Annotated in this window: 41 protein-coding genes (2 of these 41 cut by a window edge); 23 read left to right on the forward strand and 18 right to left on the reverse strand. The window is 49.4% G+C overall.

Going from position 1 to position 57,671, the window contains the following annotated elements; translation table 11 throughout:
* The 8 genes from AC1RJL_RS10940 to AC1RJL_RS10975 all read left to right on the forward strand — a co-directional run.
* Positions 1-329: the 3' portion of a termination factor Rho gene (locus AC1RJL_RS10940; RefSeq protein WP_492913859.1), read on the forward strand. Its footprint begins 52 nt before the window's first position; the window shows 329 of its 381 coding nt (coding positions 53-381); the start codon falls outside the window, past its left edge; it ends in the stop codon at positions 327-329.
* 61 nt (positions 330-390) lie between these two features.
* On the forward strand, positions 391-1,500 hold the full coding sequence (locus AC1RJL_RS10945; protein ID WP_492913862.1) for a mechanosensitive ion channel family protein: 1,110 nt from the start codon (positions 391-393) through the stop codon (positions 1,498-1,500).
* An 86-nt stretch (positions 1,501-1,586) separates the two neighbouring features.
* Positions 1,587-3,158, forward strand: a complete 1,572-nt coding sequence (gene glgA / locus AC1RJL_RS10950) for a glycogen synthase GlgA (protein ID WP_492913864.1) — start codon at positions 1,587-1,589, stop codon at positions 3,156-3,158.
* Entirely contained in the window at positions 3,158-4,912 is a 1,755-nt protein-coding gene (gene treZ, locus AC1RJL_RS10955) for a malto-oligosyltrehalose trehalohydrolase (protein ID WP_492913866.1), read from the forward strand. Before glgA ends, treZ begins: the two co-directional genes overlap by 1 nt.
* Before the next feature lie 112 nt (positions 4,913-5,024).
* Positions 5,025-7,976, forward strand: coding sequence for a malto-oligosyltrehalose synthase (locus tag AC1RJL_RS10960; protein WP_492913868.1), 2,952 nt, complete (start codon positions 5,025-5,027; stop codon positions 7,974-7,976).
* Positions 7,963-8,274 carry a DUF2934 domain-containing protein gene (locus AC1RJL_RS10965; protein WP_492913870.1) on the forward strand — a complete coding sequence of 104 codons (312 nt, stop codon included), beginning with the start codon at positions 7,963-7,965 and terminating at the stop codon, positions 8,272-8,274. Before AC1RJL_RS10960 ends, AC1RJL_RS10965 begins: the two co-directional genes overlap by 14 nt.
* A 38-nt stretch (positions 8,275-8,312) precedes the next feature.
* Positions 8,313-10,484, forward strand: a complete 2,172-nt coding sequence (gene glgX / locus AC1RJL_RS10970) for a glycogen debranching protein GlgX (RefSeq protein ID WP_492913872.1) — start codon at positions 8,313-8,315, stop codon at positions 10,482-10,484.
* 59 nt (positions 10,485-10,543) lie between these two features.
* On the forward strand, positions 10,544-10,720 hold the full coding sequence (locus AC1RJL_RS10975) for a hypothetical protein (RefSeq protein WP_435785089.1): 177 nt from the start codon (positions 10,544-10,546) through the stop codon (positions 10,718-10,720).
* An 87-nt stretch (positions 10,721-10,807) separates the two neighbouring features.
* Here the strand turns inward: AC1RJL_RS10975 and AC1RJL_RS10980 are convergent, their stop codons facing one another.
* On the reverse strand, positions 10,808-13,390 hold the full coding sequence (locus AC1RJL_RS10980; protein WP_492913874.1) for a glycoside hydrolase family 3 protein: 2,583 nt from the start codon (positions 13,388-13,390) through the stop codon (positions 10,808-10,810).
* Positions 13,391-13,928: 538 nt separating this feature from the next.
* Here AC1RJL_RS10980 and AC1RJL_RS10985 point away from each other — a divergent pair.
* Positions 13,929-15,917, forward strand: coding sequence for a carbohydrate-binding protein (locus tag AC1RJL_RS10985; RefSeq protein ID WP_492913876.1), 1,989 nt, complete (start codon positions 13,929-13,931; stop codon positions 15,915-15,917).
* A gap of 80 nt (positions 15,918-15,997) precedes the next feature.
* Here the strand turns inward: AC1RJL_RS10985 and AC1RJL_RS10990 are convergent, their stop codons facing one another.
* From AC1RJL_RS10990 to AC1RJL_RS11035, 10 genes are all read right to left on the reverse strand, one after another.
* Positions 15,998-16,744: an SDR family oxidoreductase gene (locus AC1RJL_RS10990; RefSeq protein ID WP_492913878.1), complete on the reverse strand. Its 747-nt coding sequence runs from the start codon at positions 16,742-16,744 to the stop codon at positions 15,998-16,000.
* 18 nt (positions 16,745-16,762) lie between these two features.
* The gene (locus AC1RJL_RS10995; RefSeq protein WP_492913880.1) at positions 16,763-17,971 is read right to left on the reverse strand and encodes a GDSL-type esterase/lipase family protein; all 1,209 of its coding nucleotides are present in this window, start codon (positions 17,969-17,971) and stop codon (positions 16,763-16,765) included.
* Positions 17,968-19,206, reverse strand: coding sequence for an SGNH/GDSL hydrolase family protein (locus AC1RJL_RS11000; protein ID WP_492913882.1), 1,239 nt, complete (start codon positions 19,204-19,206; stop codon positions 17,968-17,970). The genes AC1RJL_RS10995 and AC1RJL_RS11000 overlap by 4 nt, the downstream gene beginning before the upstream one ends.
* Before the next feature lie 4 nt (positions 19,207-19,210).
* Positions 19,211-20,611 carry an MBOAT family O-acyltransferase gene (locus AC1RJL_RS11005; RefSeq protein WP_492913884.1) on the reverse strand — a complete coding sequence of 467 codons (1,401 nt, stop codon included), beginning with the start codon at positions 20,609-20,611 and terminating at the stop codon, positions 19,211-19,213.
* A gap of 219 nt (positions 20,612-20,830) precedes the next feature.
* The gene (locus tag AC1RJL_RS11010; RefSeq protein ID WP_492913886.1) at positions 20,831-21,931 is read right to left on the reverse strand and encodes a Wzz/FepE/Etk N-terminal domain-containing protein; all 1,101 of its coding nucleotides are present in this window, start codon (positions 21,929-21,931) and stop codon (positions 20,831-20,833) included.
* 696 nt (positions 21,932-22,627) lie between these two features.
* On the reverse strand, positions 22,628-28,285 hold the full coding sequence (locus AC1RJL_RS11015; RefSeq protein ID WP_492913888.1) for an alpha-2-macroglobulin family protein: 5,658 nt from the start codon (positions 28,283-28,285) through the stop codon (positions 22,628-22,630).
* 62 nt (positions 28,286-28,347) lie between these two features.
* Complete coding sequence (locus AC1RJL_RS11020; RefSeq protein WP_492913890.1) at positions 28,348-29,748, reverse strand: Fic family protein; 1,401 nt, start codon at positions 29,746-29,748, stop codon at positions 28,348-28,350.
* A 240-nt stretch (positions 29,749-29,988) separates the two neighbouring features.
* Positions 29,989-32,241, reverse strand: coding sequence for an Orn/Lys/Arg family decarboxylase (locus tag AC1RJL_RS11025; RefSeq protein WP_492913892.1), 2,253 nt, complete (start codon positions 32,239-32,241; stop codon positions 29,989-29,991).
* 164 nt (positions 32,242-32,405) lie between these two features.
* The gene (locus AC1RJL_RS11030) at positions 32,406-33,119 is read right to left on the reverse strand and encodes a hypothetical protein (RefSeq protein WP_492913894.1); all 714 of its coding nucleotides are present in this window, start codon (positions 33,117-33,119) and stop codon (positions 32,406-32,408) included.
* Positions 33,120-33,262: 143 nt separating this feature from the next.
* Positions 33,263-33,817, reverse strand: coding sequence for a helicase (locus AC1RJL_RS11035; RefSeq protein WP_492913896.1), 555 nt, complete (start codon positions 33,815-33,817; stop codon positions 33,263-33,265).
* Positions 33,818-34,025: 208 nt separating this feature from the next.
* On the opposite strand from AC1RJL_RS11035, the gene ubiE reads away from it, so the two are divergent.
* The 5 genes from ubiE (at position 34,026) to AC1RJL_RS11060 (ending at position 41,966) form a co-directional block, all read left to right on the forward strand.
* Positions 34,026-34,775 (forward strand): bifunctional demethylmenaquinone methyltransferase/2-methoxy-6-polyprenyl-1,4-benzoquinol methylase UbiE, encoded by a 750-nt coding sequence (gene ubiE / locus AC1RJL_RS11040; RefSeq protein WP_492913898.1) that lies wholly within the window; start codon positions 34,026-34,028, stop codon positions 34,773-34,775.
* The gene (locus AC1RJL_RS11045; protein ID WP_492913900.1) at positions 34,775-35,389 is read left to right on the forward strand and encodes a ubiquinone biosynthesis accessory factor UbiJ; all 615 of its coding nucleotides are present in this window, start codon (positions 34,775-34,777) and stop codon (positions 35,387-35,389) included. The genes ubiE and AC1RJL_RS11045 overlap by 1 nt, the downstream gene beginning before the upstream one ends.
* 170 nt (positions 35,390-35,559) lie before the next feature.
* Positions 35,560-37,218 (forward strand): ubiquinone biosynthesis regulatory protein kinase UbiB, encoded by a 1,659-nt coding sequence (gene ubiB, locus AC1RJL_RS11050; protein ID WP_492913903.1) that lies wholly within the window; start codon positions 35,560-35,562, stop codon positions 37,216-37,218.
* A gap of 150 nt (positions 37,219-37,368) precedes the next feature.
* Positions 37,369-39,186 carry a putative bifunctional diguanylate cyclase/phosphodiesterase gene (locus tag AC1RJL_RS11055; protein ID WP_492913905.1) on the forward strand — a complete coding sequence of 606 codons (1,818 nt, stop codon included), beginning with the start codon at positions 37,369-37,371 and terminating at the stop codon, positions 39,184-39,186.
* A gap of 32 nt (positions 39,187-39,218) precedes the next feature.
* Positions 39,219-41,966, forward strand: a complete 2,748-nt coding sequence (locus tag AC1RJL_RS11060; protein WP_492913907.1) for an ATP-binding protein — start codon at positions 39,219-39,221, stop codon at positions 41,964-41,966.
* 36 nt (positions 41,967-42,002) lie between these two features.
* Here AC1RJL_RS11060 and dtd read toward each other — a convergent pair whose 3' ends face one another.
* The 3 genes from dtd to pip all read right to left on the reverse strand — a co-directional run bounded on the left by dtd (position 42,003) and on the right by pip (position 44,860).
* A complete protein-coding gene (dtd, locus tag AC1RJL_RS11065) occupies positions 42,003-42,443 on the reverse strand; it encodes a D-aminoacyl-tRNA deacylase (protein ID WP_492913909.1) in 441 nt (146 codons plus the stop codon).
* A gap of 21 nt (positions 42,444-42,464) precedes the next feature.
* Entirely contained in the window at positions 42,465-43,658 is a 1,194-nt protein-coding gene (locus tag AC1RJL_RS11070) for a helix-turn-helix domain-containing protein (RefSeq protein WP_492913911.1), read from the reverse strand.
* A 230-nt stretch (positions 43,659-43,888) separates the two neighbouring features.
* Positions 43,889-44,860 (reverse strand): prolyl aminopeptidase, encoded by a 972-nt coding sequence (gene pip, locus AC1RJL_RS11075; RefSeq protein ID WP_492913913.1) that lies wholly within the window; start codon positions 44,858-44,860, stop codon positions 43,889-43,891.
* A gap of 250 nt (positions 44,861-45,110) precedes the next feature.
* Here pip and AC1RJL_RS11080 point away from each other — a divergent pair, with 250 nt between their 5' ends.
* From AC1RJL_RS11080 to AC1RJL_RS11105, 6 genes are all read left to right on the forward strand, one after another.
* On the forward strand, positions 45,111-45,833 hold the full coding sequence (locus AC1RJL_RS11080; protein ID WP_492913914.1) for a helix-turn-helix transcriptional regulator: 723 nt from the start codon (positions 45,111-45,113) through the stop codon (positions 45,831-45,833).
* Between the two features lie 65 nt (positions 45,834-45,898).
* Entirely contained in the window at positions 45,899-47,041 is a 1,143-nt protein-coding gene (locus AC1RJL_RS11085; protein ID WP_492913916.1) for a PQQ-dependent sugar dehydrogenase, read from the forward strand.
* A 115-nt stretch (positions 47,042-47,156) separates the two neighbouring features.
* Positions 47,157-47,561: a gamma-glutamylcyclotransferase family protein gene (locus AC1RJL_RS11090; RefSeq protein WP_492913918.1), complete on the forward strand. Its 405-nt coding sequence runs from the start codon at positions 47,157-47,159 to the stop codon at positions 47,559-47,561.
* Positions 47,562-47,663: 102 nt separating this feature from the next.
* The gene (hemH, locus tag AC1RJL_RS11095; RefSeq protein ID WP_492913919.1) at positions 47,664-48,731 is read left to right on the forward strand and encodes a ferrochelatase; all 1,068 of its coding nucleotides are present in this window, start codon (positions 47,664-47,666) and stop codon (positions 48,729-48,731) included.
* 194 nt (positions 48,732-48,925) lie between these two features.
* The gene (locus tag AC1RJL_RS11100; RefSeq protein ID WP_492913921.1) at positions 48,926-49,567 is read left to right on the forward strand and encodes a biliverdin-producing heme oxygenase; all 642 of its coding nucleotides are present in this window, start codon (positions 48,926-48,928) and stop codon (positions 49,565-49,567) included.
* Entirely contained in the window at positions 49,554-52,289 is a 2,736-nt protein-coding gene (locus tag AC1RJL_RS11105) for an ATP-binding protein (protein ID WP_492913923.1), read from the forward strand. The genes AC1RJL_RS11100 and AC1RJL_RS11105 overlap by 14 nt, the downstream gene beginning before the upstream one ends.
* A gap of 62 nt (positions 52,290-52,351) precedes the next feature.
* Here AC1RJL_RS11105 and AC1RJL_RS11110 read toward each other — a convergent pair whose 3' ends face one another.
* The 3 genes from AC1RJL_RS11110 to AC1RJL_RS11120 form a co-directional block, all read right to left on the reverse strand.
* Complete coding sequence (locus AC1RJL_RS11110) at positions 52,352-53,158, reverse strand: sulfite exporter TauE/SafE family protein (protein ID WP_492913925.1); 807 nt, start codon at positions 53,156-53,158, stop codon at positions 52,352-52,354.
* Between the two features lie 205 nt (positions 53,159-53,363).
* The gene (gene typA, locus AC1RJL_RS11115; RefSeq protein ID WP_492913927.1) at positions 53,364-55,190 is read right to left on the reverse strand and encodes a translational GTPase TypA; all 1,827 of its coding nucleotides are present in this window, start codon (positions 55,188-55,190) and stop codon (positions 53,364-53,366) included.
* Positions 55,191-55,471: 281 nt separating this feature from the next.
* Positions 55,472-55,741 (reverse strand): MarR family transcriptional regulator, encoded by a 270-nt coding sequence (locus tag AC1RJL_RS11120; RefSeq protein WP_492913928.1) that lies wholly within the window; start codon positions 55,739-55,741, stop codon positions 55,472-55,474.
* A gap of 112 nt (positions 55,742-55,853) precedes the next feature.
* On the opposite strand from AC1RJL_RS11120, the gene AC1RJL_RS11125 reads away from it, so the two are divergent.
* The 3 genes from AC1RJL_RS11125 to AC1RJL_RS11135 all read left to right on the forward strand — a co-directional run bounded on the left by AC1RJL_RS11125 (position 55,854) and on the right by AC1RJL_RS11135 (position 57,012).
* Positions 55,854-56,084 carry an antitoxin gene (locus AC1RJL_RS11125; RefSeq protein ID WP_492913930.1) on the forward strand — a complete coding sequence of 77 codons (231 nt, stop codon included), beginning with the start codon at positions 55,854-55,856 and terminating at the stop codon, positions 56,082-56,084.
* Between the two features lie 10 nt (positions 56,085-56,094).
* Entirely contained in the window at positions 56,095-56,499 is a 405-nt protein-coding gene (vapC, locus tag AC1RJL_RS11130; RefSeq protein ID WP_492913932.1) for a type II toxin-antitoxin system tRNA(fMet)-specific endonuclease VapC, read from the forward strand.
* Positions 56,500-56,577: 78 nt separating this feature from the next.
* Positions 56,578-57,012, forward strand: a complete 435-nt coding sequence (locus AC1RJL_RS11135) for a hypothetical protein (RefSeq protein ID WP_492913934.1) — start codon at positions 56,578-56,580, stop codon at positions 57,010-57,012.
* A 45-nt stretch (positions 57,013-57,057) separates the two neighbouring features.
* On the opposite strand, the gene AC1RJL_RS11140 is transcribed toward AC1RJL_RS11135, so the two are convergent.
* A protein-coding gene (locus tag AC1RJL_RS11140; protein ID WP_492913936.1) for an acyltransferase crosses the window boundary here: on the reverse strand, positions 57,058-57,671 show its 3' portion. 448 nt of this gene lie beyond the right edge of the window; the window shows 614 of its 1,062 coding nt (coding positions 449-1,062); the start codon falls outside the window, past its right edge — the gene reads right to left on this strand; its stop codon occupies positions 57,058-57,060.

Genomic DNA, 57,671 nt, shown 5'->3' on the forward strand with positions numbered 1-57,671 from the left:
GCCATATTGAAGAAGGCTATGAGAAGCAGGGAATTTCTTCAGAAAAAGCAGCGGAAATTGCGTGGGCAACGGTGAACAAACAATCGGGCGGTGGTGAAAGATCCGGTTCTGGCAAGCGCACCTCACCAGCAGAGAAAAAAGCGGCACGCAAGGATTCTGCGCGCAACGCGGTAGCGACCAGGCAGGATAAAGCGAGTGCTAATTCGCTGGAGTCGCACACCAAAGAATATTTATTAGGACGGGCAAGGGCTTTGCATATCGCAGGCCGCTCATCCATGAATAAATCAGAACTTATTCTGGCGCTGCGGCGGGAATCGTCTACGAATTAAAACCGCTGCTGTTAATGTAATTTAAATGAAGTAATTACGTTGTTGCGGAGATATGGTAACCATGGCAATTAATTGGGAAGTATATATTGGTGAAATTAAACTGCTAGTCATTGCGGTCTGTGTATTTCTCTTTTTAATGCTGTGCGCGCGGTGGATCACCCGTATTTTGATTCGCATCGTTTCGCCCTTGTCATTTGCGCGCGATATTTTTGTCAATATCGCTGCCCCACTGCATTTATTAATTCCGCTCCTGGGCTTACAAGCTGTGTGGGGCACTGCTGACGATAAAACGCTATTTATTTCCCCGCTGCGCCACGCAACTACCTTATTTATTATTGGCGGTGTCACTTGGCTCGGCTTGCGCATTGTCGATGCACTGCATCAATTAATTATGAAGCGCAATCCTACCGATATGAGCGACAACTTGTCGGCGCGCCGTATTCAAACCCAAACCAAAGTGATTGAGCAGACGCTTAGTTTACTGGTGATTTTATTTGGTCTCTCCGCAATGTTGATGACCTTTCCTATGGCGCGCCAGTTTGGTACCAGTATTTTGGCTTCAGCTGGCCTTGCCGGTTTGGCGGTAGGTTTTGCAGCTAAACCGGTGTTGGGAAATTTAATTGCGGGATTGCAATTGGCGTTTACCCAACCGATTCGCTTGGATGATGTAGTGATTGTTGAAGGTGAATGGGGTCGCGTTGAGGAAATTACCGGTACTTATATTGTGATCCGCATTTGGGATGACCGCCGTTTAATTGTCCCTCTGCAGTGGTTTATTGAAAATCCGTTCCAGAATTGGACTCGTAAAACGTCATCGCTGCTTGGTTCGGTGATGCTGTGGGTGGATTACGCCTTGCCGTTGGAACCGCTGCGCGAGAAATTGGATTCGCTCTGCGCGCAAGTGCCGAATTTGTGGGATGGCCGCGTGAAAGGTATCCAGGTGGTCGATACTTCACCCAATGCAATTCAGCTGCGCATTTTGGTTAGCTCTGCCGATTCATCGCGCAATTTCGATTTGCGCTGTTACCTGCGCGAAAATTTAATCAATTTTATTATGGTGAATTACCCGGATCATTTCCCGCAAACCCGTGCGAGTTTGCGCGAAGTACATCCGGAAGTTGCGCCTGAAGCACAAAAAGTCATGGCGCCGGATCCACAGCCGCCGGTGTGATTGTGAATAGGACCTGTAAATTTTTAACATGAATTCCAATCGTCGCGCGAATTTGAATTGCAGCGACGATGCCAGGGGGAAATGAGATGTCAAATATAGCCTTAAAGGCAAGTCTGTCGAATGTTGAAGCAATGCGCAGGAGTTTTTCCGGGCGTCGGCAGCAGGCATCTGATCCAAATATAGATAAAGATTTGCAGCGCAAAAAAATCCTGTTTGTCACACCGGAATATACCGGCCTGATTAAAGCGGGCGGACTGGGTGATGTCTCTGCGGCGCTCCCCAAAGCACTTTCTGCACGTCACGATGTGCGGGTGTTGATTCCCGGCTACCGCCACATTATGAATAGCCATCCCATCACTATTGTTGCGCGTCTGGAAGGTTATGCCGGATTGCCCCCGTGCAAAATCGGACAGTTGATCATGGAAGATGGCAGTACGATTTATGTGGTGATTTGCCCTGAACTTTATGAGCGTGAAGGTTCGCCCTACGGCGATGCCAGCGGGCGCGATTGGCAAGATAACCATATTCGTTTCGCACGTTTTGCATTGGCTGCTGCTGACCTTGCAATGGGCAAAGCCCATTTGGGCTGGCGGCCGGAATTGGTGCATGCACACGATTGGCCGGCCGCGCTTACCCCCGCTTATATGGCGTGGCACGGGCAGACAACGCCGACGGTATTTACTATCCACAACCTTGCGCACCAGGGGCTTTTCGGCGCTGAGTGCGGGGCGGATCTCGGCTTGCCGCCCGAGGCGTTCGGCATTGAGGGAATGGAGTTTTACGGCAAGTTATCGTTTTTGAAAGCGGGTATCGTCTACTCCCATCAAATCACCACGGTGAGCCAGACCTATGCGCGTGAAATCACCCAACCGGCCTTCGGCTGCGGCTTGGATGGTTTGCTTAAGTGGAAATACGAGCAGGGACTTTTGCACGGTATCACCAATGGCATTGATGAAAGCTGGGAGCCAGGCTCTGACCCGCATTTGGTGGAGAGTTTCCGCGCGCAGGAATGGGAATCCAAACGCGTCAATACCCGCCATGTTGAGCGCTTGTTTAATTTGCCCAGCGGCAACGGTCCGCTGTTCGCCGTAGTGTCGCGTCTGGCGCAGCAAAAGGGTGTGGACCTGACGCTGGATGTGGCTTCATCGGTCGTTAATGCAGGTGGACGCATGGTGATTATGGGCTGCGGTGAGTCCCACCTTGAATCCAAGGCAGTGCAGTTGGCCAAACGCTATCCCGATAAAGTTGGTGTCCATATTGGATTCAACGAGGCGGAGTCACGCCGGATTTTCGCGGGCAGTGATTTCCTGTTAATGCCCTCGCGCTTTGAACCCTGCGGGCTGACACAAATGTATGCGCAGCGTTTCGGTTCCCTGCCAATTGCAACCCGCACCGGCGGCCTTGCCGACACTATTCAAGACGGGCTTAATGGGTTCCTCTTCCAGGATGCGGTTGCCAACAGTTATCGCGCGGCAATCGAGCGTGCGATGAAAGTATTTGCCCGCCCGACGCTGATGAATGCCATGCGCTCCTGCGCTATGACGTCACCGCGCTACTGGCGTGAATCAATCAAACCTTATGCCCAACTGTACCAGCGCACCCTGCAGGAAGCGCAGCGCAAACTGGCGTTCCTGCCGCTCTCCAGAGGTCATTGCTAATGGCTACTCCGATCCAGCGTCACGGGGCCAAAGTACAGCCCGATGGCAGCACCCATTTTTCGCTGTGGGCGCCTGATGCGCGGACTGTTTCGCTGCTCTTGTGGAGTGGTGAAGCGATTCCTATGGAAACATCCGGCAATGGCTGGTTCGAGGTGGAGCATTCGTGTGGCAACGGCATGGATTATCGCTTTGTGATCAACGGCGAGTTGCAAGTGCCCGATCCTGCCGCACGCGGGCAAGTGGATGATCCGGCGGGCTGGAGCCGCGTGCTCGACCATGCAACTTACCAGTGGCAAACCCCTCATTGGAATGGACGGCCCTGGCATGAGACGGTGATCTATGAAGTGCATGTAGGTTTGTTGGGCGGATTTGCAGGCGTGCGCCAACAGTTGTTGGCGCTGTCTGAATTGGGTGTGACGGCGATTGAGCTGATGCCGCTGGGCGAGTTCCCCGGTGAGCGCAATTGGGGGTACGACGGCGTGCTGCCGTTTGCGCCCGACTCGTCTTACGGTTCACCGGACGATTTGAAAGCATTGATCGATACCGCCCACGAACTCGGGTTGATGGTATTTATCGATGTGGTCTATAACCACTTTGGGCCGGACGGCAATTACCTCGGCCAGTATGCGAAGCCGTTTTTCCGCGACGATATCCAAACGCCTTGGGGCGCTTCTATCGATTTTCGTCGTCAGGAAGTGCGCGATTTCTTTTGCGAAAACGCACTCATGTGGGTGCTGGATTATCGCGTGGATGGCCTGCGTTTTGACGCGGTTCATGCCATTAGCGAGAAGGATTTTCTGGTCGAATTGGCGATGCGTGTGCGCGCTGCAATTCCGCCAGCGCGCCATGTCCACTTGATGTTGGAAAACGAGGAAAACGATCCTGTATTGCTGCAGCAAGGGTTTGATGCCCAGTGGAATGACGATGGCCACAACTTACTGCATCACCTGCTGACTGGCGAACAGGAAGGTTATTACAGCGAGTTTGCCGATGCGCCTACGGTAAAACTGGCGCGCTTTCTCGGTGAGGGTTTTATTTTCCAGGGCGAGGAGGATCGCCGCGGCCATAGTCGCGGTGCACCCAGTGGCCACCTGCCTCCAACCAGTTTTATCCTGTTCCTGCAAAACCACGATCAAGTCGGCAACCGCGCGTTGGGCGAGCGTTTGAACCAGTTGACCGATGAGGCTGCCCTCGGCGCAGCGCGTGTGTTGTTGCTCTTATCACCCATGGTACCGCTGTTGTTTATGGGCGAAGAGTGGGGATCGCAACAGCCGTTCCTCTTCTTTACTGATCATTCGCCCGAACTGGCCAAAGCCGTGTGCGAAGGCCGCCGCAATGAGTTTGCCGATTTCGGCAATCATCAGCGCGACCAGATTCCCGATCCTAATGCAGTCAGTACTTTTGATAATTCGAATCCCGGTTATGCCATCCCGAAAACAGCGGAACAGCAGCAGTGCCTGGATCTGTATCGCCAGTTGCTGGCGCTGCGGGCGGCGGAAATTACCCCACGTTTGGTCGGCGCTTACTCGGCGGGAGTGACGATGTTGGCTGAGGGTGCCGTCTCAGCATTTTGGCGCATGGGCGATGAACGCTTGCTGCGCATTGATCTCAATCTCGGCAAATCAGTTGTTGAGGTAAAAGCACCTTGGGAGCAAGTGCGTGTGCTTTTTAATCACGGAGTAGACGCGGCCAGTTATGTGCAGGGCGTGCTGCCCCCGCACAGTGCGCTGGTGACCCTGGATGAGGGTATTTAAAAAGAGGATGGCGGTATTTAAAGGATACGGCGGAATCTAACAGGGATTGCAGTAAAACAAGGATCTTTAAAACATTCAGCAGGCGACCAGAGCCTGTTAGCGAGAAACAGTAATGACAGAAGTCAGTGTGCCAATCGTCCGCGCCACCGCGCGCCTGCAATTCCATCGCGACTTCACGTTCGACGATGCGGTGTCACTAGTGCCCTATTTTGCCCGGCTGGGCATCAGCCACCTTTATTCGTCGCCGATCCTTAAAGCGCGCCCCGGCTCCACTTACGGCTACGATATGGTTGACCCGACTTGCGTAAACCCGGAATTGGGTGGCGAGGCGGGTTTGGAGCGATTGATGGCTGCCCTGCGCGCGGAGCAAATGGGCCTGATTGTGGACTTTGTACCTAACCACATGGCAGTCGGCGGCGATGCCAATCCCTGGTGGCTGGATGTGCTGGAATGGGGGATGCGCAGCCAATACGCGCATTTCTTTGATATCCAATGGAATTCACCCGACCCGCTGCTCAAAGGCCAGATCCTGCTGCCGTTTTTGCGTGCCGATTATGGTGAGGTACTCGCGTCCGGTGAAATTACCCTGCATTTTGATGCCGCTGCCGGTGCATTTTATGCCAAGCATTACGATCATATTTTTCCCCTCTATCCGCCCAGCTATCGCGATTTATTGAGCAAGTCAGGTAACGCGGCCCTGCAAGCGCTTGGGCGTCGCTTTGAAGCGTTGGAGCAGACCCCTGATTACTTACAACACGCACGCGCTCTGCGTCGGGAACTAAGTGAACAGGTGCGGACAGAAAATCTGGCCGATGCCATCCAGCGCGTGCTGGCGCAATTTACGGTGCAGCCAATGCACAGTGATGGCGACAGCGACGGAGACTGGAAGGATAAGGTTTATCAGGATGAAACCGTGCAGCGGCTGCATCGGCTTCTGGAAGGCCAGCATTATCGCCTCGCGAGCTGGCGCACGGCGGTGGACGACATCAACTGGCGGCGCTTTTTTGATGTTAATGAACTGGGTGCGCTCTGTATGGAGCGTGCTGAAGTCTTTACAGCCGTGCACGGCAAAATTCTGGAGTTGGTTGGCCGTGGCTTGATTGACGGGCTGCGCATTGACCATATCGATGGTTTGCTAAACCCGCGTGCTTACTGCCGCAAATTGCGCCGTTCGGTCAACGCGCAGATCAGCCGCCGCCCGGCGCCGTTGAACCGCGCGCACTTTGCTATTTATGTGGAAAAAATCCTCGGTGACGGCGAAGTGCTGCCTGCTAATTGGCAGGTTGAAGGTACTACCGGCTATGAATTTATGAACCAGATATCGCTGATCCAGCACGATCCGGTCGGCGCTATGCAACTTTATGATGTCTGGCACAATACCAGCGGTCGCACGCAGTCATTCAAGGAGGAGGAAAAAGAGGCGCGGCGCCTGGTGCTGTCCTCGTCATTGGCGGGCGATTTCGAGATGGTTGCGCAAGGGCTGCTGGCTATCGCGCGCGGCAATATCGCCACCCGCGACCTCACACTCGGCGCTATCCAGCGCGCTTTGTTTGAGTTAGTTGTGCATTTTCCGGTGTATCGCACTTATGCCAATTCCGGGCACCGCTCGATCCAGGATCAGGCGTTTTTCAGCATTGCATTAAACGATGCGCGGACGACCCTGGCGCAAAGTGATTGGCCGTTGTTGCAGTATCTGGACCAATGGCTCGGTGGCGAGCCGATTCGATCGCTGCCGCCCGGCCCGCTGCGCCGTTTGCGCCAGCGGACCCTGGCGCGCTTCCAGCAATTGACTTCACCTATCGCCGCCAAAGCGGTGGAAGATACCGCCTGCTACCGCTCGGCGGTATTGCTATCGCGCAACGATGTCGGTTTTGATCCGGCCCGCTTTAGCGGTTCGGTCGCGCAATTCCATCAGTATTGTGAAGAGCGGGCGACCTGCTTTCCGCAAAGCCTGCTCGCCACGGCCACCCACGATCACAAACGTGGCGAAGATACCCGTGCCCGTCTGGCCGTCATTAGCGAGCGCGCCGTCTGGTTTGCCGAAAAGGTCGCGCAGTGGCAGCAGCGCGCACGACCGTTACGCACCGAACTTGAAGATAGTCAGGCGCCATCGGCAGGCGATGAGTTGATCCTGTTTCAAACCCTGCTAGGAAGCTGGCCGCTCGACCTTGAATTGGTGAGCGAACCAGATCCGGAAAACAAGCGCGACATTGATCAGGGTGGGTTTGAGCAGGCGCGACGGGATGGACTCACCCGCTACCTCGACCGCTTGGTGCAATGGCAGGAAAAGGCGTTGCGCGAAGCCAAACTGCACACCAGTTGGAGTACACCGAATACTGATTACGAAGCCGCGTGTCGCCAGTATTTAACCCAACTGTTGCTTGCCGAAGATGCGCAGGATTTGCGCGAGGATATAGCTGAAGCCGCTCTGTCGCTGGCGCCGGCGGGCGCGCTTAACAGCCTCGGCCAAACCTTATTGCGCCTGACCACGCCGGGTGTGCCGGATTTATACCAGGGCAGTGAGTTTTGGGATTTCAGTCTGGTCGATCCGGACAACCGCCGCCCGGTGGATTTTGCGGCGCGTGTTACGGCTTTGGCCGACAACCTGACCGAGGCGGACGAGAAGGTTAACCAATGGCGTAGTGGCGCCATCAAACAACACCTCATCGCCAAAGTGCTGGACCTGCGAAAAACTTATCCCAAGTTGTTCATGAATGGCGATTACCAGCCGCTCACGGTGGAAGGCGCGCACGCCGACCGGTTAATTGCGTTTGTGCGTCACTACCAGGGCAAGTATCTGATCGTGGTAGTTCCGCGTCTGGCGATGAATTTGCTGGCCGGGAATCCGACTCCTTATGTTCCACCCGAGCAATGGGGCGATACCTGTTTGGTGTTGCCCGATACGCTTATCGATATTCGTTTATCCGCTGTGTTCTCCCGCCATCCCATCGTGTCTGAACAAGGCCGGCTGGCGGTGGCCGATGTCCTTATTGATTTTCCGGTAAACCTTTTGTATTCAATCCCCAACCCTATTGCAGAGGAATCCAATCATGAGCCTACATGAAAACCGTATCCGCGACCTTGCCTATCAAATCTGGGAATCTGAAGGCAGACCCCATGGCCAGGAAGCCAGACATTGGGAAATCGCCAGTAAATTAGCAGCTGAAGATATCGAGTCTGGATTCGGCAATCCTGGATTTGATAGCCCTGCACCGGTTGTCAGTACAACACCCAAGGCGCGCAAATCAACAATTACCAGCCAAGGTGCTGCAGTGTCAAACCAACAGCAGGCGGAGACCAAACCGGCCAAGCCTGCGCGCAAGCCGGCAAAATCCAAAAGTAATACGCCACAAATGAGCTGATCACGCCCGGGCAGACCTCAACCAGTAAGGAAAAGCATATGAATGCACGTGAAAAAGTGTCGGTGAATATTTCCACAGTGAATATTTCCACAGATAGCAGGCTGCACTCTCGTATCACCGAGGGTAATCCCTTTCCATTGGGAGCGACCTGGGATGGGGTGGGCGTTAATTTCGCTATCTTTTCAGCACACGCAACCAAAGTAGAATTGTGTTTATTTGATAGCACCGGCGAGGTGGAACTGGAGCGTATTACGCTGCCGGAATACACCGATGAAATCTGGCATGGTTATTTACCCAATGCCCATGCCGGCCAAATTTACGGCTATCGCGTCTATGGGCCTTATGCGCCGGATGCCGGACATCGTTTCAACCATAACAAGTTGCTGATCGACCCCTATGCCAAGCAACTGGTCGGGAAACTGGAGTGGTCGGAATGCCTGTTCGGCTACACCATCGGCTCTCCAGATGCGGATTTGAGTTTTGATGAACGCGATAGCGCCGCTTTTGTGCCCAAGGCCAAGGTGGTTGACCCGGCATTTACCTGGGGTAACCACCACTCGTTCCGTGTCCCCACCGACAAGACAATTATTTATGAAACGCATGTGCGTGGGATGAGTATGTTGCATCCTGCTGTACCCAAGGATTTGCAGGGCACCTTTGCGGGCATGGGACACCCCGAGGTGCTTAGGCATATCCGCGAATTGGGCGTTACCAGCGTCGAGCTACTGCCGGTGCATGCCTTTGTCGACGATAATCACTTGCTCGAACGCGGCCTGAAAAATTATTGGGGCTATAACACCCTGGCATTTTTTGCCCCACACACACCCTACACCGCCCACGGTCATCTCAATGAGTTCAAGGAGATGGCAGCGCGCTTGCATAACGCCGATCTCGAATTGATCCTCGATGTGGTTTACAACCACACGGCGGAGGGCAGCGAATTGGGGCCAACCCTCTCAATGCGCGGTATTGATAACGCCACCTACTATCGCTTGATCGACAATAACAAGCGCTATTACGTCAATGATTCCGGTACCGGCAATACGCTGGATCTAAGTCATCCTTGTGTATTGCGCCTGGTCACTGATTCGCTGCGTTACTGGACCAAGGAGATGGGTGTAGATGGTTTCCGTTTCGATCTGGGCACGATTCTCGCGCGTGAAAAAGAAGGCTTTAACGAACGGCATGGATTCAATCTCGCCTGTCGACAAGACCCAATGTTGAGCCAGCTCAAACTAATCGCCGAACCTTGGGATTGCGGCTTGGGCGGTTATCAAGTCGGCGCATTTCCGCCGGGCTGGCACGAATGGAATGACCGCTACCGCAATACGGTGCGTTCATTCTGGCGCGGTGAAAAAGGCAAGTTGCCGGAGCTTGCCAGCCGCTTGACTGGCTCGGGCGATATCTTCAACCAGCGTGGCCGTCGCCCGTCTGCTTCAGTTAATTTTGTCACCGCGCACGACGGTTTTACCCTGCATGATCTCGTTAGCTACAACGACAAACACAACGAGGCCAATGGCGATAACAACAGCGATGGCACTAACGATAATTTGTCGTCCAACTACGGCGCCGAAGGCCCTACTGACGATGAAAATATTATCAATATTCGCCAGCGCCAAATGCGCAATATGTTGAGTACCTTGTTGTTTTCGCAGGGTACTCCAATGGTGTTGGCGGGCGATGAATTCGCCCACACCCAGAGCGGCAACAATAACGTGTATTGCCAGGATAACGAACTCAGTTGGATCAATTGGGATCTGCAAGACCAGGGCAAAAAAATGCTTGCTTTTACCCAACGCATTATTAATTTGCGACAGACCTATCCCATGTTGCGACGCGGACGCTATTTGGTCGGCGAATACAATGAAGAGTTGGGAGTAAAAGATGTCACCTGGTTATCACCCGATGGCAATGAAATGCAGGACGACCAATGGGGCGATGAAAATCGCGCGTGTCTCGGCATGCTGCTCGATGGTCGCGCGCAACCTACCGGTATTCATCGCAGCGGCGCTGACGCTACTTTATTATTGATTTTTAATGCGCACCCGGAAGCGGTGGATTTTGTTTTGCCGGAAGTATTCCAGGGGAAAAGTTGGCAGTGTCTGGTCGATACCAATCGTCCGGAAGAGCACGACTCCGAGCACTACAAATTTGGCCACAAATTTGTGGTGACTGATCGCTCCCTGTTGTTATTTAAACTGCGCAAATAGTGTTGTTAAATTACGCAAACAAATGGATAAAAATATTATTTCACGCGAGGTAAACCATTATGAATATTAATAGACTTTGTCAAAATGCAGTGACGCCACCAGAGCCGAGACCGGTTGATCCATCGCCGGCAAATCCGGTCGAGCCGGAAATCCAACCGCCGCCGCCGATTCACCCGGAGCGCCCTATCCAGCCGACTGATCCGGTGGAACCAACCACACCGCAATCATTCAGTTAACAATTTTTTCACGCATAAAAAATCCCCGCCGGTTTACACCGGCGGGGATTTTTTTAATCTACTAATTAATTTACCGCAATAAATCAATTAAGGACATTTCACATCTTTGCCTGCGCCTTTTACTACACTCACTTTGGCAAAAGTAATATCCAGGGTGCCGCTAGTGATCAGTGAGAAAGGTTGCAGGATTTGTGTCCAATACTCTTCAGCCGGTTGGGTAACACCAAAGTTAGCACCGGATTGCGGATAGCATTTGAACGGTACTGTGACTGTCTGCCAGCCTTGTCCGCTGAAACCTTTTAATTTTTCGGTCAGGTCAATGTCAGATGCGCAGTAAGAGCCGCACCCTAAACGCAAATAAGTCGTCGCGCTTGGCACTGAATCGACTTTGATATCAAACACCAGCGCAGAATCGCTGTTGTAGTAATTGATAAAGTCCTGGCGGTTTGCCACTGACAAAGCGACTTGGCCACTGCCGGTGCCATTCCATTGCACGCGGCGCGCATCTTCCTGTACTTCGTTATCAACGGCTTCGATGCTGAGAGATGAAGCTTTAACTACTTTGCTATTCATTACGACCAGGTCATTTTGGAAACCGATAATTTCCAACTGCCATGGATCGATTGGGCGGCGGGTGAAAATTTCCAACACATCCAATGCTTCTGCCGCTTTTAAACCATCTTCAGACAGGTCATCTGCAAGTGTATCTTTATCGGCGTAACTCAAACCAAAACCGTAGGCAAACAGAGGGTCATAATTTTTGTCGCCGCGATTCAGTGGCGTTTGATCCGGGTGACGTGGCCAGGAAAAACTCAAACGGCCTTTGAAATCATTGTTCACTGCACCTTCAGCATTTTTGAAAATAACATCGGCAACACCGGCGCCTTCAGTACCCGGTTGCCAGATAGCAACAAACGCATCGGACGCATTGATTTCACGGTTAACCCAGAGTGGGCGACCGGAAATAAACAGGGACACCACCGGAATACCCTGGCTGCGCAATTTTTTCAACAATTCCAAATCCGCAGGGTTGCGCGGTTTGTATGCGAGCATGCCTATGTCGCCTTGCATTTCTGCGTAGGGATCTTCACCGAAGACAACGATGGCGACGTCCGGTTTTTCTTTGAACGAACCATCAGCACTCAGCGTTGTTTTACCACCGGCTGCAGTTACTACTTCGTTAATGCCAGCGTAAATTGAGGTGGCGCCCGGGAAATCGGAATTTTTATTGCCAGTGCCCTGCCAGGTTACTGACCAGCCGCCCGCTTGCTTGCCGATATTGTCGGCGCCATCACCGGCAACCAATACTTTTTGTTTGCGCGCGAGCGGCAACACATTGTTTTTGTTTTTCAATAATACTAATGATTCGCGTACCGCTTGACGTGCAACTGCGCGATGCTCGGGTGCACCCAATACTTCTTTTTTACCGGCGAGTGGACGGGTAGATGGCGCACCCTTTTCAAATAATCCTGCGCGGATTTTCACGCGCAAAATACGGCGCACAGCATCGTCCAAACGCTCGGCAGTAATTTCACCGGATTTCGCTTGCGCCAACAGATTGTTGTACAGCTCTTTCCATTTGGTTTCGGGGACCATGTAAATATCCAGACCGGCCATCAGCGATTGCGGGCAGTTAAGCGCGGTACAACCGGGGATAAAACTGTGGCCGCTCCAATCACCTACTACCAAACCGTCAAAGCCCATTTGGCCTTTGAGTACATCGGTGAGCAAATATTTGTGGCCGTGCATGCGTGTGCCATCCCAACTGGTGAATGACGCCATCACCACTTGCACACCGGAGCCAATCGCACTGAAATAACCGGCGCCGTGGATATCGCGCAGCTGCGTTTCGTCCGCTTGGGTCGGACCGCGGTCAACACCGTTCAGGGTGCCACCGTCGCCAATAAAATGTTTTGCGGTTGCGATTACGTGATCGTTGGAAAATAAATTGTTTGCACTGGCTTCGCCTTGCAAGCCTTCCACCATTTTTCCGGCAAATGCGCCGACGATTTGTGGATCTTCCGACCAGCTTTCGTAGGTGCGACCCCAACGGTCATCGCGTGCAACCGCAACAGTGGGGGAGAAATCCCAATCGAGACCAGTCACGGCGATTTCGCGCGCAGTCACGCGGCCGATTTCTTTGAGCAATTCAGGATTGTTGGTCGCGCCCAGTGCGATGTTGTGCGGGAACAGCGTAGCGCCGACCACATTGCCCAAACCGTGTACGGCATCGGTGCCCCACATAATCGGTATACCAATGCGTCCATTGGATTTATCCACCGAGGCGTTATAGAAGCCATCGGCCATCTTCACCCAGTCTTGCAGCGATGCATATTTGTTGCCGCCGGGGGTGCTGCCGCCGCCATTCAATACCGAGCCGACGTGATACTGCTTAACATCTTCCGGGGTCAGGTCTTTGATTTCCGGCTGTACTAACTGGCCGATTTTTTCTTCCAGGGTCATGCGTCCGAGTAAATCCTCAACGCGCGCTTCAACCGCCGGGCCTGTTTTAATCACGCTATCGATATGTGGCCAGTCGACTTTGGCCGAAGCGACTGGCGCCGTAGCGGTCGGAGCAGGGGATTCTGCCTTTTTGGAATCGCACCCCACAAGCAGGGAGAGCAAAACTGCACTCGAAACTAACGAGCGAAGGGGTAATTTATTGTTCATAGAGGGAGACCTATTTGTCGAACTAAGAAAATCAAGCCGATGCAACGCACCAAAACGGCGCGATAATAATCAATATTGGTTATATGTAATAGCCGAAAATACTCATACAAAAGTATTCGCTTATAAAGGTAGCAGTTAGCTGTAAAGATACGAACAAACTTTACCCTTTATGATGTTATTGATGACATAAGCCCTGCTCTTGCTGAGCAGCAAATAAGGCGTAATTTATTGTGCGGGAATTTTTTTCATCTGTGAAATTTGACTGCGGAGTAAGCCGGCCGAACATGAATCATAACCAGTTTCTTTTTGATAACTTTTGCTGGCGATTTGAATAATACCTGAGCATTTATTTGGTAAGAAATAAACAAAAGAATATTGGTCAGTTTCCATATGTAAAAATGTTGTTATCAGGTAGTCAGAGAGCTTGATCACAATTCTTAAAACTCTTCTACACTAAAAAAGCACCACTTCCGACCACTTATCAGGGTTCAAATTACGCGGCTCGCAAAGCTTATGCGGTTGTAGTTTTGGAGGAATCATGTTCAAAAAACAAGAGCTCACCCGCTTGGGGGATATATTAGTCAGCAAAGGATTAATCACACCCGAGCAACTTGATGCTGCAATCCGCGAGCAATCGAGAAGAAAATTACTGCTAGACCCGCTGGACCCCAACGCAAAAGTAGTACCCATTGGTGAAATATTGATTGAGTTGGGTTTTATCGACCGACTGCAATTGAAACGCGGATTGAATTGGCAACAGCGTTTAAGGCGCGCCTCTATTGCAATGGCCTTATGTGCTCCGTTTATGATCTTTAGCCCGAGTGCAGCAGCAAATGTTGTCCGGCCGGCTCCCATTACTGTCCAGGCAGAAAATTTTTCGCTCCAGAGTGGCACGATTAACGAAGCCACATCAGATGTAGGCGGTGGTCTAAATGTGGGTTATATCGATACAGCGGACTGGCTGAGCTATAACAATATCCAAATACCGGTAACCGGAACTTACAAAATCACTTACCGTGTAGCGAGCCTCAACGGTGGTGGCAGTATCTTGCTTAAGAATGCTACAACCGACGCTACCCTGGATACCGTCCCGATTGGCAAGACAGGAGGTTGGCAAACCTGGGGCGATGTTGAGCGCACTGTTAATCTTACTGCGGGGTCAATCAACCTTAAGCTGTTTATCGCTGCCGGTGGTTTCAACTTCAATTGGTTTAAAATTGAAAGTATGGATGGTTCGGTAGTCGCATCGAGTAGTTCATCCAGTGCAACATCCTCTTCTGCTGCCATTGCAGAAACCAAATTTCCTTATGTTATTCAGGCTGAAAATTACAGTTCCATGTTCGGTGTTCAAAAAGAAACGACCAGTGATATCGGCGGCGGGCAAAATGTGGGCTATATAGATACCGGCGATTGGATGTCTTATTCCACCTCGGTAATCAAAGCGCCGTTTACAGGTAAATACAAAATTTCTTATCGCGTCGCGAGCGCCAATGGCGGAGCTGTTCTGGCACTGAGCGACATCACCACCAATACGACTATCGACTCGGCAACCATACCGAAAACCGGTGGCTGGCAGCAGTGGGCAACTGTTGAGCGCGAAGTCACCCTGACAGCGGGAGAGCATAAATTTACCCTGGTTGCCACTACAGGCGGTGTAAATATTAATTGGATCCAGATAGAACCTATAGCGACGCCCATGCCGCTGACGATTGAAGCTGAAAGTTATTCAGGTATGAGCGGTGTAAAAACTGAAACTGCAACAGGGGATGGCGGTGGTATTAATGTAGGCTACATAGATGCCGGGGATTGGATGGTTTACAACAATACAGAGGTACTTGTCCCAAATACCGGTAAATATAAAGTGACTTATCGTGTGGCAGGTTCAACCGCTTCCTCTTTCCAATTGTATTCGCCGTCAAGTGGGGCTATCTATGATGATGTCCCGGTACCGACTACCGGAGGTTGGCAAAAGTGGGGCAATGTTGAACGCATTATCACCTTGCCTGCGGGACGTCATACCTTTGGTATTAAAGCGACCAAAACGGGTTTTAATATCAACTGGTTTAAGTTGGAAGCAGTAAACGATAACGGTGATCTCATCCCCAGCATATCGCCATCACCGGCAGTGGCGAGTTCTTCCAGTTCCTCAGCACCTGCTGTGGTTTCATCAAGCTCTTCTGCACCTGCTGTGTCCTCATCAAGTTCATCCAAAGCGGCGGTCAGTTCTTCAAGCTCCAGTGTATCCAATACCACTTCATCGGTTTCTTCTGTTGCCGGGCCGGTGGGTTTGCGTTGGACTGCGCCATCGAAACGGGAGAATGGTAATTATCTGGATATTACCGAATTGGGTGGTTATGAGCTTCGCTACAAAAAAAGTACCGATGCTAAATTCACTTATATTACGATCGATGATCCATGGACCAATACCTACAACTTCCCGTCGTTGAATGGCGATTATATTTTCCAGATAGCCGCCTTCGATAAAAACGGTGTGTACAGCCCCTTTGTCGATTTAGCACGGCAATAACGTTTAATTTTGTATTCTTCAAATAAAAAAGCAGTGAGCATTATGTTCACCGCTTTTTTATTTATATCTTGCGGTAAGGTTTAACGCCCGCCACTCACATCTACTAAAGATCCGGTGATATAAGACGCTTCGTCGGATGCCAACCACAATATTGTTTTTGCTATCTCATCCACTTCACCGGCGCGTTGCATTGGAATAGTCGGTGCTATGCGCGCAATCCTGCCGGCTTCCCCACCTTTTGCATGCAATTCAGTATTGATAATACCGGGGCGGACGCAATTGACACGAATGCCTTCTATTGCCAATTCTTTTGCGAGCCCCATGGTAAAAGTATCAATTGCGCCTTTGCTTGCCGCGTAGTCGATATATTCAAATGGCGAACCAAAACGCGCGGCGATGGAGGAAATGTTTACAATTGCACCGCCGTTGCCGGCATTGTTTTTACTCATGCGTTTTATCGCTTCGCGCGCACAGATAAAACTGCCGATTACATTTACTGCAAATATTTTTTCCAATTCGGTGACCTGGATATCGCGAAATAATTTTTGGCGCAATATCGCGGCATTGTTAACTAATACATCGATGCGGCCGAAATGGTTATCGAGTTGCGCAAACAGATTTAACACATCGGTTTCGATTCCCACATCTGCTTGCACGCAGAGCGCGCGTCGACCCAGTGCGATAATTTTTTGTGCGACTGCCTCTGCTTGTTCGCGATTGCTTAGATAGGTAATTACCAGATCGTAGCCACGCTCGGCGGCGAGTATCGCGGTCGCTGCACCTATACCGCTGCTGGCACCGGTGATAAGCATGACGGGATTTGGCATATCAACTCCTCGCGCTGACTAGTGTTTGTTCGCTTTGTCGATTTGATCCAGCAGCGCGATATAAAGTGCATCGGCACTGGCCGCGTAACCTTCCGCACTCATGTGCACAAGGTCGGGGCGCATTAACGGGACTTGCTGCTTCAACCAGAATTGCGCACCGCAATTCCCACCCATCATCGCCGCCCAATCCCAATAAAGTGTTTGCTCTTGCCGCGCGATGCGGCGCTGGCTGTTTTGTACTTTGACCAGACTCGGCGGCAAGGGAATGCGGCAGCGATCTTTCACATGAGGCGGTCGCGATTTGGCCGAGCTGGGCGCACCAAGCAGCAAAATTGCCGCTTCCGGTGCAGCAGCGCGCAAATTGCGGATTGCCTGGCGCAGTTCTGCTTCGTAAGTCTCTGGCACCAAATCCTGGCTGAAGGCCTCATTAGTGCCGTAGGCGAGGATGATCAGCTGCGGATTGCGCCACTGCAATTGTTCGCGCAGGCTCGCGCTGTTCCAGCGATTGATCACATTGGCGACCGAGCCATTGTTACCCAGCGCATCGAGTGTGATGCCCGGGACCATGCGATCCAATACCACCCCACCCAATTGTCCGCCCGCGGGCGCCAGCAATTTCAAACCATTGACGTTAGCGGCTGACAATTCCTGGGTGCTCAGTCGCCATGCCGAAGCACTGCTGGCCTGCACGGTTAATTTATGCAATTTACCGCTGGGCAGCGCGAGGCTCCAGGGTGTCGGACGCGGCTGCTGCCAAACGCCCAGGCGCCATTGTCCGGCAGCGGGCGCTTCCTTGGCTTTGATTTCAAGGATCGAGTTGCCGGTGGAGGTATTGATAAAACCGCCAAGGGGAAAGATGCCGGTATGTTTATTTTGCTTGGCATCGCTCAACTTCCAGCCGTTGCCGCCGCGCAACAGCACCTGATGGGAGCGCTGGTTGGTGATGTAGCCCGGTGTTAACCAGCCGATACCCGCATTGCCATACTGGTGTTGCAAACGCTGGCGCAATTGGCCGGTGAAGTAATCGCCGCCGGTATGGGAATCACCCAGTTGCATAATACGCAGCGGTTCTTGTCGCACACCGTTTTCCACTTGTTGGAATGCCTGCCAGAGTGCAGCGGCTTTTGGGTCGCCATAATTCAGGATCGGGATCGGCTCAGAGCCCGCGAGTAGCGGTGCGGATTTAAGCAGGCAGATTAGCCACAGGTACAGGTTCAGATATTTCATCGTTGGGTAATCTTGCTCTCGGTCGGGGCGATGTCGGGCTCGGGTTCAGGTTTCGGCGCCGGACTGAATTGGGTTAATGTAAGGTTCGCCAGCAGGCGATGTCCCTGGGTGGTGAAGTGCACACCGTCATCGGTACGCACCATAACACTGCCGCGCTCGGGCAACTCCAGGAATTTGGTAAAACGGCTGCCGACTGTCAGGGTTGGATCAGTAGCGACAAAACGGGCAAAGAGTGGATATTTTGCCGCTTCTTCCGCATAGATAGCATTGAGTGTCGGCACCTTGCCGAGCAAGTCTTCGCGCCCCATTGGCGGTGCACCTAACCAGATGAGGCGAGCGCGATGCTCTGCCGCCGTTCTGATAATCCGCGCGACGCGCTCGCGGTAAATCGCGGTCCACTTCTCAGAACCGAAGCGTAAATACTCCCCGTGGATAGTCATATCCCAAGGGTCATTAGCGCCAAGGAAAACGATCACCACTGCGTAATCTTCCAACTCAAACGCATCCTCAACTGTCGATGGCCAATCAAAGAAAGCCGGGTAGGTCAGGCCGGTGCTGTGTTTACTCAGATCCATGGATTCAACATGGAATTTGCGCTTGAGACCGGTGACCAAATGCGGCGCGAGTCCCTGCATCAACGAATCACCAATTAATAGAATACGTTCGCCCGCTGAGAGGATAATCGGCCCTTGGGCTGCGGCTATGGCTTCGGGAGTTGCCTCCGGTAAAGGTTCCGATTGTTCGGGTGATTCTGAAGCGGGCGAGGAGTCTGTCACCATCCCAGCAGAAACAGGTGTGCTGGTGATAACCTTAGCGATTGTCGGCGCTGTTGTGACATTCGCGACAACCACCGGTTCGGTGGTCGCCATTGCGGGCTCGGGGCAAGCCTGGGTATTGGTTGGCAGTATCGGGCATTGCAATGTTTTGATTACCGGCACTTCCACGCGCGGCAGTGCATTGTCGCCCGCCACCAATAATTGTCCGGCTAGCAACATGCGATGCTTGCTATCGGCAATAACCTTATCCAACCCTTGTTCCCACTCACGAAAAATAGGCTGTCCGGGGATAAATGAACTGGTGCTCGGCAGGCTGCCAAATTCCAGCAAAATATGATGCGTCTGTTGCCAGTATTGCAACAAAGCGCTACCCTTCACCACCACCAGCAACAGGCTGGCGAAAGTGATCGCGAGTAAGGCTTTGTGATGTTGTGATTCCATCTCGTCAGTATCATCCATAGCATCAAAAACCAAAATAAATAAAACCCGGCATGCCCGCCGGTGCCAATTCCATAATCACCAGCGCGGCGATCACCAGCGCAAGGCTTTGTCCCCACCAGGGCAACACGCGTAGTAGCGCAGCTGATTTTTCCATCATAGGTTCAGCGCGGCGCGCGAGGGTAAAAAACACCACCATCGCGGCCAATAATCCCAACCAATTCATACTGGGTAAGGTATTCCAGCGCGCGAAACCGGCAGCGTAAGTCGCCATCGCGTCCCAATCTTCCGCGCGAAATAATAACCAACCGAAGCAAACAAAAATAAAGGTAAGCCATTGGGTAATAGCATCCGGTAATTTCAACTCGGTCACTTTTTGCCAGGTGTTTTGTGCAATCAAACCCAAACCGTGCCACAACCCCCAAACTACAAAGGTAGCGCTCGCGCCATGCCAAAACCCCGAGAGCGTCATGGCGATCAATAAATTGGTTTGCGTGCGTCCCCAGCTGCCGCGATTACCGCCGAGGGTGATGTAGATGTAATCGCGAATCCAGCGCGACAAGGTGATATGCCAGCGCCGCCAAAAATCGCTCAAGCTGGTGGCGAGGTAAGGCTGGCGGAAATTCACCGGCAAACTAAAACCGAGTAATAGCGCAAGCGCCGTAACTACATCGGTGTAACCGGAAAAATCAAAAAACAATTGCCATGCATAAGCCATCAAACCGCACAGTAATTCCAGCGCATGGTAACCATCGGGGTTCGCAAATACCGGATTAACCCACTCTTCTGCAAGCCAGGCCGAGAGCCAGACCTTTTTTATCAGCGCCGAGATGATCAATAGGATTGCTACTTCCGGTGCGCCGATTTTTCGTTCTTCCTGTGGCTGGATTTGCGTCAGTAATTCGTTCGGTCGGCAAATCGGGCCAGCCAACAATGTCGGGAAAAAAGAAAGGTGTAATAATCCATCCAGCAATTTCGCCGGCTTGCATTCACCGCGTCCGACGCTGATCAGATAAGCCAACCCCTGGAATGTGTAAAACGAAATCCCAACCGGTAATACAAGTTCCAGCACCGGCAAACTCGCACCATTAAAAAACGGTGTCAGCAAGGCCAAGGCTTCTTCGCGGAAAAAATTATAGTATTTGAAAATACCGAGGTTAACCAGCGCGAGCACCACGCCCAACACCATCGGCCAGCGCCGCCGCACACCATTATGCCCATGTACCGCTTGCGCGAGAGCCAGGATCACCAGCGAAAAATTCAGCAGCAAGAGCGCAAAGCGCCAATCAAAGCTGCAATAAAAAAGATAACTCGCCACCAGCAGCAACACGTTCTGCACCCGCACCCCATGCGTAGAACCGGTCCACCAGTAGAGCCATAAAAAAACAACAAAAACGAGTCCGAATTCCGGCGAGAGATAATGCATTCACAACATCCATATATACATAGGTAAACAGGAACACAGTTAAACAGGAGCACAGTTGGGCAAGCGGCCATCATAAACAAACTGGCGTGTAAAATCTGTGGAAGGGATGTTGTCAGAGAGAATATTTTTACCGGGGCCAAGTCCTATAACGCTACAGGACTGGGATGGGATAGGGGAGCGATAAACCTTATTCCTTTGCTTAAGATGAGGAGAGCAAGATTACCTGGGTGGCCTTGCTTGATAAGTCTTTATCCCATTGATGACGAGCACAATAGCCATCCCGATAATCAATGATGCAAAAGCTGCGCCCAATAAAATCAATAATTTTTTCGGCTTGATTGGATCAAGCGATGATACAACCGGACTTGCCAGGTTAAACGCCTGAACACCCGACTTTATCGTTTTTAATCTATCTAAATCACTCTGCATTATTTCTTGCCAATATTCCATACTGCGCAACTCTGGCACAAATGCACCAAGAGGTTTTTCAGACCTTTCCTGCAACGATTTTATTTCTTGTGTTAACACTCGAGTACCGAGCAAATATTGACGATCATCCACAACCTTGAGTTCAATTCCCGAAAGTTGTTCATAAGGTGTATCTACAATATTTAATGAGCGGGCAAGATTCAGTGACTCCTGTAGCTGAAGCAGAGAATCTTCCAGCTTTTGTTGCTCGTGTTTTTTCAATGCACTGTAATCAAATGCCAACTGCTGGAGACTGGATGCATAACCTTTCTCAAGCTGACTGACAAACTTGTCTACTACATGCATATTCAAAAAGTTCATGTATGCCGTCAGTGTTTGAATATCCTGTTTCGGATTTGTTGTCTCAAGGCTTATCTGACTTGTGGTTATATTCGGTGTTTTAGGATTGGGAGGTGCTAAGGATAAAGAGACGAAAAACTTCTTAAAATTTGCGTCGTTGGTGGTAGAGCCACTACTAGGATCCGAAGAAAGCGGTTGCTTTGACCATTGTTCCCAAAATAGCTTTTGAGTATTTAACGAACCGGCTTGAATTAAAAAATCCTGATAAAAATCTTCACTCTTAAGCGGGCTTACCTCGTATCGCGCACCACCAGGGAGCGGTGTTGGCTGTAACGCTTGAATATCGTAATTAGAGTTGCTGCCAAAAATCGTTTCAAGTTTATAAATGGGCTGCTGAAAGTATAACCAAATTACCGTTGGTAAAATGCATATCAATATACAGCTAACAATTAGTAGTCTGCTACGCCATAAGGTAGCGAAGAGTTCAAGTAAATCGATTTCCTCGTCACGTTCATAATGAGGCGTTTGAAAAGTGTTTTGATGTATATTCATAAAGGCAACTCAATTACATCAGCCTACCTGGCCGAGTGATACTATGAAATAGTATCTAAGGTGTGGTTTTCTGGGACGTTCTGGATAGTCTCAGGGACCAAAAATTATAAGATAGGTCCTCAAAATCGAAGGTGAAACATCTTTGACCAATCCCTATTTAAACTAACATTCCTTTCAGATTACCTGCGTTGCAAAGAAGCGACTGTAAAAAGTTGTAGAGAATGTGATTACATGTGAATCTAGGTGAATCAGTAGATATCATCTGTTAGATAACACACATATGTTGTAGCTCTACTTAGCTTCAGGATTAATTCCGTCATATTCTTTAACGATGCTTTTGGATACGACGAAATTGTATGCTCGATAGGTTTTTATTCCTATGCTAAATTTCGACACAGATGAAAAAATTGGCGTTTAAATAATTTTCAACCATAGGCCAAAACTATTTTATCTTTCTTGAACAGATTGATCTGGTTATTGATTTAGTAACAATAGATGAATTTTTAAACCAGGATCAAATTTCGGAATTTCTAAATAACTGGGCATGCAGTCCAACATACTGCCTATTTGCTGAGATTTTTCTGACAATAAAAATTACGAAAAAATAGACTAAATACTGACTTAATAGCCCAGTTTTACTTCGAACTCTCCAATACCACATAACAAGATATAAATAGTGGAGAGTGAAAGAAATTTCTATTTAGCAATAACCTCCACCCAATACCCCTGATTCTTCGCATGTATTTTCTCGTTATACATAGCGCTGGCGTGCCAGCCGGGTAGATAGAATTTACCGGCGTAGCTCGCGTTTAAAATAATGCGCAGGGTTACGCTGGTTTGGTTGCGGTCTTGATAACGGTAATTCCAATAGTAATTGCGCCACAAGCTGAAATAGGCGAGTACGCGGTCATCGCGGATGTCCATGTAGTCGATGCCTTTGGGCATTTGCGCTCCCTCAAGGCGTTCGTTGCGGATTTGCCAGCCGCTGGGTACTACGGCGGTGAGCGCAATGTTTTCGATATTGCTGGTAAGCAATTTATCGAACTCACCCGACATAGTGACTTCGGCAACAAAATCCTGGCCTTGTGGTAATTGTTCAACGCTGAGTGGTTTGCTATCCAGCGTTAAAAAATTCACCTCCATTGCGATGCCATCGTGGCTTGGTGCTTCACGCAAGTTGGCGGGGATGCCGCGATTGCTTACCAACACACGAACAGGTTGGTCGTGATCGTTGCGCACACTGACTTGCGGATCATTAATCGCCATACGGAAGAAAGCATTATTACTTCCTTGCGTAATCCAACTCTTTTCGCCTTTTTGTTGATACGCGAATTTAATGCCGTTGCTGCTGGTATTGGCTACGGCAAATTCACTCATCGCGAGTAGTGCCCAAGCGATACTTTGGGTGGAGTACCAGGAGCCGCTGGATAAATCTTTGGCAACTTGTTCGGCAACTTGCCAGGTGAGATCTTTATTGGTATCCAGATTCACCAATGTTGCGAGCAATAAGCCGCGGTCACGCATATCCGAGCCGTAGGTATAACCCGCATCTTTATAGGCTGGCACATTGTTGGAGACTGCACCCAACACATCATGTGCGGCATCTTTTAATCCCACATGTTGATAGGCCATAGCGAGTAACCAACGCGCTGTCACGCGGTAATCTTGTTGGTTGCTATTCACCTTGGCTTTAACTGTTTCGCGCAAGCGGTTCATTGCAGGTAACTCGGCTTTATCCGCTAATGCGAGTGTGTAAAGGCGATACGACAAAACCACTTCATCGTAATAGTTGCCGTTGATTTGCGGATTGCGTGCAGCGCTGGATTGGTATTTCACCCAGTTATCGAGCAATGTTTTTGGTACGGAATAACCGGCACGTTTCGCTTCCAGCAAGAAATGCCCGGCGTAACTCGATGCCCATTCATTCACGTAACCATCACCCGGCCAATAAGAAAATCCACCGCTCACGTGTTGGAAACTGCCGAGGCGTTTTATGCCGGCGTTGATATTGTTTTCAATTTCCACTTTTTGCGCATCGGTTAGGTTAACCAGTTTCGCCAGGCGCAATTGCGGGAACACCGCTGAAGTGGTTTGCTCAATACAGCCGTGTGGATAGCCGATTAAATATTCCAACCGCTCTTCCAGATTAAGCGGCGGCAGGGTGCTCACTTCAAGGCTCGCTTGGTTAGTGCCAACCATGCCGTTGACTTGCAGCGGCGATTGCCAGGTTTCGCCCGGTTGCAATAATTTACTTTCCCATACAGTGCTGGGCGGATTGGCCGCGCGTGAGTCGATATAAATTTCTTGCGTCGCTGATTCATTACCTGCGCGCGCAGTAATTTTCACATGACCTTTGCCGATGCGATCATTCACTTTAAGTTTCAAGCTTGCAATAGCATCACCCGGTTCAGAAAAATTAAGCGATGCAGTACCGGTTTCAATCGTAAATATTTCATTGGCTTCAACTGAAATATCGACCTTTCTGATATTGGCTTCACTGACAAAAACATTCACTGGCAAGTTTACCGATTCACCCGGGCCAAGTACCCGTGGCAATGTGGCAAAGAGCGTGACAGGTTGCGTGACAGTTACCGTTTTTTCAATGCTGCCGTAAGCGCTAATGGCTTTGCCTTTCTTCTTGTCATTGGCGGTATCACCACTAACCAGCATGACGCGCACTGCGCCCATGTAAGGCGGCAGGGTAATTTTATGCTCGCGGGTTTCGCCGGCTTTTAATTCAAATGCGCCAAGGAATTTCACTACCGGAGGAAAGCGGCGTTCGCGGCGTTTACGTTCCGCTTCCTGCGCGGCATCGGAACCACCAATTGCCAACACGCGCTCAAGTGATGCGCCGTAACCACCGACAACCTGGTCAAATAAATCCCAGGTGTGTACGCCTAACGCTTCGCGTTTGTAAAAATAATTATGCGCATCCGGTGCATGGAAATTGGTGAGGCCGAGTAAACCTTCATCGACCATCGCCAGGGTATAAGTCATGGTGTGTTTATTTTGCTCGCTGACTTTAATAGTGAATTCGGTTTCCGGGCGCACTTTTTCCGGCACGTCTAATTGCGGCTGTAAACGTGTGGCCGGATCTTCCACCAACAGCGGCACTATGCCGTATAAACGCATGGGTGCTTCCGCAACACGCTCTTGATGCGGTAGCAAAAGTGCGACGTTGGCATAGACATTAGGTGCCATTGCCTGGGTAACAGGAATTTCGATTTCGGTTTGACCGGCTTGCAAATCCAGCCAGCGCGATTCCAAAACCTGACTGCCGTTTTCTATGCTGAGCAAGATACGGCCTTCGCGCGCTTTGGGTAAACGCACCTTGGCAACATCACCGACGTTGTATTTTTCTTTATCGGTGGAGAGCATTAATTGCGTAGCGGAATCGGCACTGGCCGATGAGTCGTAACTCCAACCCAGATACACGACTTCGCCAGAGCAGTGACCCCCTTGTTGTGATGAAGAGTCACCGGCGTCGGTATCGCATACGCGAATAATATGGCGACCCCAATCGTATTTATTTTTTTCCAGTTTCCAATTAATACGACCATTGGCATCGCTCACCAGCGTTTCAGTGTGCACGGCACGATGGGTAGAATTATTAAAATATTCGGCGAGGTTTTCATCTTCCTCATCCCACCACCAGCGCCAGCCGATTTCGTACACATTGATTTCGACATGGCGTTGCGGCTCGGCTTTGCCATTCACGTTAAGGGTTTGGATTAAGACCGGATGATCTTCATCGCGGCCAATGGCGTCCATGTAGCCACTACCTTTGGGAATATTGATGCCGACCCAATTATCAAACGGCAGCAATTCATAGGGGCGCAAAATCGTGCTGAAATTGCCGCTCTCTTCAAATACACGCGTGGTAAACGAAGCGGTAAGTTTCCCCGGTGGTGGCGATGACAAACTCACATTAACCGGGAAGCTCGCGTTACCTTTTTCATCCAGGTTGCCATCAAATACTTTTTGCGCACTACCGGAAAAGCGGCGTACCGGATCATCAAATACAAATTGCTCGAAGCCTGCAAAGGTGGATTTTCGCGTGCTGAGTTTTAATTCGGAATCGGCTTTGAGATTTTTTGCAGTGGCGCCTTGCAACCACTGCGCAAACAATTGTACTTGCGTGGGCATATTACCGATGCGCAAGGGTGTTTCTGCCGGCGTCAAATCCACTTTAATGCGATTGGGCACCACCATCTCGATTTTTAAAATCTGGTCAAAATAGCGGTTGCCCACATGCACTACCGCGCGGTAATTACCGGTCGGGGCTGTTTCATCAGTTTTTACATTAAACGTGTAAAAACCATTTACCGGTTGCACGTTAGTTTGGCTGATAACTTTTTTGCCGCTCGGATCAAATAAATCCAGGGTAACCGGATGGTTCGCGGGTAACTGTTGGGTTTTATCTTCCAGCACAAAAGTGAGGAAAATAGCATCGCCCGGCCGCCAGACATCGCGCTCGCCGTAAAGGAAACCTTTCAGTCCACCTTTGATATGCTCACCGCTCACATCGAATTGGTTGGTCGGTAAAGCCTCGTTAGCGCGCACACGCAAATAACCAATGTGTTTATTGTGTTTTGCTTCCAGGTAAAAAGGCACACCGTCGGTAGTGAGTTGCGCCATGCCGTAATTATCGGTGGCGCCGCTGCCGATAGGTTGGCGTTGGAAGTTGTAGGCAGTGATAGTCGTACCTTGCAAAGGTTTGGCGGAACTCAATTCCGTGCTGATTACATGCAACTGGTTACCGTCACCGCGCTTTGCCATCAAACCAATATTGGACACAATGAAATTGCGCGCAGATGCAATGTCATCACCGTAGTAGTAATAAGTATCATCGCAGGGATTATTGCGCTCGCTGTAATTGTAGTAGCCGCTGGATTGGTAATATTGCTGATACCAGGCCGGCTCCTGTTCACGCTCGTAATAACCTTCACCGTCGGAATCCTCCGGCATTTTTCCAACCGGCCCACTCGGGCGCGGTTGCTCGCAGGCATAGACTGAATTGCTGCGGTCTATGCGCAACTCCAAACGGATTAACCCGTCTGGATGTTGTGTCATTAATTCGGTGAGATCGAGATTAAAACGCTGTACACCAGTGCGCGGAACTTCCGGCAGGCGATAAGTTTTTCGCCACAAATAACGACCGGTATCCGTTGCAGCGGTAGCCGCAGTGAGTTGGTAATCCTGCAAATATTGACCGAGGTTATTGGCGTAGACTTTGAACGCTACGACTTGGACAGAATCGACACCTGCGGCTTCAAAAGGAACAGAAATTTGACTGGCGGGTGGCAGGATGGATGTCTTACCGATAAAACGCACCAAGGGTTTTACTAATTGCAGCACCAATTGTTGGCGATATTCGCTACCCAAGGTCTTTTGTTTTTTGCTGCTCACCGCAGTGTTTACAATTAATTCCACTTCGCCGCTCAGCGTTTGCTCGGGTGTATAGCGAATCACGCTGCCATCAATCACCGCATTGACAGTTTTGCCGCCCACGCTAATCAAGCCGCTGAGATTTTGATTGTTATTCAGCTCTTCCGAAAATTGAATTTCAATAGCGGTATTGGGTGAGCGAATCACTTGCACACCGGTAATCTGAAACACTTTTTGCGCGGGGATTTCTACATCGCGTGCGCCTTTATCCGTCGAACCAATCGCAGCACCATCCCATTCCAAATGAATATTACCGGTACTATCGCCACGTTTAATGCCGCTCAGCAAAAAGGAATGTTTTTTCTTATCCAACTCCTGGGTCCACACCAAACTAGCGGCTTGTTTATTGATCTGGACTTGCAAGATTTTTTTGATCGCGCCCAGCTCGGCGGTATCGGCTGTGGTGATACTGCCGCTTAACTGCATTTGTCCATCGTCACCCTCCATAGTGCTCAGGCTATTCACCTGCAAATCAAAATCCTGCTTGATAGTGCGCACATCAAATTCAAAATCATCGAGTGATTGTTCGATACCTTCCAATCCTTTGGGACTGAGGCGCACGTGGATTGCCGTATCGTTCGGCAAGCGCTCAGCGGGCTGGATGCGCAATTCAGTGGTGGAAATAAACGTGATGTTCACCGGTATTTTGGTATCCAGTGAGACCAATTTTTTATCGAACGCGGTATTCACTTGCGCTTCGGTCACCACCGGATGGGTGAAGCGAATGTACAGCGGCATTTCGGCGGCAATCCAGCGTTTGGGATAATCCGCAATATGCACCTCCCATCCAGACGGAACCTCTGCGGCGTCAGTTGCCGGTTTGGATTTCTCTGCCGATTTATCGCAGGCACTGAGCAATGTGCCCAGTAGCACAACAACACACCATGAATACCAATGGACACGCATAATATTTCCCTGTTTGGTTGTGATTGGTTTTTAAACCGGTCATTATTTCTATATTTAAATGCTCATCCATTCCATATAGTCTGCCAATCTTGATATTCGGCAGGGCGCAGTCGATAGCGAGCAATATTGCCTTCATGCAGTCCTATTAATTCTGTTTCTACTACTTCCTCAAAGCGCGCGGATTCATGCTCGGTAGCAAAATTTTTTGCTTCATTGCGAATTAATTGCGCTGCTTGGGATTTATCTTTTCCTTCTTTTACAATCTTGCTGATTAATTGGGAAATCTGCATTTTGTGTTTTAATCGAAATGGGTCAGGTTGCCCCAATGACTGACGCACGGCAGAATAGCGCGCGCAAGAACGCTCATAAGCCCATGCGAATACATCACGCAATAATTCAATTCGATTTAGTTCGTAAACCCCCATAATTGCATCAACATAGATCTGCTCTGGTAAATCCACAAATGATAATGGGCTGAGATTGTGTTGAATTAAAGAAATATTAGCGGCTAAGCGTGACACACGTTTGTTCACATCTTCAAAAGGCTGCAAATAAGGCAGATGTACCATGGCAAAAAATGCTTGCTCAAAGGGGTCAGTAATCGCCGCTGCTGAATTAAGAATTTGCGTAAAACATTCATCAATCTGTTGTGGCATCTCTAAGGGGTGATATACGGTTCCACTGATGCCCACCGGAATCGCGCGCAAACGTCCGCAAGCACCGGGATCAGCCAACAGGTTTTCAGATAACAGCGCATGTAAATTGAGTAAGGTATAACGGTTGAATCCCACTTCTTCTGCCTGATCCACTAGCAATTCAATCGCCGCCTTGTGATTCAACAGCATCTGGGTTTCCAGCGCATTTTTACCTTCAGCAATAGCTCCCGCTTCTAATAGCAATTGAGTTTCCAGCAGCGAGTAGGTGTTGCCTTCCAGACGACTGGAATTCCAGGACAAGTCGATAAGTAATCGGTTAACAATCTGCCGTGCGAACGTCCCGGCTGGACGCTGCTCTTGATGTGATCTTCCCATTGCATGTAATTGCGTCCGCAATTCTACTGGAAGATAAAAGGTTTTATTGGGACGATAGGAATCCAGAAAGGCCCGGTTATAACCGACAGGTCGCCGCTGCTGTATCGGAAGTGCAATCGCTTCCCGAATGGCCAATCCTTGACTTGATAAGGGTGGGTAAAAAGTGATTTCAACAGCCTTGCCTGCGGCGAGACCATCAGTTCTCTTATAGAGCTGGATTTTCGGTGTCGTTCTATAACGGGTAGCCGATCCTTGCCCAATGCATTCTAGCTGGTCTTGTTTTACTAATGACATTAATCGACGCTGTAAGGTACGGCGAGGAATCATTAGATGGAGTCGTGCACTGATTTGTTGAATAGAGGCGCCGTCTGGAAAAGCAGCGACTACTTCCAGTATAGGATTCAATTCAAGGCGGGATATTTGTTTTGGCATAATAGAGTTATTATGGCGCGATAGGCTGGTTCGCGCCACAAAAAATTTATATGGCGCGATATTGCGATTGCGCCATATAGAGTGATGTTACGGTTATGGCACTCCATGAATTCCAATGAACATGTATAACATTTCCCTGTTAGATGGTGACTTTTTGGCTTACCTGCAGGTACAAAAAAGCCACCCCACTTACGCAGGATAGCCTCTGTATTTATAGTAAAAACTTTGCGAATGGGAACTTTATTGCTTCACACAATCAACAAAATAATCTTTTTTGCCAGCGACTTCGCGTTTTACCAAACCGTGAACGTCGGTTTCAAAGCCGGGGAAGCGCTCGTTGAAATCGCGTGCAAACTTCAAATAGTCCACGATGGTTTTGTTAAAGCGTTCGCCCGGAATCAACAGCGGAATTCCCGGTGGATATGGCGTTAACAGAATCGAAGTGATGCGGCCTTCCAATTCGTCGATAGGCACGCGTTCGATTTCGCGGTGCGCCATTTTGGCGAACGCATCCGAGGGTTTCATCGCCGGTTGCATATCGGACAAATACATTTCTGTCGTCAAGCGAGCAACGTCGTAAGCCTTGTAGAAGTCGTGGATTTGCTGGCAAAGATCGCGCAGGCCTTTGCGTTCATAGCGCGGGTTGGCTTGCGCAAACTCGGGCATGATGCGCCACATCGGCTGGTTCTTGTCGTAGTCATCTTTAAATTGTTGCAGTGCCGCTACCAATGTATTCCAGCGGCCTTTGGTGATGCCGATGGTGAACATGATGAAGAACGAATAGAGGCCGCACTTCTCGATGATTACGCCGTTTTCAGCCAAATATTTGGTAACGATCGATGCTGGAATACCGGTTTCGCTGAACTGGCCATTCACTGACAAGCCCGGGTTGACGATGGTGGCTTTGATCGGATCGAGCATATTGAAATTCGGCGCGAGCTTGCCGAAGCCGTGCCAGTTGTCGTCGCTGCGCAATACCCAGTCTTCGCGGGTACCGATGCCTTCTTCGGCGAATTCTTCCGGGCCCCATACCTGGAACCACCAATCCTGGCCCCATTCTTCGTCCACTTTTTTCATGGCGCGGCGGAAATCGAGTGCTTCAAAAATGGATTCTTCTACCAATGCATGGCCACCGGGTGCTTCCATCATCGCCGCGGCAATATCACAGGACGCGATAATCGAGTATTGCGGTGAGGTAGAAGTGTGCATCAAATAAGCTTCATTGAATGCATCCTGATCGAGTTTTACTTTTTCAGATTCGCGCACCAGCACTTGTGACGCTTGCGATAAACCGGCGAGCAATTTGTGCGTGGATTGAGTAGAGAAAATCATCGACTCTTTGGCGCGCGGGCGATCTTTGCCGATCGCATGCATGTCTTTATAGAACTGGTGGAAAGTTGCATGGGGTAGCCAGGCTTCATCGAAATGCAACGTATCGATTTTACCGTCGAGCATATTTTTCAGCGTCTCTACGTTGTAGAGCACACCGTCGTAAGTCGATTGGGTGATGGTGAGGATACGCGGCTTTTTGTTCGCCGCTTCACGGGCAAATGGATTTGCTTCAATCTTGCGCGCGATGCTTTCAGGGGTAAATTCTTCCAGCGGAATCGGACCAATGATGCCGAGGTTATTGCGTGTCGGCATTAAGAATACGGGAATCGCGCCGGTCATAATAATCGAGTGCAGGATCGACTTATGGCAGTTGCGGTCAACGACCACGATATCACCCGGTGCCACGGTGGAATGCCACACCATTTTGTTGGAGGTAGAAGTACCGTTGGTGACAAAGTAGCAGTGGTCGGCGTTAAAAATGCGCGCGGCATTACGTTCAGACGCGGCGATGGGGCCGGTGTGGTCGAGCAATTGGCCGAGTTCTTCCACTGCATTACACACGTCGGCGCGCAACATATTTTCACCAAAGAATTGGTGGAACATCTGGCCGATGGGCGATTTCAAAAAGGCCACGCCGCCGGAATGGCCGGGGCAGTGCCAGGAATAGGAGCCGTCTTGCGCGTAATGCACCAGCGCGCGGAAAAACGGTGGCGCCAAGCCATCGAGGTAGGATTTGGCTTCGCGGATAATATGGCGCGCCACAAATTCCGGCGTGTCTTCAAACATGTGAATGAAGCCGTGCAGCTCGCGCAGGATATTGTTGGGAATATGGCGCGAGGTGCGGGTTTCACCGTACAAATAAATCGGGATGTCGGCGTTTTTGTAGCGGATTTCTTCTACAAAGGCGCGCAGGGATTTAAGTGCATGGTCGGTCTCTTCGAGCGAGCCGCTACCAAACTCTTCGTCGTCGATCGATAAAATAAACGCAGAGGCGCGCGATTGTTGCTGCGCAAATTGCGATAAGTCACCGTAACTGGTAACACCGACTACCTCCCAGCTTTCTTTTTCAATGGCGTCCGCAAGGGCGCGTATGCCTAAACCCGAGGTGTTCTCGGAGCGAAAGTCTTCATCAATGATGACAATGGGAAAACGAAATTTCATGGGGTCTCCAATATAGAGTTGGCTGGAGTTAACACTTGCCGACGTGACCGCCTCTGGGTGGTATGGATCGTCTGGCCGGCATACCTGAAGGGTAGACCAAGAATAGCCAGGCGCTGTTACAGCAAAACTGCTCCCGGCCAAATGGCAGGGAGCGCAATTGTAATCTAGTTAACGGATTTCACACCTATTTTTTCATTGGCGTCATCGGTCCTTCTGCACCTCCGGCGGGACCACGTCAGCGCACTCAAACCGGACAATAAAAGTATTGCTAATCCCGGTTCGGGCAGGGCTATTTTTTGTACCGTCCAAATGCCGCGGTTTTTCATATCGGCAAAGGTCAGTTCAAGTTGCACCAACTGTATCCACTCGCCGTGCCAGGTGATGGGATGGAAGCGATTCACTATCTGGTCGCCGTGTTCACTATTGGAGACAATGTTTACATGGTGATCGTACATGCGATGGAATAGCAGGTTCGTCTCCGGTGTAATCAGCTCGGTAATCTGGAGCATCAAATCCCAACTGTCTACTTTGCCATCCGGGCCAAGGGTAACTTGGCCGTAAGAGGATGGGTCGAGCAAGATCGGATAGTTGATGTACTCGGCCTCGGGCGAAATCAGCGAAAACTGCAAATCTGTGGCAGTGTAAGCATCTGAGGTGCTGCGGGCGAAATCCCGTTCCTGCGCGGTAAAGGAAATGCTGAAGGCGGGCGGCGGCAGTGGTATCTCGTTAATATCCTGCGGATAGCCTTCGATCAAATAAGACGTTAATGGCAATGACTGGCTGGTGTAAGTAAATTGCAGATAGGCCGATGCCGGCAGGGCAATGGCAAAGGCGGCCGAAGCCAAACAACGCACAGCCCAGCGATGGATCTTATGCATAATTAATTCCTTGGGGAATTCCCCGGTAATTGGCAGATAAATTACCGGCAGGCTTGCCCGGCAGCCTGCCTATTCAAACACTCCGGGCGATTATTATTTGTGCGTTGCTGCACAGTGGTCGGGCGGGTTGCTATTGGTGTCGATTATCTGGCGGGTGAAACTTCCTGCGTTACCGCACTGCTGGCCGTGGTTTGACTAATTACAGCGCGACTGCTCGCGATGCCACTGGATGAGTTGGTGATGGTGCTGGCAGGATTAACCAACTTATCGTCGGCCATCAGTTGCAGCGCCTGCGGCATGAGCTTATCAATTTGCTGCTGCTCTTCCGGCGTGGGCTCTTTGTACCCGCGCGGCGTCCAGCCCTCCCAATAATTCCAGCCATAGCCCCAGCGATAATGGTTCATCCAATAAGGGCTGCCGCCCCAGCGCACATTGGAATACATATACTTAGCCATGCCGGGGCCCTGCGCCTCTTTGACACAGGCCTGGATATTCTCATCAGATTTTTTGCGCTTGGCTTCGCTGCCGCCTTGCCAATAATCCAGATCGTGGGCGACACAGCAGTGGCGCCAGAGGTTGGGCTGCTCGAGGGTGCCATCCATCCATAGCGAGCAACCATCGGTAGTGAAAGGTTTGAGTTCGTTGGCGACGCTGGAGTTGGCCAACAAAACGAAAATAATTAAGCCGGGGATGCGCATAAGTTTTTCCTTCCGACGGGCGCAGTAATAAATGATAGGGACAAGTCAGGGCGGGGATTTTACGCAATGGTTGCCGAAAAACTATCTAAATTTTCCCGCCATTAATCACCTTTGCGCTTGTGCCCACACGCGACTGTGCAATGCCCACGCAATGCCAGTACAATGCCGTCACCCTGCCCGCTTGGGTTGCCTGCCTTTGGATTCCGCTATGAACGATAAAAAAACCACTCACTTTGGCTTTCAGGAAGTTCCGGTCGATGAAAAAGCCGAGCGCGTCGCCGAGGTGTTTCACTCAGTCGCCGCGAAATATGACGTGATGAACGACTTGATGTCCGGTGGCATCCATCGCCTGTGGAAACGTTTCACCATTGAAGCCTCCGGTGTACGTGCCGGGCATAAAGTATTGGATATCGCCGGCGGCACCGGCGATTTAAGCTATCAATTTGCCAAGCTGGTCGGTGTCAATGGACAGGTGGTTTTAGCAGATATCAATGCGTCGATGCTCGGTGTAGGGCGCGACCGCCTGACTGATCGCGGCATCGCCGGCAATATCAATTTCGCCCAATGCGACGCGCAATTCCTGCCCTTCCCCGACAATACCTTCGATTGTATTACCATCGCCTTCGGCCTGCGCAATGTCACCGACAAAGACATGGCCCTGCGTTCCATGCAGCGTGTATTGAAGCCGGGCGGGCGCTTGCTGGTGCTGGAATTTTCCAAACCGCAAAGCGAAATACTCAGCAAGGTTTACGATACCTATTCATTCAAAGTGCTGCCGTTTATGGGCAAGCTGGTGACCAACGATGCCGAGAGTTATCGCTATCTCGCCGAATCCATCCGCATGCATCCGGATCAGCAAACGCTGAAAGAGATGATGGATAACGCCGGTTTTGTGCGCACCGAATTCCACAACATGACGGGCGGAATTGTCGCGCTGCATAAAGGCATCAAACCCTGATGGCCAACACGCTCACTATTGCCGCCCTCGCCAGCGCGGAAAAAATGCTTAACGCCGCGCTGCGTTACGATCCCGCCACGCGCATCGGTCTTGCGCAGTTGGAAGGCAAAATTATCGCCCTGCAAATCACCACCCCCGGCATCACTATATTTGTGATGCCGATGGATGATGAGCTGCGCTTGATGGGCAATTGGGACGGCGATGTGGATACACGCATTAGCGGCTCGTTGCTTGCGCTGGCGCAATTGTCACAGACCGAAATCCATAATCTCAAAGACAGTGGCGTGACGGTGATGGGTGATTTGTCATTGCTCGCTGACATGCAGCGGCTGGTCAAAAATCTCGATATCGATTGGGAAGAAATGCTCAGCCAATTTACCGGCGATATTATCGGCCACCAAACTGCACAATTGATCCGCGCAAAATTAAGCTGGGCGAAAGACCGCGCTAAAAACGGCCAGCGCCTAACCAGTGAGTTCCTGACTGAAGAATTAAAAACGGTGCCGGGCAAAGCAGAGCTCAATGATTTTTACCAACAGGTAGATAACCTGCGTTTGGCAGTGGATCGCGCCGCTGCGCGTGTTGAAAAACTAATTGCGGAGCGAAAATCATAGGTTGGGGCGGGCCGTTAGGCTGAGGAACGAACCCCAACAAAACAATGCGAATAAATCGCTAAAAATCCTATCCAATTCGCCCTCATGAAAGGAGCTTATTGTGTTGTGCGAGTAAGTCATGTTGGGGTTCGTTCCTCACCCCAACCTACAACAATGAGAATTGTTTTTTAATGGTCTTCTTTCGCTTATTAATAATCCTGCGCGTATTTGCACGTTATCGTCTGGATCAATTACTTCCCGCCAACCTGCCTTTTGCCGCGCGGGTTTTGCTGGGGTTTTTTAAAGTATTTCCCCAGCCGCGCGTAGCCGGTGGAGAAAAAATGTCGCGCGGCGAATGCCTGCGTCGCGCTTGTGAAGATCTTGGGCCGATCTTTGTAAAATTCGGGCAGCTGCTATCAACCCGCCCGGATCTGGTACCCGATGATATAGTGCGGGAACTCAATCACTTGCAAGACAATGTTGCGCCCTTTCCCAACGAAGAATTCCAGCGCATCGTTGAAACCTCTCTGGGCGCAAAAGTCGATGATATTTTTGCGAGTTATGAGGTGTCGCCACTCGCCTCGGCATCGGTTGCGCAAGTACACACTGCAGTGCTTAAAGACGGTCGCGATGTCGTTATTAAAGTGGTTCGCCCCGGCATTGAAAATATCATTGCACAAGATATGCAGTTGCTATTGCTGATCGCGCGCTGGGTTGAAAGGAGCACGCTTGATGGCAAGCGCTTGCATCCGGTAGAGATTGTGCAGGACTACCGCACCACGATTTTCGACGAACTGGATTTGCAGCGCGAGGCGGCCAACGGCTCGCAATTGCGTCGCAATTTTTTAAATTCGCCGCTGCTGTATGTACCGGAAGTTTACTGGGATTACACGCGCAGCAATGTGCTGGTGATGGAGCGCATCTACGGTATTCCGGTGACAGATGTGGCTGCACTCAGCGCACAGCAAACTGATATGAAAAAACTCGCCGAACGCGGCGTAGAGATTTTTTTCACCCAGGTGTTTGAGCACAATTTTTTCCATGCAGACATGCACCCTGGCAATATTTTTGTCGCCACTAAAAATCCGCAACTGCCGCAATACATTGCAGTCGATATGGCGATTGTCGGATCGCTCACCCGCGAAGACCAATATTATTTAGCGCGCAATCTGCTCGCCATGTTCCGTCGCGATTATCGCCAGGTGGCCGAGTTGCATGTGCAAAGTGGTTGGGTGCCAGCTACTGTGCGCGTGGAAGAATTGGAAGCGGCGATCCGCACCGTGTGCGAGCCGATTTTCGAAAAACCGCTCAAGGAAATTTCATTCGCCAATGTGCTGTTGAGTTTATTCCGCACCGCGCGTCGCTTTGATATGGAAGTACAACCGCAGCTTGTACTTTTGCAGAAGACCCTGCTCAATATCGAAGGTCTTGGCCGCCAACTTTATCCCGACCTGGATTTATGGGTAACCGCGCATCCATTCCTGGAGCGCTGGCTTAAAAACCGCTTTCACCCCAAAACCCTGTGGGGCGAGCTGAAACGCTATGCGCCTGAATGGATGGAAAAATTTCCGCAGGTACCGGACCTGGTATTCAACAGCCTGCAACAAGTGCCGCAAATTTCCGCGCGTATGGAACAGCTGTCGAATGATATTGCCAAGCGCAACAAAATTGAGCGCCGCGATAGCCAAGGCAAACTGTTTGCACTAATCGCATTTGGGGCCGCCGGTTATTTTTTGTGGAACGATCTGCAGGATGCAAATGCTGTGCGCGACTGGTTAGTCACAGATCTGTCACCTGCAACTATTATTTTTGCTGCCTTTGGCTTGTTAGTGCTCTGGTTTCGCAAATAAGCGCGCATTGCCTTAATCGAATGGTGGATGCTTATATCGCAGCGACGCCGATACCTGCTTAACCCTAACAAATCTTCATAAACGGCGCGTAGCTATTCTTTTTCCATCTGCTATTATCCGATGATAACAATAGTTAGGGATTTTATTGTCATGTCGAGTGCGATGCGTATTTTGCTGGTCGATGATACCCCCGAAAATCTGGATGTCCTCAGCGGAATTCTGGAGGATCTGGAATGCCAATTGATTGTGGCCACCTCGGGCGAACGCGCCCTGGAGTTAGCCGCGCGGCGCCTGCCGGATTTAATCCTGTTAGATGTGATGATGCCGGATATGAACGGCTTCGAAGTTTGTACCCGTCTAAAGGCTGAGCTGGCCACTACTGAAATCCCGATCATTTTTGTGACTGCCCGCGCTGACGATATCAGCCAGGGTTTCCGCGTCGGCGGAGCGGATTACATCACCAAACCCATTAATGCCGATGAAGTGCGCTCGCGTGTGCGCCATCAACTTGAACGACAGGCAATGCTTGCCGAGTTGAAATCTTTCAACCGCGAGCTGGAAGGCAAAGTACGTGAGCGCACCGCCGAATTGACCATCGCCAACCGCCAGTTGCGTGAGGAAATTAATGAGCGGCGCTACATGCAAGACCGCCTCAATTACCTCGCTACCCACGATTTTGTGACCCGCCTGCATAACCGCAATGCCCTTGAGGCCCATGTCTCCGAATTGCTTGCACATGTCCAGGTGCAAAATATCAGCGCCTCTTTTTTATTGATTGATATTGACCGCTTCCGCTTGGTAAATGAAAGCTGCGGCTGCATTGCGGGCGATGAATTGCTGCGCCAGTTTGCCGATAGTGTTGCCGGGCTGTTAACCCGCAATGATTTTTTTGCGCGTCTCGGCGGTGACCGTTTTGCGGTGGTCACTTATTGCGATGAAGGCGATAAAGGTCTTGCGCTCGCACAGAATATCCTCAAACATCTCGAACAATTTAATTTCCAGTGGGAAGATCGCCAATTTAAATTGGCTGCCTCGATTGCCACTGTGCCGCTCAACCGTATTATGGTGAGTTACGATCAAGTGATGCTTGCGGCCGATGAAGTTATTTTTGTCGCCAAACGCGAAGCGCGCGGCGGAATTTTCAGTTATGACGACGCGGCTAAACGCAGCAACTTGCACAAAGATAATATCAATTGGGCCTCGCGCCTGGTTGATGCGGTGCACAGTCAATTATTTCGCGCCTACTTCCAGATGATCGAATATTTGCCCGCCACTATTGGCAATGAGCGTCCGCAATATCGCCTTGAAGTGTTGCTGCGCTTGTGGGATGCGCAGCATGAACGGATGATTTCGCCCGGTGAGTTTATTGGCCCGGCCGAGCGTTTGCATTTGATCCCGGAGTTGGACAAATGGATTGTCGCGTACACGCTGAATTTATTTGCCCAGCATCCACAATTATTAGAGCGGTTGGATTTGGTATCGATTAACCTTTCCGCCATCTCCATTCGCGAAGCGCAATTTGCACAATTCATTATCAACAGTTTTACCCATCTCAATCTACCGGCCCATAAATTCTGTTTTGAAATTACCGAAACACAAGCGATTGTGAATGTCGATTCGGCGCGACAATTTATGCGGACATTGCGCGAGTTGGGTTGCCATTTTGCGCTGGATGATTTTGGTAGCGGTTTTGCCTCCTACGCGTATTTGCACCAACTCGCGTTCGACAAAATAAAAATAGACGGTATTTTTGTGCGCGATATGGATACTGATCCGGCGCATTATGCAATGGTGAAGTCCATCGCCGAAATGGCAACCTCACTGGATAAAGAAGTGATTGCCGAATTTGTCGAGACTGCTGAGGTCGCAAAACAATTACACGAATTGGGCGTTAGCTGGGGTCAGGGCTATCACCACCATCGACCCGAAGAACTGAATTATCAGGCACTGGAAAAATGTTTGTCCTGATAATCGCCTGACGATAACAAGGTGCATTACCAGTGCTGAAACTCTCGCGTAAATCCATTTACCGCTATGCCAAATTGCCGCTGCTCAACATCTGTTTTGCAGTGATCTATTTTCTTTTGGTCGAACTCGGCATGGCTTGGAGTTCATTGAGTTCATTAGTGTCCCTGGTATGGCCGGCAGCAGGGCTCGCATTATTCGGCATTTTATTGTTTGGGTTACGTGTAGTGCCCGGATTATTTCTAGGTGCATTTTTCGCAACACAATTTTTACATTTCGATACCGCTATAGGGCGCAGTTATGCAAGCTGGGGTGGTGCAGCGATGATTGCTGCCGCTGATATTTTGCAAGTGGTGATAATCGCACGCCTCAATCGCGGTTTATTGACTAATTACCTGCTGGTTAACTTGCGTCGTACCCTGGTATTTATTGCGAGTGTTTTTGGTTGCTCGATAATGTCTGCCAGCGTTGGAATTTATACGCTGAATTTATTCGATATAGTACCCGGTGGCGAATTGGGAAAAACCTGGGCTTTTTGGTGGATGGGCAATAGCGTCGGCATGTTGATGTGTACCTCGTTGTTGGCATGGTTGGCGGTTCCACGTGTCCGTCAGAATGCCCATGCGCAAGCATTCTTATTATTGTGTATCGGTGTGGGCCTGGTCTTTTTTTTAGTGTCCGCGCTGGGTTATATCCAACACAGCGAAGCCCAGCGCGTAGCGGCCGCCGCGCGTGAATTGACGCTTGCTGCAAAACTCGACCCTCGTCCCTGGTATCAACCCAGCTTGCTGCAATTAGTAGTATTGGGCATTGGTCTGTCCGTCATTGGTTTATTATCCGCCTATATCCGTACCCGCCAGCAACACGTTGAATTATTGCGTGAAAACCAAACCCGGCTTGAAGCAGAAGTATTGTTGCACACCCAGGCGTTGCGCAAAGCCAATGATTGGTTATTAAACGAAGTGGTACAGCGACAACAAACCCAGGAGCAATTACAGGCATCGCAAACCGCCCTGCGTGCACGGGAGCAACATTTGCGCAGTTTGCTGGACAATATTCCCGATCCTATCTGGTTTAAAAACCTCGACGGTGTTTACATCAGTTGCAATAAATCCTTTGCAAAAATGTTGGGCTTACCCGAAGAAAAAATCATCGGCAAAACGGAAGAGCAGTTAGTTACACGCGAGTTGGCCGATTTTTTCCGCCACAACGATCAGCAGGCATTAAAAAGTCGCGAAGTACATCGCTACGAACAAGTAATACACGTGAGTGAACAGGAGCATTATTTGCTCGATACTTTGAAAGTAGCAGTGCGTGATGAGTCTGACGAGGCTGTAGGAATTTTAGGTATTGGCCGCGATATATCCGCACAAAAAGAAATCGAAAAGCAATTGTCGCTAGCGAAAGAAGCGGCCGAAGAAGCTACCCATGCGAAGAGTCGCTTCCTTGCCAATATGAGCCATGAAATTCGCACACCGCTTAATGCAGTCCTGGGCTACACACAACTATTAATGCGCGACGAACATTTTGTCGGCAGCCAGCGCGAACGCTTGCAATTAATTCTGGTGTCGAGTCAGCGTCTGTTAGGTTTAATCAACGACGTCCTGGATTTATCGAAAATTGAATCCGGCGTGCTCAATCTGCGCAAAGAATATTTTGATCTGCATCAGGAAGTCGCCGATATCCAAACCATTATGGTAGGCCGTGCGCAAAATAAAGGCTTGAATTTAATTACCCAGGTTGATTTGCCCGATCCCTATATTGTGAAAGGTGACCGGCAAAAAATCGGCCAGATTTTATTAAACTTATTGGGTAATGCGATTAAGTTTACACCCGAAGGCAGCGTGAGTTTGTACGTGGCGCATCTGGCCGGTGAAGTTGAATTTGTTATCGGCGATACCGGCCCCGGCATTTCCGAACAGGAATTGGCAGAATTATTTGCGGCCTTTAAACAAGGGCAAGCAGGTGAAGACGCCGGTGGTACCGGCCTTGGCCTTACACTATCGCGCCATCTCGCAGAAGGCATGGGCGGTAGCCTGAAACTTTCCAGTATTCTCGGGCAAGGCACGCTCGCGCATTTACGCTTGCCGTTGGCAAGTGAAAGTGTAGTATTAGATTCGCGCGATAATCAACAGCAAATCCAGCGGTTACAATTGGGTACAGAATGCAAAGTGTTGGTAGTGGAAGACGATCAGGCGAGTTGTGAAATCCTGGTGGATTTATTACAACAAATTGGCTGCGAAACTTACGCCGCGCACGATGGCCGCGAAGGCCTTGCTATGTGTCAGGCACAACAGTTCGATATTATTTTTACCGATATCCGTATGCCGCATTTAAATGGTCTGGAAATGCTGCGCCGTTTACGTACACTACCTGCATATAGCAACACACCCATGGTTGCTGTGTCCGCTTCCAGTTTGGAACATGAACGCACCTATTATCTCACCCAGGGCTTCCAGGAATTTATCGGCAAACCCTACGCATTTGAAGATGTATTCAAAGCCTTGCAGCATTATGCACAAGTAGATTTTGAGAATACATTCGAATCGACAGGTGAAGAAAATGCCATTGATGATTCAAATATCGATTTAAGTCCAATCAAACCGTTATTGCAAAAGCTGGCTATAGTCGCAGAAAGCGGCGATATGAGCGCAAGTAAAAAAATCATCAGCGAACTTACTATCGAGCAACTCGGCAAGCAACGGTATCAACACTTGTTAAATGCTCTGCGCCTATATGATTTGGAAAGAGTGGAGACGCTAGTTAAAAATTGGTTGGCATAAATATAATAGGCTATGCGCTGATTGATCGCTTTATTTTTACTCCATTTCCAGCAGAAACGTAACTGGCCCATCGTTAACCAAACTCACCTGCATATCTGCTGCAAAAATGCCGGTTGCAATCTGCGGATATTTGCTACGCATTTGCACTACAAAATAATCGTAGAGGGCTTCGGCTTGGGTGGGAGGTGCAGCGGATGAGAAGCTGGGGCGCAGGCCTTTTTTGGTGTCGGCGGCAAGGGTGAATTGGGATACGACCAAGATACCGCCGTCGATTTGTTGGACGTTGCAATTCATTTTTTTGTTTTCATCGGAAAAAATTCGGTAAGCGAGAATTTTGTCGATCAGTTTATCCGCTGTTTCTTCAGTATCATTTTTTTGGATTCCAAGTAGTAATAAAATTCCCTGTTGTATTTCGCCCGTGATTTTTCCATCGACAGTAACGGATGCTTGTTTGACGCGCTGAATTAAACCCAACATACATAGACCTGATAAATAACATTAGTTAAGCGGCTTGACTGATTTTCGGTATTCGCTGGGCGTCATGCCCGCTTTTTTCTTGAATAGTGTGTTGAAAGTGGCTTTGCTGTTAAAGCCGACATCCAGCATTATATCAAGCATATTTTTATCGGCGTATTGTTTATCGGCCAGCATACGTTTGGCTTCTTCCACACGATAGGAATTAATAAACTCAAAGAAGTTGCAATCAAAGTGTCTGTTAATGATATTGGACAGCAATCGCGGCTGCAGGCGCAATTGCCCCGCAAGTTTTTCCAGAGTTAATGCGGGTGTTAGATAAGGCTTCTCTGTTTCCATATGGCGCGCTAATTGTTCGATCATTTCCGGTTTGATTTTTTCCTTTTGCCCTTCGGGTTCCTGTTCGTCCTTTGCCGCTTCCGGTTCTTGTGGCGGGCGCAATTCCAAGCCTTCAAATACACTGGAATGCCCAAGTCCAAAAAAGATCAGGATGCTCACCAGCAAGAAAGTGATGTAGTTGCCGGCCAAGCCCATGATTTCAAAGTTGGTGGTGATACCAAAACTGATTGAAAGAATAATCATCGCTGCCACTAATACTGCCCAGGAGCGAATTGCCAGGAAGCCGATGACCAGAATTTTTAGCCAGGTTAAATCGATCTTGTCGATATCAGAAAAATTGGTGCGGATATGTTGTGTGTAGCGTTTGATTTCAATCAGGCAGATAACACCCAGCGCAACACGGAATAATTCGCGGAACAGCGTAACGTAATTCATGATTTGCGGCGCGACAGCCAAATCGTATTGTTCCTGGATAGTTTTTTTATCGCTCACATCGAGACTGTAATAAAAAATTAATTGATAGCCCGCGTAGGCAATAAACGGTAGCAAATAAATAATGTCTTTTAAGCGCAGATGATAATCTTTGTAGATCAGTGAGCGCGTGTACCACAGCAGCAGCGGTCCTTCCAACCAATAGCCGAAGCCAAATACGTAAAACAGGTCGGGCGACCACTCAATGGCGATATGGCGGAACTCGGCACCAAAGCTGATGAGAATATCGAGCGGAATAGCGGCTTGCTGTAGCAAAAAGACAGCCAGAAAAACATTGCGGATATATTTTTCGCGCTTGATGGTTAACAGCAGCAATGCAAAGAGGATGCATTGGTACGCGGTCATTAGCAGCACGACATCGTGGGTATTGAAGATTACATCATACATGGATCACTGCTCCGCTGCGGCTGTACGGCATGTTATTAATTTTGTGCTCAGCCTGATCGTCAGTTTTATGGTTTATTCTCACTGCCAATGAATCTGGCTGTGGCAGGTCTTGAGCCTGCGGGTTTGATCATACCATCGAATTATCTTCTACAAAAAGCGACTGGAAAATCTGCTACAAAATAAAACGGAGCCAAGTGGCTCCGTTTTATTTTACCGCTGTGCAAAAAAGTTTATGCCAATCGATCGCCGGTATGGAGCAGGTTTTTAGCCATATCGTCGGTTGCGCGAATCAGCGCATCCACAATGCCGGGTTCGCGTGAGGCGTGCCCCGCTTCGCGGATGATTTGCAGCTCGGAACCTGGCCAGGCTTTGTGCAGGGCGTAGGCATTATCGAGCGGACAAATGACATCGTAACGGCCATGCACAATCATGCCGGGAATGCCGGCGAGCTTATGGGCATCGCGCAAAATCTGGTTGTGTTCCAAAAACGCATCGTTCACAAAATAGTGGGCTTCAATGCGCGCGAGTGACAGTGCGCGATGCGGTTCGGTAAAGGAGTCAACAACATCCTGGCAAGGTTTGAGCGTAGCAGTGCGACCCTCCCAGCAAGACCAGATTTTGGCGGCGGTCATTTGCTGGATCTGGTTGTCGCCGATCAGTTGGCGATAGTAAGCGCCGATTATGTCATTGCGTTCTGTTTCGGGAATCTGGCCGACAAAATCGTCCCAGTAATCGGGGAATAAACGGCTGGCACCTTCCTGGTAGAACCAGAGCAAATCTTCGCGGCGGCAGAGAAAGATGCCGCGCAAAATTAAACCCAGCACGCGCTCGGGATAGCTTTGTGCGTAGACAAGGCTGAGGGTAGAGCCCCATGAGCCGCCGAACAAAACCCATTTATCGATACCGAGTGCGGTGCGGATAACCTCTATATCTTCCACCAATTTTTGTGTGGTATTGCCTTCCAGTTCGGCATGCGGACGCGAGCGGCCTGCACCGCGTTGGTCAAACAAGACAATGCGATAGATTTCCGGATCAAAAAAGCGGCGGTCATATTTGCCGCAACCTGCACCCGGGCCGCCATGTACAAATAATACGGGGATGCCATCCGGGTTGCCGGACTCATCGACATACAATTCATGGGGTGGCTCTACGGCGATTTGGTGACGCTGATAGGGTTTTATCTCGGGATAAAAAATCTGCATAAACTGGCCTTGTTCGGATCAACCACATAGGGACACGCGGAGATTAGCGTCCAATAAAGGTAGCACAGCAGGCCTCGTAAGCGCTCACTTTTCGCGATGAAAACTGGACGTTGCCACAAATCGACGGCGCTTTGGGGGCGCGAGACTCGTCTGTCGCCTAACATTTAAACGCTTGCTGACATAAACTGTCAGGAGCGCTCACTAGCATAGCGCATCCATCACCGATTCAGTACTTTATCCCGAGCCTCTTATGCATCGCGCCGAACGCCTTTTCCAGCTCACCACCTTGTTGCGCAACCGCCGTACCGTGCTTACCGCCAAGCAAATGAGCGAGCATTTGCGAGTTTCCGAGCGCACCATTTACCGCGATATCCAATCGCTCAGCCTCTCGGGCGTGCCTATTGAAGGAGAGGCCGGGGTGGGTTATCGCCTGTCGCATCGTTACCAGTTGCCGCCGCTGATGTTTGACCGCGAAGAAGTTGAGGCGCTGTTGCTCGGTGCGCGCATGGTGAGCAGTTGGGGCGATACCGATATGGCGATTCATGCCAATCAGGCGATCCAGAAAATCCTTGCAGTGCTACCGGACCATCTACGCCACAGCGATGAAAACCTGCCGCTGCTGGTGCCCAATATGGAAGAAGTACAAAAATATTACACCGCGCACAGCCAGCCGATGCGTGAGGCCATTCGCTTGCGCCAACGGGTTGCGATTGATTATGTGCGCGCAGATGAACAGCAAAGTTCGCGCACCATTGAACCGCTCGGCCTGATTTTTTGGGGTAAGGTATGGACGCTGGTGGCTTGGTGTCACCTGCGCGTTGATTACCGCACCTTCCGCCTCGATCGAATCCAATCCATTATGGTAACCGATGAAACATTTGAGACGAGCGATAACAAAAGCCTCAAACACTTTTTAAATCTCATGAAAGAAAAGTATGCACATGAGCCCGAGGCAACTCTTCCTCATGCTTAACAAAGCTTGAATTGCTCTCCCGCTATACGCTTGTTAACCTGATAAAAATCTATCAGGAGCTCCGCATGAAACTTCGTACTCTCAACCTCGCCTTATGTTTTGCCGCTATCGCACCCTTTGCGGCAGCGCAAGGTAGCACTGGCAAGACTATCAGCATCACCAGTGAAGCCGCTAATTTTCAAGTGAAAACGGTTGTACAGGGTTTGGAGAATGCCTGGGGCATGGCATTTTTACCAGATGGCAGCATGCTGGTAACCGAACGTCCAGGCCGGATGCGCATTGTCAGTGCCGATGGAAAATTAGGTACGCCTTTAAGTGGTTTGCCAAAAATAGTTGCGCAAGGCCAGGGTGGCTTGCTGGATGTGGTGCTCGCGCCGGATTTTGCCACCAGCAAAAAAATCTATTTCAGTTATTCAGAGCCGGGTGAAGGCAGTTTGAATAGCACTGCGGTCAGTTTTGCCACGCTCAACGGCAATAAATTGGAAAATGTGACACGCGTATTCAGCCAGAAACCCAAGATTGATAGCACCAATCATTTTGGTTCTCGCCTGGTGTGGGCGCCGGACGGCACATTGTTTATTACGCTCGGCGATCGTTACAGCGAAAAAGATAAAGCACAAACCCTCGATAATCATCAAGGTAAAGTTGTTCGCATTAATGCTGACGGTACCGCCCCCAAAGATAATCCATTTGTAAAAACACCGGGTGCATTACCAGAGATTTGGTCTTACGGTCACCGCAATATGCAAGGCGCGGCGATCAATCCCATCACCAAAGAATTATGGACTGGCGAGCATGGCCCACAAGGTGGTGATGAATTAAATATTGATCGCGCAGCAAAAAATTATGGCTGGCCAGTCATCACCTACGGTGAAAATTATGGCGGTGGAAAAATTGGCGAAGGCACACAAAAAACCGGCATGGAGCAACCCAACTACAAATGGGTGCCTTCTATTGCAACAGCCGGTTTTATTTTTTACACCGGTGACAAATTTCCCCGGTGGAAAAATAATATTTTGCTCGCCAGCTTAAGGGATAAAACCCTGGTGCGTCTGGTTGTCGATGGCGAGAAAATTACCAGGGAAGAGCGTTTGCTCGCCAAAGAATTAGATCAACGCCTGCGTCATGTAGTGCAGGGGCCGGATGGATTGGTGTATTTGCTTACCGACGAAGTGAAAAGTAATATTTACCAATTATCACCGCAATAACGTAGGGGCGCCGCTTGCTGCGCCCTCTTGCTTTTGCGTCCTTCTCACGTTTGTGCCTTTTCCATCATTTGCCTCTTCCCCCAACTCCCGCTGCTGTGGGAGTTTTTCTTTGTGAGTGAATAAGTTGATGCTCAATGAATGTATTTTTGTGTATGGGACTTTGCGTCGCGCTTGCTCCACCGGTGCGCATGATAAATATCTGTCCGGTGCCAATTTTATTGCACCGGCAAAAATCAAGGGCAAATTATTCAAGGTCAGTTATTACCCGGCATTGGTCATTGATGATGATGCGGATTGGGTAATGGGTGAGGTCTACCAGCTTGCGTCGACAGAACAGCTCGCTACATTGGATGCCTATGAAGAGTGCACTTTTCCCGCACTGCCCGAGCAGGAATACCGGCGGCAAAAAGTCACTGTGTTAACGGATGTGGGCGAACAGTTATCTGTTTGGGTCTACGCTTATCAACAAGCCAGTGCGCAGTTGGAATTTATCGCGAGCGGTGACTTTCTCAATCCCTGATGCTGCCGCCAGCAGCCGTTTCAACCTGCAGCTGGATTTCCACCGCATCTGCAGGTATGTTGTGCCCACGTTGATACCGGGGCAATAATTCGCGGAACTAGCATGAGCAAACTCAGCATGACCAAAACCAGCATGACCAAAACCAGCATGAACAAATACACTGCCCTTAATTACGATATAGACCCGGTATTTCATGCGGCCGGAAAACCTGATTCCAAGGTCGGTGTTTTACTCACCAATCTCGGTACCCCGGATGCCCCTACCGCATCGGCTTTACGCCGCTACCTGCGGGAATTTTTATCTGATCCACGCGTAATTGAAATTCCTCGTTTGGCATGGATGGTTATTTTGCACGGCATTATTTTACGGGTGCGCCCGAAAAAATCGGCGAAGTTGTATCAATCAGTCTGGACCAGTGAAGGCTCACCGTTGCTGGTGATAAGTAAACAGCAGCAACGGGCAATCCAGGAACAATTGGGCAGTGATTTCAGTGTAAAACTCGGCATGCGTTACGGTAACCCTTCTATTGCCAGCGGTTTACGCGAATTACAAAAAGAAGGGGCGCGCAAAATTATTGTGCTGCCACTTTATCCACAATACGCCGCACCGACTACCGGTTCCAGTTTTGATGCCATAGCAAAAGAATTGATCCGCTGGCGCTGGGTGCCGGAAATGCATTTCATTAATAATTATTGTGATGAACCTTTATATATCGACGCACTCGCTAACTCGGTTCGTGAACACATTGAAAAAATTGGCAAACCGCAAAAAATTATTTTCTCCTATCACGGCACTCCCAAACGCAATCTCGATTTGGGCGATCCCTATTATTGTTTTTGTATTAAAACCACGCGTCTGGTGGCAGAAAAATTAGGGCTCGATAAAAATGATTATATCGCCAGCTTCCAATCGCGCTTTGGTTACGCCGAATGGTTAAAACCCTACACTGATGAAACCCTGAAAAATTTGCCGGCAGAAGGGATAAAGCAGGTTGCGATTTTATCGCCGGCATTCAGCGCCGACTGTCTGGAAACCCTGGAAGAATTAGCGGTGGAAAATCGCCACACCTTTATGGAGGCGGGTGGCGAAAGTTATCACTACATTGCCGCATTAAATGATCGTGCGGATCATATTTCTGCATTGGCAGAATTGATAAAAACCAAAAGCTGAATGTCTGTTTTTATTCGGTTAAACCGATTTTTAATTAAAACCAGGTAGCGTAAATATCCCCTTTTTAATTCCTTCTTGCATAGCATGTTATTGTGATGACTGGCGTGTAGATCCAGCTTTTCGTAATATAGGAACTTTCCTTACTTACTGCACCAAACAATAATAATCTCCCTCCTTTTTTCCATTGAGGCTATATGACCCTGACCTCTGTAGTGGCTCCCCTTGCCTCTGTGCCTTTGCGCCAGCGTTTGCGGCAGGAGACCGACGATATCCATCAATTACTGCATCGCGATAGCAGTATGAATAAGATGATGAGTGAATATGGCTCCAAAGCAGATTACCTGCGGGTGCTGCAGAATTTTTTTCAATTTTACCGTCGTACCGAGGCTTTCTTTGAATTTATTCCACCTGAGTGTCGCTTTACCCACGAGGTAAAACCGCTGGAATGGCTGCGTAAAGACTTTGCAATCTTGGGCGAACCATTTCCACCATTAGCCTCTGCTTATGAACATGCGGCAGCTAAGTACGCCATCGCACAGACGCTGGAAAGTTACCTGGGATATTTATATGTAAAACAGGGGTCCACCTTAGGTGGCCAAGTCATTAGTAAGCAGCTAAAAAAACTGGGATTTGAGCCCGGTGAATCACAGTTCTTTTTCAATGGCTCGGGTAGTAACACCGGTGATAATTGGAAAGAATTTCTCGCCTTCCTCGCACAACTCGAACCTGATATTAATGCAGATTCCGTAGTATCCAGCGCGCGAACGCACTTTTTAATCCTCCATCACTTATTTTCGCAATCATTTACCTCGGGAGGGGAAAATGGATCAAGGTAATCTGCATATTCCACGTGAACAGCTCACTGAAGAGCAATTGGAAGCGGCGCTGCAACAATGCGCCAATGAACCTATACATATGCCTAATTGCATTCAGCCGCATGGTTTAATGTTGGTCACCAGCGACACCTCAGAAGAAATTATTCAGGTGAGTGAAAATGTTAGCGAGCATTTGGGGGTAAGTGCACAGGCGTGTGTAGGAAAGCATTTGGCCGATATTATCGGTATTGAAAATTTGCAAACGATTAACGAGGCAATTCGTGAAGCGGATCTTGCACCCTACAAATTCACTTCGGTAGAGCTTGCGGGGAAATCGTACGATGCGGTGGTGCATTTTTCCCGACACTATAAAGTGATTGAGTTTGAACCCAAAATTGATGGTACGCGTAAAGATGCGCTACAAAAAGTCTATGAAGACCTGCGCAATTATTCGATTGCCGCGCAAAAAGCTTACGATGTTGAATCGCTATATGATTTGATGGTTGCCCATGTGCGGAGTATTACCGGGTTTGATCGGGTAAAACTGTATAAATTTGATGAATCCTGGAATGGCGCAGTCGTTGCGGAAAATCGCACTGAGCATATGCCCAGCTACCTCGGTTTGAATTTTCCCGCCAGTGATATTCCCGAGCAAGCGCGCCGCTTGTACAGCATTAATTATTTGCGTCTTATTCCTGATATTCGCTATCGTCCATCGCCGCTTTATCCACCGCTGGTTGAAGGTTCGCATAAACCGCTTGATATGAGTTACTCGGTGTTGCGCAGCGTTTCCCCTATCCACATCCAGTATCTGGAAAATATCGACGTGGAAGCATCCATGTCTATTTCCATTATGCAGGACAATAAATTGTGGGGTTTGATTGCTTGCCATCACACAGCCAGCTTGCATATTCCCCATAGTATTCGCGTGCTGTGCGAAATTATTGCACATATTTTTTCCGCTAAACTGACCACTATGCGCCGTTCAGTCGACAACCAGCGCCATGAAGTGCGCAAATTGTTAATCGAAAAATTATCGCTAACCACCAGCCTTGACACCTTTGAAAATACTATTGCAAAAAATAGCGAGATTGCTTTGCAAGCACTTGATGCCGACGGCATAGCGATTTTTTCCGATGGGAAATTCTGGTACTTCGGCGAAACATTTGAACAGGAATATCTTGATCGCTTGGCGGCCTGGTATCGAAAGTTTGGCAACAAGACGGTGGTGCATACCAGCTTTGTGGGCGATTATTTTCAGCACGATGAAGTGTTAAAAAACCTTAGCGGTGGATTGCTTTTTGTACCTATCGGCGTTTATAGCGAAGATATTGCCATTTGGTTTCGCAAAGCGAGAGCCGAAAGTGTTAATTGGGCGGGCAATCCGGAAAAACCTATCGAGCAAACTAAAGCCGGTTATCGGTTGACACCACGCAGTTCATTTGAGTTATGGCAAACCACTGTGCAAGGGCGCAGTAAAAACTGGTCATTTCTGGATATTGAAACAGCTGAATCTATTGCGCAAATTATTTTGGAAAATAGCAAGATCCAATCTGATATCGCAAACAAAGCAAAAACTGATTTCCTTTCGCATATGTCCCATGAATTGCGTACTCCCTTGGGCGCAATTATTTCCATTATCCAGGTGCTAAATCGCGATACGACACTGACCGAAGATCAGCGCCGGTTGATTTACAATTTGGAAGTCAGTTCGGATTCGCTGTTTAGCCTGATTAATGATTTGCTCGACATCAGCAAAATTGAAGCAAACGAATATTTATTGGAGCTGGCACCCTTCAAAGTGGCAGAATTGGTTGAAGACGTGCGCAGTATTATGTCTGTCAAGGCAACCGAGAAAAGTCTGCAGTTAGGTATCAATTATCTGGCGACCAAGGATTATGTCTTTCAGGGCGATAAAACCAAGATCAAACAAATCCTGTTTAATCTGGTGAATAATGCAATCAAATTTACCGAGCGCGGCTTCGTTAATTTGTTCGCCAGCATTAACGATAGCGAGCATCCTGAAATAAAAATCCTTACCTTTGAGGTGATCGATTCAGGTATTGGTATTGATGAAAGCAAATTGAATTCTATCTTTGAAAAATTCATCCAGGCTGATAGCAGCACCTCGCGCCTTTATGGTGGTACCGGTTTGGGATTATCGATTTGTAAAAGCATTGTGGAATTGATGGGCGGCGAAATTGTTGTTACCAGCAAGCTGGGCTTGGGCAGTAATTTTAAGGTGTCGTTGCCTCTGCCGTGCAAACAAGCGCAATCGAATGAGGTAGAATTATTTGGCAGCGAGCATACACTTACTGATAAAATTGACAGCAAAGATCGCCTGAAAATTTTGGTTGCAGAGGATTACGAAGGCAATATTATTGCGGTGCTCGACTATTTGCAAAGTGAAGGTTGTGAAGTGGTCATTGCCAAGAACGGCGAAATCGCGGTGAAGTATTATCAATCCACCAACTTCGATATTATTTTGATGGATGTACAAATGCCGCGTATGGATGGCTTGACTGCAACGCGTATCATTAAAGAAATGGAAACAAAAAATAAAAAACGCCCCACACCAATTCTGGGTATGACTGCCAATGCATTAAAAGAAGATCGCGATCGCTGCCTGGCCGCAGGTATGGATGATTACATCAGCAAACCCATGCGGCTCGATGAGCTTTCCACCAAAATCAAACGCTTGGTGGAATCGAATCGCGGCACTGAAGTTGAATCATCACACTGATAACCGGTGAAATAAAAAAGGGGCGGATGATTATTTCATTCGCCCTTTTTTATTACCATTCTTTAGTGGCCAAAGACAGTAAGCAGCATGTGTATCGATAAGCCAATTAATAACAGCGCAAATAATTTTTTAAGTAAACTAACCGGTAACCGATGCGCGAGCATTGCACCCAGTGGCGCGGTGATAAAACTCATCGCCGCCATCAATAATACCGCAGGCCAAAAAACATAACCCAGTGTGTATGCAGGCAGGTCAGTAATATTCCATCCGTTAACGACATAACCTGCTGCACCAGCAAGGGCGATCGGTAAACCCACTGCCGCAGATGTCCCAATCGCGACGGGCAATGCGATATTACACCACACTAAAAACGGCACTGTGAGTGTACCACCGCCAATTGCAACCAATGCCGAGATCGCACCTATACCTGAGCCTGCTGCCGCCGTTGCTAAGCTGCCTGGTAATTGCTGTGTTGGTTTTGGCTTGCGATTAAGCACCATTTGCAGCGCGACCAATGCCATAAAGCATGAGAAAAAAATTGCCAGCGGTTTTGCGGATAAATAACTCGCCAAAAAAGTACCGGCGAAAGTGCCAAGCAAAATCCCCGGGGTAATTTTTATTACCACCGGCCACAACACCGCTTTGTGTTTGTGATGCGCACGCAAGCTCGCAATTGCAGTTGGCACAATCGCAGCCATCGATGTTGCCAGCGCCATATGTAAAATATGTTCAGCGGGAAATTGGTGCTGCACAAATAGCAGCGTTAGTATCGGCACCATAATGCCGCCGCCGCCAATACCAAACAGGCCGGCGAATAATCCGGTGCAGGCGCCGAGCGCGAGCAGGGAAATAATTAAATTAATATCCATTGTGAAAATTTCGTTGGTGCTTGGGCGCTCCGGCAGAAGCCTTCACGACACGCCGTGAATACATCCCTGTAGGCTCGATGTTGCGACGGTCGTGAAAACTTCTACCGGAGCACCCTGAGAATGAGTGTCTTGATTCCAAAAAAAATCCCCATCGTTTTCACGCTGGGGATTTTTATCGCATAACGATTATGAAGCTTGGTAATCGTTACGCTTTTTTGCCGCGCTTACGCTCGTTTTCGGTGAGCAATTTTTTGCGCACACGAATGCTGAGCGGAGTTACTTCTACCAACTCGTCATCTTCAATAAATTCCAGCGCCTGTTCCAGGGTGTGACGGATTGGCGGTGACAGGGTCAGCGCATCGTCAGTACCGGAAGCACGAACGTTGGTTAATTGCTTGGCTTTGGTTGGGTTTACTACCAGATCATTGTTGCGCGAGTGAATACCCACCACTTGACCTTCATATACTTCAACACCCGCACCGTAGAACAAACGGCCACGTTCTTGCAGCGGGTGTAAACCGTAGGCGAGGGTTTTGCCCTTCACCATAGAGATCAGTACACCGTTTTGACGTTTGGCTACTTCGCCTTCTTTTACCGGGCCGTAGTGATCAAAAATACTGGTCATGATGCCGGAACCGGACGTCATGGTCAGGAACTGGCCACGGAAACCGATCAAACCACGGGATGGGCAGAGGAATTCCAGCTTGATACGGCCTTTGCCATCCGGCTCCATATTGTTCAGCTCGCCTTTGCGCAGGCCGAGTTCTTCCATCACTTTACCTTGATGCTCTTCTTCAACGTCGATCACCACTTGCTCGAACGGCTCGTGGATCACGCCATCAACGATTTTTTGTACCACTTCAGGACGTGAAACGCCCAGCTCGTAGCCTTCGCGACGCATGTTTTCGATGAGTACTGACAGATGCAATTCACCGCGGCCCGAGACGATAAATTTGTCCGGGGTTTCGCCCTGCTGCACACGCAGTGCCACGTTGGCAATCAATTCCTGATCCAGGCGGTCTTTGATATTACGGCTGGTAACATACTTGCCTTCTTTACCGGCAAACGGTGAATCGTTTACCTGGAAGGTCATGCTTACGGTCGGCTCGTCGATCGACAGGGCTGGCAATGCTTCGATGCAATCCGGGCTGCACAGGGTATCGGAGATGCCCAGTTTATCTACACCGGTAATACAGACGATATCGCCCGCGTAGGCTTTGTCAGTCTCGATACGTTGCAGGCCGTGGTAGCCCATTACTTGCAGTACTTTGGCTTTGCGGGTGTTGCCTTCGTGGTCAACCACCACGATTTGCTGGTTGGGCGACAGGCTGCCGCGGGTGATACGGCCGATACCGATAACGCCCACATAGCTGCTGTAATCCAGCGCAGAGATTTGCATTTGGAAGGCGCCGTCCAGGTCAACCTGGGGCGGCTTCACTTTATCGACAATCATTTGGAACAAGGGGGTCATGTCTTCAGCGATGTCATCGGGTGACAGGCCGGCAACACCATTCAATGCAGAAGCATAAATGATGGGAAAATCGAGCTGCTCTTCAGTTGCACCCAAGCGGTCGAACAAATCAAATACCTGGTCAACAACCCACTCAGGGCGTGCGCCCGGACGGTCAATCTTGTTGATAACCACAATCGGGTTCAAACCTTGTTCGAACGCTTTTGAGGTAACGAAACGGGTTTGTGGCATTGGGCCGCCAACGGCGTCCACAATCAACAATACCGAGTCAACCATCGACAATACACGCTCTACCTCACCGCCGAAGTCGGCGTGGCCGGGGGTATCCACGATGTTGATGCGATAGTCGTTCCACTTGATTGCGGTATTCTTGGCCAGGATGGTAATGCCGCGCTCGCGCTCCTGGTCATTGCTATCCATGATCAGTTCCGCGCTTTCATCGCGACGGTCGAGGGTGCCGGATTGACGCAACAACTGGTCAACCATAGAGGTTTTACCGTGGTCAACGTGGGCGATAATGGCGATATTGCGCAGTTTTTCGATAGCTGATTGATCTGTCACTGTGGGATTTCTCTTGGGTATGCGCCTGATGTAAGGCAAATGGGGAAGCGTAAAAAGGCGCGCATTATACCTATGAAGGCATGACAGGGATATGGCTAACGAGGACGGATTGGCGAAAATATAGTCACTTGGATAATGCTGGAAAACATTGTTCGATTTAATAAGGGCAATACCGATAAAATCTTTCGTGAAAACTGCTGGTAACATTACATATAAATAAGTGTATGTAAAAAAACTCCAGTAATTTTACATATGGAGCTCGCGTAAGCTCATCAAACAGGTTAACGCATGAAAAGTGCGAAATAACGCTCAAAGAGGTAAATCCTGTTCCTACCATATCCAGTTGCCTCTTTCAGGATGCCCAATTCTTCAAGTTGCTTAACCAGCGCATTCGCCACTTGATGGCTTCCTTCGAGGATTTCTGCCGCTTCATTAACGCTGATCATTAGTCGTTGATAAAGGTACATCAACAATATTTTTGCCTTCTCTGCCCTCCGCCCCAGGCCTGGAATCTGATGTTCCACATCCTGTCGCAACGTCATGATTGTCATAAATGTGTTTTGCACGGATATGCTTACGGCAGCTCTATTGGTGAAAATTTAAGCTGTCAGTGTAAAGACTTCATGTATATACTGCATGTAAATACGCCACGGAGATAGAGTCATGACACTTGCCCGTGTTTTTCAGTCGGGGAACAGCCAGGCCGTAAGGCTCCCCAAAGAATTTCGTTTTGATGTTGACCAGGTTGAAATCTTCCGGCGCGGTGATGAAATCGTCTTACGTGCTGTCACCCCCAATGCCGGGGCTATATTTGATGCCCTTACCCGGCTTCCAATCGATTTTGTGGAGCAAGACCGGGACGACCTGCCACCTCAAGAAAGGGAAGATTTTTAAAGGACTATCTATGACCACACGTTACTTGCTTGATATGAATATCTGCATTTATATCGCTAAACATAACCCTCTTTCCGTACGTGAACGCTTTGCGCAACACTCGGCTAATGAATTGGCTATGTCTGTTATTACTCTGGGCGAGTTGCGTTTTGGGGCTGAAAAGAGTCGTGCCAAAAAACAGGCAGTGGCAGTAATTAATGACTTGGTCAACCTGCTGAATATTGAAGTACTTTCAGAAGAGGTTGCCACGCATTACGGTGAAATTCGGGCGCAACTACAAAAAACGGGGCAAGTTATCGGCAACAATGATTTATGGCTAGCCGCTCATGCTCGCTCACAAAATTGGGTGCTGGTAACGAATAACGAAAAGGAGTTTTTACGAGTTGAGGGATTGAAGGTGGAGAATTGGGTGTAGGCCCGTGTAATGGATATATCCCAATTTATAGTTAAACTCCATATGACTTGATATGTATGATTTTGACGCAAATTAGGAATGCCAATAACTGAAGCGCTTGGTTCTATAAATGATCGGCTGAAGGGTGCAATGACTCCGGATGTGGCCACCATTATCGAACAAACTACACCAATAATTCCTGTAGCGGAAAGCGCTGACGAGCCACAGATAGTCACGTCAGCTGAAGAATTAGAAGGATTTCATCTTGTAAGGGCAGTTTTACGAGAATTTGTTAGTGCTAAACGTATTGTTATGCGAGATGCGCAAAGTTATTGCGCGATTTTGCTTGACGATAACAATCGAAAGCCTATTTGTAGATTACGTTTTAATAACACACAAAATCTTCGATTAGGGATTTTCAATGAGAAGAAGGAAGAGCTGATTCAGCAAATTGAAAGCATTGATGATATTTTTAATTTTGCTGATCAACTAAAAGCCACCATTGCGTCCTACGAGGCCGGCACCAAAGAGTAAAGACGAACACTCTACACAGATAGGTAAGCAAGTCGCATGACTTGCTTACCCCACAATAAATCTGCTGTTCTTTTTAAATGCAGCACGAATCAAAACGGCAATTCCCGCCGATCCATAAAACTGCACCAAAAATACCACCGCAAAAACCAGTAAACTGGTGCCTACATCCGGTACAGGGAAAAAGGGTTTCATCACTTCAAGTGCGGCAATATTTTCCAGAGCAATTGTCAGCAGCGGATGGATAAAAAATATCGGGAAGCTCAGTTCGGCTAGCCAGCGTAGGTGTTGTTGCAGCCATGGCCAGCTTACATGGTGGCAGAGTGCAAGCATGGCGATGCAACCGAACAGGTTTTGGATAAATTGCAGATCCCAGCCGTCGTAATGAAACGCGGCGGTGTGGTAGTTGCCGATGTGTACCCACAGGTAGGTTTGTGCGAGAGCGGTAGCTGCAACTACCAGCAAGCTGATAATGAGCAGGGGCCAGTGCCAGCGACGCAAGGATTGTTCGTACTGTGAAAATACAATTCCGAGTAAATAGTAGGGTGTGAAATAAATCAGCGACTGTAAAAAGTTGGAATTGGATTCCGGGCGATGCATTAATACAGCGATAAACGCGAAAAGAACCAGTACAACTATTTTCATTGGAAGATGGGTGCGGA

This window comes from Cellvibrio sp. GW822-FHT04B05, assembly GCF_058800985.1.

What these genes read in the sequence shown, in the direction of transcription:
- AC1RJL_RS11085 (WP_492913916.1), top strand. Translation starts at nt 45,899, where the DNA reads ATGAAACTTCGTACTCTCAACCTCGCCTTATGTTTTGCCGCTATCGCA.
- AC1RJL_RS11125 (WP_492913930.1), top strand. Translation starts at nt 55,854, where the DNA reads ATGACACTTGCCCGTGTTTTTCAGTCGGGGAACAGCCAGGCCGTAAGG.
- pip (WP_492913913.1), bottom strand. Translation starts at nt 44,860, where the DNA reads ATGCAGATTTTTTATCCCGAGATAAAACCCTATCAGCGTCACCAAATC.
- AC1RJL_RS11010 (WP_492913886.1), bottom strand. Translation starts at nt 21,931, where the DNA reads ATGAATATACATCAAAACACTTTTCAAACGCCTCATTATGAACGTGAC.
- AC1RJL_RS11080 (WP_492913914.1), top strand. Translation starts at nt 45,111, where the DNA reads ATGCATCGCGCCGAACGCCTTTTCCAGCTCACCACCTTGTTGCGCAAC.
- glgX (WP_492913872.1), top strand. Translation starts at nt 8,313, where the DNA reads ATGAATGCACGTGAAAAAGTGTCGGTGAATATTTCCACAGTGAATATT.
- AC1RJL_RS11000 (WP_492913882.1), bottom strand. Translation starts at nt 19,206, where the DNA reads ATGGATGATACTGACGAGATGGAATCACAACATCACAAAGCCTTACTC.
- dtd (WP_492913909.1), bottom strand. Translation starts at nt 42,443, where the DNA reads ATGTTGGGTTTAATTCAGCGCGTCAAACAAGCATCCGTTACTGTCGAT.
- AC1RJL_RS10995 (WP_492913880.1), bottom strand. Translation starts at nt 17,971, where the DNA reads ATGAAATATCTGAACCTGTACCTGTGGCTAATCTGCCTGCTTAAATCC.
- AC1RJL_RS10975 (WP_435785089.1), top strand. Translation starts at nt 10,544, where the DNA reads ATGAATATTAATAGACTTTGTCAAAATGCAGTGACGCCACCAGAGCCG.
- hemH (WP_492913919.1), top strand. Translation starts at nt 47,664, where the DNA reads ATGAGCAAACTCAGCATGACCAAAACCAGCATGACCAAAACCAGCATG.
- ubiE (WP_492913898.1), top strand. Translation starts at nt 34,026, where the DNA reads ATGAACGATAAAAAAACCACTCACTTTGGCTTTCAGGAAGTTCCGGTC.
- AC1RJL_RS10990 (WP_492913878.1), bottom strand. Translation starts at nt 16,744, where the DNA reads ATGCCAAATCCCGTCATGCTTATCACCGGTGCCAGCAGCGGTATAGGT.
- AC1RJL_RS11015 (WP_492913888.1), bottom strand. Translation starts at nt 28,285, where the DNA reads ATGCGTGTCCATTGGTATTCATGGTGTGTTGTTGTGCTACTGGGCACA.
- AC1RJL_RS11025 (WP_492913892.1), bottom strand. Translation starts at nt 32,241, where the DNA reads ATGAAATTTCGTTTTCCCATTGTCATCATTGATGAAGACTTTCGCTCC.
- vapC (WP_492913932.1), top strand. Translation starts at nt 56,095, where the DNA reads ATGACCACACGTTACTTGCTTGATATGAATATCTGCATTTATATCGCT.
- AC1RJL_RS11120 (WP_492913928.1), bottom strand. Translation starts at nt 55,741, where the DNA reads ATGACAATCATGACGTTGCGACAGGATGTGGAACATCAGATTCCAGGC.
- AC1RJL_RS11055 (WP_492913905.1), top strand. Translation starts at nt 37,369, where the DNA reads ATGTCGAGTGCGATGCGTATTTTGCTGGTCGATGATACCCCCGAAAAT.
- AC1RJL_RS11070 (WP_492913911.1), bottom strand. Translation starts at nt 43,658, where the DNA reads ATGTATGATGTAATCTTCAATACCCACGATGTCGTGCTGCTAATGACC.
- AC1RJL_RS10945 (WP_492913862.1), top strand. Translation starts at nt 391, where the DNA reads ATGGCAATTAATTGGGAAGTATATATTGGTGAAATTAAACTGCTAGTC.
- treZ (WP_492913866.1), top strand. Translation starts at nt 3,158, where the DNA reads ATGGCTACTCCGATCCAGCGTCACGGGGCCAAAGTACAGCCCGATGGC.
- AC1RJL_RS11105 (WP_492913923.1), top strand. Translation starts at nt 49,554, where the DNA reads ATGGATCAAGGTAATCTGCATATTCCACGTGAACAGCTCACTGAAGAG.
- AC1RJL_RS11020 (WP_492913890.1), bottom strand. Translation starts at nt 29,748, where the DNA reads ATGCCAAAACAAATATCCCGCCTTGAATTGAATCCTATACTGGAAGTA.
- AC1RJL_RS11005 (WP_492913884.1), bottom strand. Translation starts at nt 20,611, where the DNA reads ATGCATTATCTCTCGCCGGAATTCGGACTCGTTTTTGTTGTTTTTTTA.
- AC1RJL_RS10960 (WP_492913868.1), top strand. Translation starts at nt 5,025, where the DNA reads ATGACAGAAGTCAGTGTGCCAATCGTCCGCGCCACCGCGCGCCTGCAA.
- AC1RJL_RS11045 (WP_492913900.1), top strand. Translation starts at nt 34,775, where the DNA reads ATGGCCAACACGCTCACTATTGCCGCCCTCGCCAGCGCGGAAAAAATG.
- AC1RJL_RS11100 (WP_492913921.1), top strand. Translation starts at nt 48,926, where the DNA reads ATGACCCTGACCTCTGTAGTGGCTCCCCTTGCCTCTGTGCCTTTGCGC.
- glgA (WP_492913864.1), top strand. Translation starts at nt 1,587, where the DNA reads ATGTCAAATATAGCCTTAAAGGCAAGTCTGTCGAATGTTGAAGCAATG.
- AC1RJL_RS11110 (WP_492913925.1), bottom strand. Translation starts at nt 53,158, where the DNA reads ATGGATATTAATTTAATTATTTCCCTGCTCGCGCTCGGCGCCTGCACC.
- AC1RJL_RS10980 (WP_492913874.1), bottom strand. Translation starts at nt 13,390, where the DNA reads ATGAACAATAAATTACCCCTTCGCTCGTTAGTTTCGAGTGCAGTTTTG.
- AC1RJL_RS10985 (WP_492913876.1), top strand. Translation starts at nt 13,929, where the DNA reads ATGTTCAAAAAACAAGAGCTCACCCGCTTGGGGGATATATTAGTCAGC.
- AC1RJL_RS11030 (WP_492913894.1), bottom strand. Translation starts at nt 33,119, where the DNA reads ATGCATAAGATCCATCGCTGGGCTGTGCGTTGTTTGGCTTCGGCCGCC.
- AC1RJL_RS10965 (WP_492913870.1), top strand. Translation starts at nt 7,963, where the DNA reads ATGAGCCTACATGAAAACCGTATCCGCGACCTTGCCTATCAAATCTGG.
- AC1RJL_RS11035 (WP_492913896.1), bottom strand. Translation starts at nt 33,817, where the DNA reads ATGCGCATCCCCGGCTTAATTATTTTCGTTTTGTTGGCCAACTCCAGC.
- AC1RJL_RS11135 (WP_492913934.1), top strand. Translation starts at nt 56,578, where the DNA reads ATGCCAATAACTGAAGCGCTTGGTTCTATAAATGATCGGCTGAAGGGT.
- ubiB (WP_492913903.1), top strand. Translation starts at nt 35,560, where the DNA reads ATGGTCTTCTTTCGCTTATTAATAATCCTGCGCGTATTTGCACGTTAT.